General features: G+C 61.9%; 50 protein-coding genes, 1 tRNA gene and 1 pseudogene. 25 read left to right on the top strand and 27 right to left on the bottom strand.

The window, feature by feature from the left end; all coding sequences use genetic code 11:
- Together NKJ11_RS02045 and NKJ11_RS02050 are read left to right on the top strand one after the other, a co-directional pair.
- Nucleotides 1-216: hypothetical protein (locus NKJ11_RS02045; protein ID WP_352792621.1), on the top strand; the 216-nt coding region annotated here is incomplete at its 5' end.
- Between the two features lie 2 nt (nt 217-218).
- Nucleotides 219-461 carry a hypothetical protein gene (locus NKJ11_RS02050; protein ID WP_352550762.1) on the top strand — a complete coding sequence of 81 codons (243 nt, stop codon included), beginning with the start codon at nt 219-221 and terminating at the stop codon, nt 459-461.
- Between the two features lie 142 nt (nt 462-603).
- Here NKJ11_RS02050 and NKJ11_RS02055 read toward each other — a convergent pair whose 3' ends face one another.
- The 4 genes and pseudogenes from NKJ11_RS02055 to NKJ11_RS02075 all read right to left on the bottom strand — a co-directional run bounded on the left by NKJ11_RS02055 (nt 604) and on the right by NKJ11_RS02075 (nt 5,196).
- On the bottom strand, nt 604-1,647 hold the full coding sequence (locus NKJ11_RS02055; protein ID WP_352792622.1) for an NAD-dependent epimerase: 1,044 nt from the start codon (nt 1,645-1,647) through the stop codon (nt 604-606).
- Nucleotides 1,647-2,921, bottom strand: coding sequence for a nucleotide sugar dehydrogenase (locus NKJ11_RS02060; protein WP_352792623.1), 1,275 nt, complete (start codon nt 2,919-2,921; stop codon nt 1,647-1,649). The genes NKJ11_RS02055 and NKJ11_RS02060 overlap by 1 nt, the downstream gene beginning before the upstream one ends.
- A gap of 43 nt (nt 2,922-2,964) precedes the next feature.
- Nucleotides 2,965-4,316, bottom strand: a pseudogene (locus NKJ11_RS02070) (sugar transferase).
- A 289-nt stretch (nt 4,317-4,605) separates the two neighbouring features.
- The gene (locus tag NKJ11_RS02075; protein ID WP_352613250.1) at nt 4,606-5,196 is read right to left on the bottom strand and encodes a biotin transporter BioY; all 591 of its coding nucleotides are present in this window, start codon (nt 5,194-5,196) and stop codon (nt 4,606-4,608) included.
- 117 nt (nt 5,197-5,313) lie between these two features.
- On the opposite strand from NKJ11_RS02075, the gene NKJ11_RS02080 reads away from it, so the two are divergent.
- Nucleotides 5,314-6,240 carry an MBL fold metallo-hydrolase gene (locus tag NKJ11_RS02080; protein WP_352613248.1) on the top strand — a complete coding sequence of 309 codons (927 nt, stop codon included), beginning with the start codon at nt 5,314-5,316 and terminating at the stop codon, nt 6,238-6,240.
- A 19-nt stretch (nt 6,241-6,259) separates the two neighbouring features.
- Here the strand turns inward: NKJ11_RS02080 and NKJ11_RS02085 are convergent, their stop codons facing one another.
- The 5 genes from NKJ11_RS02085 to NKJ11_RS02105 form a co-directional block, all read right to left on the bottom strand.
- Nucleotides 6,260-7,120 (bottom strand): phosphorylase family protein, encoded by an 861-nt coding sequence (locus NKJ11_RS02085; protein ID WP_352613256.1) that lies wholly within the window; start codon nt 7,118-7,120, stop codon nt 6,260-6,262.
- A gap of 74 nt (nt 7,121-7,194) precedes the next feature.
- Nucleotides 7,195-7,986: an ABC transporter permease gene (locus tag NKJ11_RS02090; protein WP_128302516.1), complete on the bottom strand. Its 792-nt coding sequence runs from the start codon at nt 7,984-7,986 to the stop codon at nt 7,195-7,197.
- On the bottom strand, nt 7,979-8,866 hold the full coding sequence (locus NKJ11_RS02095; RefSeq protein ID WP_023808558.1) for an ABC transporter permease: 888 nt from the start codon (nt 8,864-8,866) through the stop codon (nt 7,979-7,981). Before NKJ11_RS02095 ends, NKJ11_RS02090 begins: the two co-directional genes overlap by 8 nt.
- Nucleotides 8,863-9,900, bottom strand: coding sequence for an ABC transporter ATP-binding protein (locus NKJ11_RS02100; protein ID WP_128302533.1), 1,038 nt, complete (start codon nt 9,898-9,900; stop codon nt 8,863-8,865). The genes NKJ11_RS02095 and NKJ11_RS02100 overlap by 4 nt, the downstream gene beginning before the upstream one ends.
- Nucleotides 9,901-9,927: 27 nt before the next feature.
- Nucleotides 9,928-10,968: an ABC transporter substrate-binding protein gene (locus tag NKJ11_RS02105; RefSeq protein ID WP_023808560.1), complete on the bottom strand. Its 1,041-nt coding sequence runs from the start codon at nt 10,966-10,968 to the stop codon at nt 9,928-9,930.
- Between the two features lie 195 nt (nt 10,969-11,163).
- On the opposite strand from NKJ11_RS02105, the gene NKJ11_RS02110 reads away from it, so the two are divergent.
- Nucleotides 11,164-12,162, top strand: coding sequence for a LacI family DNA-binding transcriptional regulator (locus NKJ11_RS02110; RefSeq protein WP_023808561.1), 999 nt, complete (start codon nt 11,164-11,166; stop codon nt 12,160-12,162).
- Nucleotides 12,163-12,175: 13 nt separating this feature from the next.
- Here NKJ11_RS02110 and NKJ11_RS02115 read toward each other — a convergent pair whose 3' ends face one another.
- Nucleotides 12,176-12,961 (bottom strand): DUF1499 domain-containing protein, encoded by a 786-nt coding sequence (locus NKJ11_RS02115; protein ID WP_023808562.1) that lies wholly within the window; start codon nt 12,959-12,961, stop codon nt 12,176-12,178.
- Between the two features lie 80 nt (nt 12,962-13,041).
- Nucleotides 13,042-14,667 (bottom strand): fatty-acid--CoA ligase, encoded by a 1,626-nt coding sequence (locus NKJ11_RS02120; protein ID WP_352613246.1) that lies wholly within the window; start codon nt 14,665-14,667, stop codon nt 13,042-13,044.
- Nucleotides 14,668-14,850: 183 nt separating this feature from the next.
- On the opposite strand from NKJ11_RS02120, the gene NKJ11_RS02125 reads away from it, so the two are divergent.
- Nucleotides 14,851-15,207 (top strand): hypothetical protein, encoded by a 357-nt coding sequence (locus NKJ11_RS02125; protein WP_023808564.1) that lies wholly within the window; start codon nt 14,851-14,853, stop codon nt 15,205-15,207.
- Between the two features lie 143 nt (nt 15,208-15,350).
- Nucleotides 15,351-15,740: a DUF427 domain-containing protein gene (locus NKJ11_RS02130; protein WP_352613244.1), complete on the top strand. Its 390-nt coding sequence runs from the start codon at nt 15,351-15,353 to the stop codon at nt 15,738-15,740.
- A 39-nt stretch (nt 15,741-15,779) separates the two neighbouring features.
- Here the strand turns inward: NKJ11_RS02130 and NKJ11_RS02135 are convergent, their stop codons facing one another.
- From NKJ11_RS02135 to ppdK, 3 genes are all read right to left on the bottom strand, one after another.
- Entirely contained in the window at nt 15,780-16,520 is a 741-nt protein-coding gene (locus NKJ11_RS02135; RefSeq protein ID WP_023808566.1) for a polysaccharide deacetylase family protein, read from the bottom strand.
- A gap of 169 nt (nt 16,521-16,689) precedes the next feature.
- Nucleotides 16,690-17,793, bottom strand: coding sequence for a glycosyltransferase family 9 protein (locus tag NKJ11_RS02140; protein WP_352792626.1), 1,104 nt, complete (start codon nt 17,791-17,793; stop codon nt 16,690-16,692).
- Nucleotides 17,794-17,911: 118 nt separating this feature from the next.
- The gene (gene ppdK, locus NKJ11_RS02145; protein WP_352792627.1) at nt 17,912-20,590 is read right to left on the bottom strand and encodes a pyruvate, phosphate dikinase; all 2,679 of its coding nucleotides are present in this window, start codon (nt 20,588-20,590) and stop codon (nt 17,912-17,914) included.
- A 223-nt stretch (nt 20,591-20,813) separates the two neighbouring features.
- Here ppdK and NKJ11_RS02150 point away from each other — a divergent pair, with 223 nt between their 5' ends.
- The 3 genes from NKJ11_RS02150 to NKJ11_RS02160 all read left to right on the top strand — a co-directional run bounded on the left by NKJ11_RS02150 (nt 20,814) and on the right by NKJ11_RS02160 (nt 21,826).
- Nucleotides 20,814-21,158, top strand: coding sequence for a VOC family protein (locus tag NKJ11_RS02150; RefSeq protein WP_127290804.1), 345 nt, complete (start codon nt 20,814-20,816; stop codon nt 21,156-21,158).
- 128 nt (nt 21,159-21,286) lie between these two features.
- A tRNA-Gln gene (locus NKJ11_RS02155) sits at nt 21,287-21,361 on the top strand.
- Between the two features lie 240 nt (nt 21,362-21,601).
- The gene (locus NKJ11_RS02160) at nt 21,602-21,826 is read left to right on the top strand and encodes an Hpt domain-containing protein (RefSeq protein WP_352550787.1); all 225 of its coding nucleotides are present in this window, start codon (nt 21,602-21,604) and stop codon (nt 21,824-21,826) included.
- A gap of 15 nt (nt 21,827-21,841) precedes the next feature.
- Here the strand turns inward: NKJ11_RS02160 and NKJ11_RS02165 are convergent, their stop codons facing one another.
- The 6 genes from NKJ11_RS02165 to NKJ11_RS02190 all read right to left on the bottom strand — a co-directional run bounded on the left by NKJ11_RS02165 (nt 21,842) and on the right by NKJ11_RS02190 (nt 29,535).
- Nucleotides 21,842-23,266 carry a glycosyltransferase family 2 protein gene (locus NKJ11_RS02165; RefSeq protein WP_127269369.1) on the bottom strand — a complete coding sequence of 475 codons (1,425 nt, stop codon included), beginning with the start codon at nt 23,264-23,266 and terminating at the stop codon, nt 21,842-21,844.
- Nucleotides 23,266-24,303 carry a HEAT repeat domain-containing protein gene (locus NKJ11_RS02170; protein WP_352550791.1) on the bottom strand — a complete coding sequence of 346 codons (1,038 nt, stop codon included), beginning with the start codon at nt 24,301-24,303 and terminating at the stop codon, nt 23,266-23,268. The genes NKJ11_RS02165 and NKJ11_RS02170 overlap by 1 nt, the downstream gene beginning before the upstream one ends.
- A 2-nt stretch (nt 24,304-24,305) precedes the next feature.
- Complete coding sequence (locus NKJ11_RS02175; RefSeq protein ID WP_352792629.1) at nt 24,306-26,048, bottom strand: YaiO family outer membrane beta-barrel protein; 1,743 nt, start codon at nt 26,046-26,048, stop codon at nt 24,306-24,308.
- The gene (locus tag NKJ11_RS02180) at nt 26,048-26,440 is read right to left on the bottom strand and encodes a response regulator transcription factor (protein WP_127270163.1); all 393 of its coding nucleotides are present in this window, start codon (nt 26,438-26,440) and stop codon (nt 26,048-26,050) included. Before NKJ11_RS02180 ends, NKJ11_RS02175 begins: the two co-directional genes overlap by 1 nt.
- Before the next feature lie 276 nt (nt 26,441-26,716).
- The gene (locus NKJ11_RS02185; protein ID WP_292566459.1) at nt 26,717-27,094 is read right to left on the bottom strand and encodes a response regulator; all 378 of its coding nucleotides are present in this window, start codon (nt 27,092-27,094) and stop codon (nt 26,717-26,719) included.
- A gap of 5 nt (nt 27,095-27,099) precedes the next feature.
- A complete protein-coding gene (locus NKJ11_RS02190; protein WP_352792631.1) occupies nt 27,100-29,535 on the bottom strand; it encodes a hybrid sensor histidine kinase/response regulator in 2,436 nt (811 codons plus the stop codon).
- Nucleotides 29,536-29,820: 285 nt separating this feature from the next.
- Here NKJ11_RS02190 and NKJ11_RS02195 point away from each other — a divergent pair, with 285 nt between their 5' ends.
- Both NKJ11_RS02195 and NKJ11_RS02200 read left to right on the top strand, forming a co-directional pair.
- Nucleotides 29,821-31,911 carry an O-antigen ligase family protein gene (locus NKJ11_RS02195; protein ID WP_352792632.1) on the top strand — a complete coding sequence of 697 codons (2,091 nt, stop codon included), beginning with the start codon at nt 29,821-29,823 and terminating at the stop codon, nt 31,909-31,911.
- 168 nt (nt 31,912-32,079) lie between these two features.
- A complete protein-coding gene (locus tag NKJ11_RS02200; protein WP_352792634.1) occupies nt 32,080-32,952 on the top strand; it encodes a phytanoyl-CoA dioxygenase family protein in 873 nt (290 codons plus the stop codon).
- A gap of 89 nt (nt 32,953-33,041) precedes the next feature.
- On the opposite strand, the gene NKJ11_RS02205 is transcribed toward NKJ11_RS02200, so the two are convergent.
- A complete protein-coding gene (locus tag NKJ11_RS02205; protein WP_352792635.1) occupies nt 33,042-33,941 on the bottom strand; it encodes a LysR family transcriptional regulator in 900 nt (299 codons plus the stop codon).
- A gap of 128 nt (nt 33,942-34,069) precedes the next feature.
- Here NKJ11_RS02205 and NKJ11_RS02210 point away from each other — a divergent pair, with 128 nt between their 5' ends.
- The 4 genes from NKJ11_RS02210 to NKJ11_RS02225 all read left to right on the top strand — a co-directional run bounded on the left by NKJ11_RS02210 (nt 34,070) and on the right by NKJ11_RS02225 (nt 38,955).
- Nucleotides 34,070-35,707 (top strand): ABC transporter substrate-binding protein, encoded by a 1,638-nt coding sequence (locus NKJ11_RS02210; protein WP_023808574.1) that lies wholly within the window; start codon nt 34,070-34,072, stop codon nt 35,705-35,707.
- Nucleotides 35,708-36,372: 665 nt separating this feature from the next.
- Nucleotides 36,373-37,575: a polysialyltransferase family glycosyltransferase gene (locus tag NKJ11_RS02215; protein ID WP_280940275.1), complete on the top strand. Its 1,203-nt coding sequence runs from the start codon at nt 36,373-36,375 to the stop codon at nt 37,573-37,575.
- A 613-nt stretch (nt 37,576-38,188) separates the two neighbouring features.
- Nucleotides 38,189-38,557, top strand: a complete 369-nt coding sequence (locus tag NKJ11_RS02220) for a VanZ family protein (RefSeq protein WP_352792636.1) — start codon at nt 38,189-38,191, stop codon at nt 38,555-38,557.
- A 182-nt stretch (nt 38,558-38,739) separates the two neighbouring features.
- Nucleotides 38,740-38,955 carry a hypothetical protein gene (locus NKJ11_RS02225; protein ID WP_081734726.1) on the top strand — a complete coding sequence of 72 codons (216 nt, stop codon included), beginning with the start codon at nt 38,740-38,742 and terminating at the stop codon, nt 38,953-38,955.
- A gap of 253 nt (nt 38,956-39,208) precedes the next feature.
- Here the strand turns inward: NKJ11_RS02225 and smc are convergent, their stop codons facing one another.
- The 3 genes from smc to NKJ11_RS02240 all read right to left on the bottom strand — a co-directional run bounded on the left by smc (nt 39,209) and on the right by NKJ11_RS02240 (nt 44,183).
- The gene (smc, locus tag NKJ11_RS02230) at nt 39,209-42,670 is read right to left on the bottom strand and encodes a chromosome segregation protein SMC (protein WP_352792637.1); all 3,462 of its coding nucleotides are present in this window, start codon (nt 42,668-42,670) and stop codon (nt 39,209-39,211) included.
- Nucleotides 42,671-42,775: 105 nt separating this feature from the next.
- Complete coding sequence (locus NKJ11_RS02235; RefSeq protein WP_352442782.1) at nt 42,776-43,519, bottom strand: DsbA family protein; 744 nt, start codon at nt 43,517-43,519, stop codon at nt 42,776-42,778.
- Nucleotides 43,520-43,682: 163 nt separating this feature from the next.
- Nucleotides 43,683-44,183, bottom strand: a complete 501-nt coding sequence (locus NKJ11_RS02240; RefSeq protein ID WP_127290824.1) for a DUF721 domain-containing protein — start codon at nt 44,181-44,183, stop codon at nt 43,683-43,685.
- Nucleotides 44,184-44,236: 53 nt separating this feature from the next.
- Here NKJ11_RS02240 and mutY point away from each other — a divergent pair, with 53 nt between their 5' ends.
- The 3 genes from mutY to NKJ11_RS02255 are packed head-to-tail and all read left to right on the top strand — an operon-like array spanning nt 44,237 to nt 46,418.
- Nucleotides 44,237-45,418, top strand: a complete 1,182-nt coding sequence (gene mutY / locus NKJ11_RS02245) for an A/G-specific adenine glycosylase (RefSeq protein ID WP_352792638.1) — start codon at nt 44,237-44,239, stop codon at nt 45,416-45,418.
- Nucleotides 45,411-46,022, top strand: coding sequence for an HAD family hydrolase (locus NKJ11_RS02250; RefSeq protein WP_023808583.1), 612 nt, complete (start codon nt 45,411-45,413; stop codon nt 46,020-46,022). Before mutY ends, NKJ11_RS02250 begins: the two co-directional genes overlap by 8 nt.
- Nucleotides 46,023-46,034: 12 nt before the next feature.
- The gene (locus NKJ11_RS02255; RefSeq protein ID WP_023808584.1) at nt 46,035-46,418 is read left to right on the top strand and encodes a WapI family immunity protein; all 384 of its coding nucleotides are present in this window, start codon (nt 46,035-46,037) and stop codon (nt 46,416-46,418) included.
- An 8-nt stretch (nt 46,419-46,426) separates the two neighbouring features.
- On the opposite strand, the gene NKJ11_RS02260 is transcribed toward NKJ11_RS02255, so the two are convergent.
- Nucleotides 46,427-47,560: a site-specific DNA-methyltransferase gene (locus NKJ11_RS02260; protein WP_023808585.1), complete on the bottom strand. Its 1,134-nt coding sequence runs from the start codon at nt 47,558-47,560 to the stop codon at nt 46,427-46,429.
- Nucleotides 47,561-47,736: 176 nt separating this feature from the next.
- Here NKJ11_RS02260 and NKJ11_RS02265 point away from each other — a divergent pair, with 176 nt between their 5' ends.
- From NKJ11_RS02265 to NKJ11_RS02275, 3 genes are all read left to right on the top strand, one after another.
- Nucleotides 47,737-48,423, top strand: coding sequence for an HAD family hydrolase (locus NKJ11_RS02265; RefSeq protein WP_023808586.1), 687 nt, complete (start codon nt 47,737-47,739; stop codon nt 48,421-48,423).
- Nucleotides 48,424-48,569: 146 nt separating this feature from the next.
- On the top strand, nt 48,570-48,806 hold the full coding sequence (locus tag NKJ11_RS02270) for a transcriptional regulator (RefSeq protein ID WP_023808587.1): 237 nt from the start codon (nt 48,570-48,572) through the stop codon (nt 48,804-48,806).
- On the top strand, nt 48,806-49,096 hold the full coding sequence (locus NKJ11_RS02275) for a type II toxin-antitoxin system RelE/ParE family toxin (RefSeq protein WP_023808588.1): 291 nt from the start codon (nt 48,806-48,808) through the stop codon (nt 49,094-49,096). Before NKJ11_RS02270 ends, NKJ11_RS02275 begins: the two co-directional genes overlap by 1 nt.
- A gap of 25 nt (nt 49,097-49,121) precedes the next feature.
- Here the strand turns inward: NKJ11_RS02275 and NKJ11_RS02280 are convergent, their stop codons facing one another.
- Entirely contained in the window at nt 49,122-49,853 is a 732-nt protein-coding gene (locus NKJ11_RS02280) for a hypothetical protein (protein ID WP_023808589.1), read from the bottom strand.
- A gap of 128 nt (nt 49,854-49,981) precedes the next feature.
- Here NKJ11_RS02280 and thrC point away from each other — a divergent pair, with 128 nt between their 5' ends.
- Genes thrC through NKJ11_RS02300 form a run of 4 tightly spaced genes read left to right on the top strand, consistent with a single transcriptional unit; the run spans nt 49,982 to nt 56,190 of the window.
- On the top strand, nt 49,982-51,379 hold the full coding sequence (gene thrC / locus NKJ11_RS02285; RefSeq protein ID WP_023808590.1) for a threonine synthase: 1,398 nt from the start codon (nt 49,982-49,984) through the stop codon (nt 51,377-51,379).
- A gap of 14 nt (nt 51,380-51,393) precedes the next feature.
- Nucleotides 51,394-52,686: a M16 family metallopeptidase gene (locus NKJ11_RS02290; protein ID WP_127290840.1), complete on the top strand. Its 1,293-nt coding sequence runs from the start codon at nt 51,394-51,396 to the stop codon at nt 52,684-52,686.
- A 15-nt stretch (nt 52,687-52,701) separates the two neighbouring features.
- Nucleotides 52,702-53,298, top strand: coding sequence for a GNAT family N-acetyltransferase (locus tag NKJ11_RS02295; protein WP_352442778.1), 597 nt, complete (start codon nt 52,702-52,704; stop codon nt 53,296-53,298).
- A gap of 3 nt (nt 53,299-53,301) precedes the next feature.
- The gene (locus NKJ11_RS02300) at nt 53,302-56,190 is read left to right on the top strand and encodes an EAL domain-containing protein (RefSeq protein ID WP_128302499.1); all 2,889 of its coding nucleotides are present in this window, start codon (nt 53,302-53,304) and stop codon (nt 56,188-56,190) included.
- Nucleotides 56,191-56,488: 298 nt separating this feature from the next.
- Here NKJ11_RS02300 and NKJ11_RS02305 read toward each other — a convergent pair whose 3' ends face one another.
- Nucleotides 56,489-57,097 (bottom strand): YqgE/AlgH family protein, encoded by a 609-nt coding sequence (locus tag NKJ11_RS02305; RefSeq protein ID WP_023808594.1) that lies wholly within the window; start codon nt 57,095-57,097, stop codon nt 56,489-56,491.
- Nucleotides 57,098-57,106: the final 9 nt, after the last annotated feature.

Raw genomic sequence — 57,106 nt, forward strand, 5'->3', positions numbered from 1 at the left:
AATGTTCGCTACTGCCGATCGGTCGATTTGATGATGGTCTACGGGGGCGGCGTCGATCCGCTTTCGCTGAAATTCGATTGCAGCCGATGCAAGCCACAGATCAAGATCACTCTTCTAGAGGTGCATCCTGAGCATTTGCCAAAGCGCCTAGTGGTTCACAAGCCGATAAAGGTCGGGGGGAAGATCACCTGGTACACCGAGCGGTTTAGGGGTTAGCAATGGCTAGGTCAAAGCCGTCAAAGCAATTATCGAAGGCTGAAATCGAGCGCTTTCTGATGGCAGCAGAAGCGCTGCACCTAAGCATCGTCAAGCCGTTCATATCTCCGCATTGCGATCACTACAGGCAGACGCGCGTCTTGCATGAGGTACTGTTAAAGGCGGTGCGGGAAGTCACCGGGAAGGAAGTCGAGTTCATCCGGTGGAACACTACTGGGCCAGTGCTGCCGCCTACGGCTGGGTAGGTTGGCGACGGCTTTGCCCCATAGCGGGTCAAAAAAGTTGGCATCTAAATTGCATTGACTGGTATGGGGTGGGCGAGAGCCCGTCGCTTCGAAAATGGGGCGGCGGGTTTACTCTACCAGCTTGGGAGGAGTGGCCGGCGCCTCAGCTTGATGTCGAAGCTTTATCCCGCCCGAAATACGCCTGGTACCACTCGACGAACCGCCCGACGCCCTCGGTCACTGTCGTCGTCGGGCGGTAGCCGACCGCCTGCTCCAGCGCCGAGGTGTCGGCGAAGGTATCGGGCACGTCGCCGGGCTGCAGCGGCAAGAGTTCGACGATGGCTTTGCGGCCCAGCGCGTTTTCCAGCGCCTCGACATAGGCGGTCAGCTTCACCGGGTTGTTGTTGCCGATGTTGAAGATGCGCCAGGGGGCGCTGCTCGTGGCCGGATCGGGACGGCTGGAGTCCCAGGCGGCATTGCCCGTGGGCGGGCTGTCGCTGGCGCGGATCACGCCTTCGGCGATGTCATCGACATAGGTGAAGTCGCGCGTGTGATTGCCGTTGTTGAACAGCTTGACCGGCGCGCCGGCCAGGATGTTCCTGGTGAACAGGAACAGCGCCATGTCCGGGCGACCCCAGGGACCATAGACGGTGAAGAAGCGAAGCCCGGTCGTCGGCAATCGGAACAGATGGCTGTAGCTGTGCGCCATCAGCTCGTTGGCGCGCTTGGTCGCGGCGTAGAACTGCAGCGGATGGTCGGCCGGACGATGCTCGGAAAACGGCATGTCGGTGTTGGCGCCGTAGACACTCGACGTGCTGGCATAGGTCAGGTGCGCGACGGCGCTGTTGCGGCAGGCCTCCAGCATGTTGGTGTAGGCGACGATGTTGCTTTCGACATAGGCATGCGGGTTTTCCAGGCTGTAGCGAACCCCGGCCTGGGCGGCGAGATGGATCACCCGGTCGAATGCATGGTCGGCAAAGCAGGCGTCGACCACGCTCTTGTCGGCGAGATTGCCGCGGATGAAATGATAGCCGGCATTGGTGTTGCGGCTCGCCTCGTCCAGGAGCCGCAGCCTCGCCTCCTTGATCTGCGGATCGTAGTAGTCGTTGACGTTGTCGATGCCGACGACCTCGTCACCGCGCTCCAGCAGCCGCTTGGCTACGTGATACCCTATGAAGCCGGCCGCGCCGGTGACCAGAACCCTCATCAGAAGCGCCCATCCGTAACATGCCTGGGGAACAGACCCTTGATGTCGTAGATGACGCCCGGGGTCTTGCAAAGGGCCTGCAGGCCGTCGACGCCCAGCGCGCGGAACTGCCAGTGGCCGACGGCCACGATAACGCCGTCATAGCGCTGATCGGGAATGTCCTTCATGCTGGCTATGCCGAAGGCACGCGCACATTCCTGCGCGTTGACCCAGGGGTCCCATATGTCGATGCCGGCATTGTATTCCTTCAGTTGGGCAACGATATCGGCGACCTTGGAATTCCTCAGGTCCGGACAATTTTCCTTGAAGGCCGCGCCCATCACCAGAATCCGGCTGCCAACGACAGGTATTCCCTTGCGCATCATCAGGCGGGCCGTCTGATCCGCCGCGTGCTGGCCCATGCCGTCATTGATACGGCGGCCAGCAAGAATCACCTCCGGATGATAGCCGAGTTCCTGGGCCTTGTGGGTGAGATAGTAGGGATCGACGCCGATGCAGTGGCCGCCGACGAGACCAGGCGTGAAGCGCAGGAAATTCCATTTGGTGCCGGCGGCTTCCAGCACTTCGGAGGTGTCGATGCCCAGCTTGCCGAAGATCAGCGACAGCTCATTCATCAGCGCGATGTTGAGGTCCCTCTGGGTGTTCTCGATGACCTTGGCCGCTTCGGCGACCGCAATGCTCGAGGTACGGTGCGTGCCCGCCGGCACGATCGACGCGTAGAGCGCATCGATGGCTTCCGCCGCTTCCGGCGTGGAGCCGCTGGTGACCTTGACGATCGTCTGCAGCCGATGCTCGCGGTCGCCCGGATTGATGCGCTCGGGACTGTAGCCGAGGAAGAACCCCTCATTGTAACGCAGACCCGAATGCTTCTCGATCAGCGGAGCGCACACCTCTTCCGTGCAGCCGGGGTAGACCGTCGATTCGAAGATCACCACCGCGCCTGGCGATATGACCTCACCGACCAAAGTCGATGCCATGATCAGCGGTTTCAGATCCGGACGATTGGCCCTGTCGATCGGCGTCGGAACCGTGACGATGAAAATCCCGCAATCGCGCAGATCGGCCTTGTCGGTGGTGAATGTCAGCCGCGACGCAGCACTGATCTCATCGCTGCTGGCTTCCAGCGTATGGTCGTCGCCACGCCTCAGCGCGTCCACCCTCGACTGGTCGATGTCGAAACCGACGACATCCCTGCCGGCACCGAAGGCGACCGCCAGCGGCAGGCCGACATAGCCAAGCCCGATGATCGCTATTTTCCTGGAGGCGAGATCCATCTGCTTCCTGCGCTTGCTATTCCAGAGCCATGCTTCGCATTGGTTATCTCGCACCAAAGCCGGTAAGCCTCGTTTTCATTGTCTTGAGAGTTATCAAAACGTCCAGCCAAGGCGAAAATTTCTTTATGTAATAGAAATCATAGTGCAATTTTTCCATAACGTCATCGACGGCAGCCACATGCCCCTGATTTACTTGTGCCCACCCACTTATGCCTGGCCTAAGATATGCCTGTAGCGATAGAATGGCAGCTCAGCCTCGTACCACTGTGACAGCACGACAGCTTCCGGTCGCGGTCCGATCCAACTCATTTCGCCACGCAGGATGTTGATGACCTGCGGCAGTTCGTCGATCCTGGATTTTCGCAGGAAACGCCCGACTCGGGTGATGCGATCATCATCGCGCCTGGTGATCGCCCTCTCCTTGTCGCTGCCGGCGCCAGAGTGCTGGCGCATCGAGCGAAACTTGTAGACCGTGCAGATCTTGCCCCGGTAGCCCATGCGTTGCTGGCGAAACAGCGCGGGACCATCGGAGTCCAGCCGGATCAGCAGCGCTATCAACGCCAGAACGGGGGAAAGAACGAAAATCAAGACAAGTGCCGAGACCCAGTCGACCGCCTGCTTGATCTTGAGATAGGCTTGGTTCGGATTGAGTGAACCAAGCGTGTTTTCCGACAGGTGCTCGATCTCGACCCGACCGGTCAGCGACTCGCTGACCTGCTTGACGTGGTATACGGGCGTTCCCGAAAGGGCCCGATCCGCGATGTATCGTTCCCATTCCGCGCCAAGATCGGCACGCAGATCAACGACCACGCCGCTGGCTCTTTCGATTATCGTACTGGTCGACTTGATCCAAAACCAATGCACACCCGGTAACGTCTTGAGGCGCTCGACATCTCCGCCGGGAATCACGACGAGCCGGTACGGATCGAGACGCCGCGTCAACAGGCTCAGGCCGAAATACCAGAGCGTGGACTGCGTGAAACTGGCGGCGGCTTGAAACCGGCTGTACTCGAACCGAAAAAAGAAGATGGTCAGGAAAACAGCCCCATAGGACAGGGCAAATGTCGGCAAGATGTAACTTGCCGCGGCCACGCCCGGGAAATTTCCGATGCGGCGATAGGACAAGAAGCCCACAAGGTGCGCGATGACCGCAGCTGCCACCGTGACCTGAAGATTGGCCGAATAGATAAATTCAGGATTGAAGACAATCCGGATGATCGCCGGCGCAAAAATCGCGAATGTCAGTCCGCCAAGCAGTTGAAACCGAATCCTGAACAGGAAGTGCCGGCTTCCGACAATAGTCGACGCTGCGACATTCAACGTCTTCCCCCCTTCCCCGAAGCTGCCGTGTCGGCGACAGACCAGCGCGATAGTGCATCTGACCTGATCGCTCACAACAACGAATCGGACGTCTCGCCCCCCGGCGATTCGATACAGTCGAAGACCAAGAGCTACGACAGCGCGGCTGCGCCAGCAAGCATCTATTTCTCAGATCAACAGTGCGGGAATTGAAAAGCCTGGGCTAATAAAGCGGCTTAATGATCATTACTGAAGATGTCGCAGCGTCTAGGGCGATATAACCGACAATCTATCGAGGTTGGCGGACACCAGACCGGAAATCGGCCAGTCACGCCGCTCCGGCCAGTGGCTTGATTGCCCCTGGCCGTTTCTTCGATCGCGCGCTTCAGCCGCGCTTGAGCAGCGTCCAGACGGCCGGCACCAGGCTTGCCGCGAGAGCCACCTTGATCAGGTCGCCGACGATGAACGGCACGACGCCGAACTGCCACGATTTTTCCGGGCCGATCAGCGCCGCCAGCCAGGCGAAACCCATCGCCATCATGACGACCTCGGCAACCAGCATGGCGTTGAAAAGCTTGATCGGATGGCGGTCCCAGCCGCGATCCGCCGCCCAGCCGACGATTGCCGCCATGACCACGAAGCCTGCGAGATAACCGCCGGTCGAGCCGAGCATGTAGGCAATGCCGAGACCCTTTTCAGGCGTGCTCTGGAAGACGGGGAAGCCCATGGCGCCCTCCGCCATGTAGAGCAGCAGGGTGGCGACGCCGAGACGCATGCCGAAAGCGGCGGCGATCAGCAGCACGGCCAGCGTCTGCATCGAAATGTCGACCGGCCCGAGCATAACCTTGGTCTTGGCCGACAGGGTCAGCACAAGCGTTCCGGCGATGGCCAGGAAAAGCTGCGTTGCCAGCCGCGCCGCGCCATTTTGCGGCAGAGCCAGAGAAACAAGCGGACGCATCGTAGTTGCAATTGCCATGGTATTTCCCCAATCCGATTGCCGCACACCGATGTTCGCGGCCTCACATCCTCCTATATTGGCTTGCGTGTTATGCGGCAATCGGTTTTGCCGTTTCCCGAAACAAGGCACCGATGCATGGCACTGAAATTCGATACCGGCTTCGACCCCTTCTATGGCCAGGGGGTGAACGTCGCGCCCGATGTCCAGCGCATCACGGCCCGCAATCCAAGCCCTTTCACCTTTCACGGCACCAACAGCTACATAATTGGCCGCGATACGCTGGCGGTGATCGATCCGGGGCCGGATGACGAGGCGCATCTGCGGACCCTGCTCGGCGTGATCGCAGACCGGCCGGTCAGCCATATCTTCGTCAGCCACACGCATCGCGACCACTCCCCGCTGGCGGCCCGGCTGAAAGAGCGCACCGGCGCCCTCGTGCTGGCAGAGGGGCCGCACCGGCCGGCAAGAGCCCTGCATATCGGCGAGACCAATGCGCTCGATGCCAGTGCCGACACGGGTTTCGTCCCTGATGTCGCCCTGCCCGACGGCGAGGTGGTCGACGGCGACGGCTGGTCGATCAGGACGGTTCTGACCCCGGGCCACACCGCCAATCATGCGGCATTCGCGCTGGAAAGAATTGGCGCGCTGGAAGGAATCGGTATCTTGTTTTCGGCCGATCATGTCATGGCCTGGGCAACCTCCATCGTCGCCCCGCCGGATGGAGCGATGGCCGACTACATGGCCTCGCTGGATCGCTTGATCGAACGCGGGGACCGCTTGCTGTTGCCCGGACATGGCGGGCCGGTGACAGCACCGCGGGCTTTCATGCGCGGGTTGAAGACGCATCGCAAGATGCGCGAGCGTGCCATCCTGGAGCGGGTCAAAGAGGGCGACCGGACGATCGTGGATATGGTCAAGGCGATCTACAGGGACACCGACCCGCGGCTGCATGGCGCCGCCGGATTGTCGGTGCTTGCCCATCTCGAGGATCTGACGGCGCGCGGCCTGGTTGTGACCGATGCCGCACCGGCCATCGACGGCATTTTCACGCCGGCTGGCTAAGCTATCGGCGCCATTCGCTCTAGAACCGGCTGGAGCGCTCTGCTGGCTGAGGCGACTTCAAGCCCTGGCAAGAGCATTCGGGATCCGTTGGAAGACGTGCCGCGGTCTCCAGCGCAACCCGCGAGGCTGTCATGGAGAGGCTCGGCAGCACGTGCTCCTGCAGCAATTTCTGGCGCTCGCGGTCCATATAGTCGTTGAAACCGGCCGTGACGAACGCCAGGGGCACGAAACAGGCGCCGATCTCGCGCGATAAGGTGGCCTCAGGGGCGATCGAGTGGTTGAGCACGTCCGCTCCCATGTTTCGATATGCCAGAGCTTCGGCGGGAGTTGTCAGTCGCGGCCCGTAGCAGTGGGCAGCCACCAACTGCTGCTCGATGCCATGGACGCGGCATTCGGCTGGCCAATGGCGCCGGGCGGTCTCGGCCAACAATGCCGCACATCTTGGACATACGATCTGCTTGCCCGAGCAGTCGAAGCTCTGGCGGCCAGGCAGCAGCGAAAACGGGGTCTGCGACAGTTCGATGATATCGGCGTTTACGACTATGTCGCCGGGCTGGATCGCCTTGTTGACGGCGCCAACAGTCGAGCAGGCCAGCACTTGCCTTACACCCGCTTTCATCAAGACCCAGAACGCGCGGCGATGACAGGAATGGTCGATATGGTCTCGGGGATTGCCGTGCGAATACATGCACAGGGCACGTTTCGTTTTGCCCTCGACGGTAATAGATGCATCGAATTCGAGCAGCTTCCAATTGTCGCTGGGACCGAAAGGCGTTTGGAAACTCATGTCTCGCTGCAAGGTGCGGACGCCATCAACTTCGACATCTTCCGGAAAGGCGAGACCCCAATTCGCCGATCCGGTGATGATCGCCAACCCCACTTGGGGTATGTCCGTTGAATGATCGGCCAGATCGTCGGCTGCATGATGATTGTTGGGCATGTTTTCAGTCTCGCTTAGGATTTTTGGCGAAGGGTCACGACCAGGACAACGACCACGACGATGACGGTCCACAAGGTCGAAATCGCCGCGATGGTCGGGTCGATCTGATCGCGCAGCGACAGGAACATGAGCTTCGGCAGCGTGCTGTTTTGACCACTCGCGACGAAGATCGAAATGACGGATTCGTCTAGCGAGGTCAGGAAGGCCATCAGTGTGGCCGACAACAGACTGATCTGAAGTTGGGGGACAATTATTCCGCCAATGGCTCTCGCCCAGTTTGCGCCCAGACTGCGCGCCGCCTGAACCTGGTTCCAGTCAAAGCGGGCCAAGGCGGGCAACAACACAATGCACGCGACCGGAATGGCTAGTACCACATGTCCGACCAGGACACCGAACAGCGTTCCGACAAGACGTTGCGCCGCCAGAACAAAGAAGAGACCGATCGCGAGCAGGATCCCCGGCACAATGGACGGGGTGAGCAGAACGCCCTGAATGGTTACGGCGGCCTTTCCGCCGAGCCGGTTGATCGAGATGCCGGCCAGAAGCCCCAGCGGCACTGTGATCATCGCTGTCAATGTGCCGAGGATCAGGCTCGTCCTGAGTGCGGCCATCCATGTCGCCGAACCGAAGAAAGTCTCGTACCAGCGCAACGAGTATGCGCGCGGTGGGAACTCGAGAAGATTGGACGCCGAAAAGGAGAGCGGGACGACGACGAGCGTCGGCAGCATCAGGAACGCCATAACGAGCGCACAAAAGCTCCACAGGAGGATGCGGGCCAGCCTGCTGTCTGGATAGGCTTCAAGCATGGGCTGTGCCGATGCTGCGTCCGGCAATGAGCCGCCGCGCAGCCAGGAACATCACCCCCACCAACGCCATAAGAACGAGGAGCAGAATGCCCAGGACGCTCGCCGAGCCCCAATCCTGGAAGGTCGATAGCGTGCGCTCGATCCGGGTGGAAAGGGGATTTACCTTGCCGCCGCCAAGCACCGCGGGCGTGATGAAGAACCCTATGGTGTAAATGAAGACGATGATCGAACCCGAGAAGATGCCGCCGGCCGAAAGCGGCAGGATGACCGTGCGGATCGTTTGCCCGAGAGTGGCGCCCATGCTCGCCGACGCGCGGACGAGGTTTGCATCGATATCGCGCATCGCCGCATAAACGGGCAGCAGAAAAAGCGGCAGCATGTAGTGAACCATGCCGATCAGCGTTCCCGTGAAATTGTAGACCAGCGGCAATGGCTCAGCTGTCAGGCCTGAACCCGTCAAAGTTGCGTTGATCAGGCCATCGCGCCGCAACAGCACGAGCCAGCCATAGGTGCGCACCAGAATGGAGGTCCACAACGGCAGCATGACGAAGGCCATCAGCAAATTGGCCACCCTTGGTCTGGCGCTGGCCAGGGCGAGCGCCAGGGGAGTACCGAGAAGAATGCAGATCGCCAGCGTGCCCAGGGACAGTTCAAGGGTTGTGACCAGTGCCGACCATGTCAGCCCGCTCGAAAGCACCTTCTCGTAGTTGCCGACGGTGTACTCGCCCCCCGTGGTCAGGAAGGATTGCCGGATGATCCATAGGATAGGCAGTATCGCCGCCAGTCCGACGATGAACAGCGCAGGCAGTGAAAGCGAGAGGAAGAACCGCCGCTCGCGTCGCGCGTCTGCCGCGAGCGCAGGATCGGCAAGGACGGTCACGCTACCACTCCCGGTATCGCGTGAACTTTCGCTGCTGGTGCATAGGCGGTCACCCGCTGACCGGCGGCTAGTTCGGCGCAGCCGCTGGCCAGCGCCGCCGGAATGCAGACAAGTATCTCTTGCCCGCCGTCAAGCGCCAGCGTCAAAAGCCAGTTCTCGCCACGAAACGCCTTGGCGCGCAGCGTTCCCTCAAGGGCCACCCCGTCTGGCCCGACGAGCTTCGCATCAAGATGGAAGCATTCCGCGCGGATCATCAGAGCTTCGCGTGACGCATCGGCGCCGTCTATTCTGCGCGCCGAGCCCGGGGCCACAATGTTGGCCTCGCCCATGAACTCCGCGACGAAGCGGGTCGATGGACGATCATAGATCCGCTGTGGCGTATCGATCTGCTGGATGCGGCCGGAATTCATCACCGCGATCCTGTCGGACATGATTAGCGCTTCGCGCTGGTCATGCGTCACATAGATGGTGGTGATCCCCAGATCATCGTGCAGACGCCGGATCTCGTACTGCATGGTTTCGCGCAGGTTCTTGTCGAGCGCCGACAACGGCTCGTCCATCAGCATCACGCGTGGCTCAAAGACGATCGCCCGCGCCAACGCCACCCGCTGGCGCTGGCCGCCGGACAATGCGGCAATGTTGCGCTCCGCCAAACCTTCAAGCTTCACGCGGGCCAAAGTGTCGAGTGCCCTCTGGCGGGCCTCGGCTTTCGGCGTCTTGCGCAGCACCAACGGATACTCGACATTTGCCAGAACGTTCATGTGGGGAAACAGGGCGTAGTTCTGGAAGACTATGCCGATGTCGCGCTTGTTGGGGGCCAAGCGGGTAATGTCCCGATCGTCCAACAAAAGTTTACCGGAATCGGGCCGGACAAATCCGGCCAAAGCCATGAGCAGCGTGGTCTTGCCCGATCCGGACGGCCCCAAGAGCGTGAGAAATTCGCCAGCCTGAATGTCGAGCGAGACATCGTCCAGCGCGACGTAAGATCCGTAGGTCTTGCGCACGCTGTCGATGGTGATCGGGAGCGACTTCATCATGTGCTTCAGCCTTAAAGCTGAGACTCAGCGGGCCATCATCTCATCGAAGGTTTTTTGAGCAGCTTCGCCATTCTTGACCCACCAGTCCGCATTCGAAAACACCGAAGTGCCGGCATTTTCAGGCGCGGTCGCAAGGGTCTTCAGACGGTCCTCGGGAATAAGGCCACCCTCATAGCCAGCAGGATTGACCGGGCCATAAGCGATGAAATCGGTCAGCTTCGCCACGCGCGCGGGCTGTGTCATCGCCGCGATGAGTTTCATGGCCGCTTCCTTGTTCGGCGCCCCCTTCGGTACCCCGAGGCAATCCGTACCGATGACGGAACCCTTGAACGTGTAATCGACCGCGCCGCCATCCGCTTTCACGGTTTGGGCCCGCCCGTTCCAGGTAACGACCAAATCCGCCTCGCCATCTTTCAGCAACTGCGCAGACTGAGCTCCCGAAGTCCACCACACCGCGACATTTGGTTTGATCGCTTCAAGCCGCTTGATCGCGCGATCCAGGCCCTCCGGCGTGCTGAGCACGGAATACACGTCGGCCGGTGCTACGCCGTCCGAGAGCAGCGCGATCTCGATCGAGTCCTGTGCATTGGCGCGGAGGGCGCGACGGCCCGGAAATTTGGCAACATCCCAGAACTCCGCCCATGTCTTTGGCGGGTTCTCGCCATAGGTCTTGGTGTTCCAGGACATGACGGTGCCATAGGAGTCGAACGGATAGCAGTAGTCGGACTTTGCGCCATCCGGCACGGCCTTTGGATCGATGATCTTGTAGTCGAGCGGCTCCAGCAGCGACTGTGCGGCGGCCTGCGCGCCCTCCGGTGAGCCCAGGTGAATGACGTCGGTTGTGACCGCGCCCGAGGTGACCTGCATCTTCAGGGCGGCCAAGCCGTCGCTGAGGGTCTCCTCGCGGACATCATAGCCAAGCTCTTTTGCAGCGGGGGCCCACATGGCTTCCTTCATGGCGTTGCCATAATCGCCGCCCGCGGTCGTGATGGTGACTGATTGGGCATAGACCGGCACGGCGGCCGAGAATGCTAATGCCGTCAAGGAAATGCGTAACCAAGACATAGGTTCTCCTCCCTAGAATTTGTTGAGACGCGCTCAAAATGGCCGATTCTTGACAATCGTAACGTTACGATTGCATCCAATTGCAGGAGAGTCAAGCTGCTTTAGCGAGAGCTTGGATTGACCGTGAGGTGGAATTCGGTCACGTAGTGGAAGTCAGCAAATCAGCCGGCGCTTTCGCAAATGAGGTCGGGCGACATGACCAACCTGAAACAGATCGCGGCGGAACTTTCCCTTTCGGTCACCACGGTATCCCGCGCGCTGAAGGATGGGCCGGAGGTTCATCCCGCCACCATCGCTCGCGTCAAGGAAGTGGCGCAGCGGGTCGGCTATGTGCCAAATCATCATGGCTTCGCGCTCAAAACTGGCCGCACGCTGACGATGACAGCAATATACCCGATGGAAACAAAAGATCATCTGTCCGATCTGTTGAAGCTTCCGTTAATCGAAGGCATGACGCTGGCGGCGCGGCAAGCGGGTTATAGCCTATCCATCTACTCCACCACGCCCGATGATGATCCCATCGAGAGTGTGCAGCGACAGCTTCAGGCGGGCAGCACAGACGGACTGATTATCACACGCATGGTCTCGGGTGATCCGCGCGTTAAGCTATTGCTGGATAGAGGCATGCCATTCGTCGCGTTTGGAAGAACTGACCTGGATACAGCATATCCTTATGTCGACATCGACAATGAACAGATTGCCTACGAGGCGACCCGGCGGCTCATGGACAAGGGCTGCCGACGCATTGCGCTGCAACTTCTCGTTCCGGGCGACCAGGCGAGTGCCATGCGTCTTTCCGGGTATGGAAGGGCAATGGCCGAGGCTGGTATTCCGATCGACCAGTCGCTGATCGGTCATGGAATGTTCACCATGGAATCGAGCGCAGCCTGGTTCGATCGCATGCTGGCCTGGTCAGATCCGCCGACGGGCTTGGCATGCGCCAACGAACTGGGCCTTCTGGGGGCATTACACGCTCTCGGCAGAAGAGGTCTCGCGCCAGGGAGTGACATCCACATTGTCACTCGGGACAGCACGCGGCTATCGCGCTTCCTGCCTGCGAAGATCGGCGTTCATTTCGTGGACATAGCGGGTGTCGGACGCAAACTTGTCGAAGTCCTGGAGAGCCGGATCGCCAATCCGATTGGACCGGTCGCGACAGTCTTGTTCAAAGGAGAGTTCGACCCTGGCGAATAGCCTCCCCTGGGTCTCATTCGACCGGAGCGGCGCCAACCTGACCGGCGACTTCCTGGTCGAGTTCCGCGAGAAATTCGGTGATGCGCGCCGCATTGTCGCCGAGGTCGTAGCGGCCGTAGCGGGATGCCGACCGCATGTCGACGATGACCGTGTCGCCATCGTCCGTCACGCGGATCGCCACGTCGGCGGGAAGGCCGATCACGAAGCCCTTGGCGACGGCGGTGATGGTCACCTCGCTTTGCCCGGCGAGATCGGGATAGGGTTCCGACAGCTCCCAGTCGCGCCGGTCGAGCACGGTTTCGACGGCATTGACGACGGTCTCGAACGGCAGGTCGTAGCTGCGTGCGCTGACCAGCGGATAGCTATCGGTCTGCAGCCGCTGTTCCCCAGGCGTCGACGGCGCAAGCACGTTCATATCCTTCCTCCGGTCGCTCACGTCGAGCGCCGGCGGTTCGTCGAAATCCGTCGAGATATCCCTGAGCGGCGGATAGATCGTCGCCCAGTAGGCGGCGACGCCATAGGGTGCGAGCACCAGCAGTGCCAGCAGCGCGCCGACCGTCAGGTCGCGACCGCCGCGGTCGCCGAAATTCCAGAGCCGCGAAAAGGCAAACCCGGCAAACAACAGCGCCATCGCCGCCAGCAGCGCGACAATGCCCAGCACCCACAGAAAGACAGGTGTTTCGACGAGATCGAAGCGATGGCCGACGAAGACCGTCAGCAGCAGCACCAACGAAAAAGCGGCCGTGCGCCGCGACCAGCCGGCCGCCTTCGACGTTTGCCGTTCAGGAATGCTAACCATCGTTTTCCGTGCTGCCCCAACCCGAACGGAGACTTAGTGCCTTTTTGCGATGGCATGAAGCCGAAACATGCACCATCGCGTCAATCCGTCGGCAGGCGATAGTCCTTGAATTGCTGGCGCAAGGTGATCTTCTGGATCTTGCCGGTGGCGGTGTGCGGAATTTCACCGACGAAAGCGACATCGTCCGGCATCCACCATTTGGCCACCTTGCCGTCCATGAAGTCGAGAATGTCAGCCTTGGTCGGTTCCTTGCCCGGTTTGCGGACGACGACCAGCAGCGGCCGTTCGCCCCATTTCGAATGCTGAACGCCGATGGCTGCCGCCTCGGCGACATCGGGATGGCCAACAGCCAGATTCTCGAGGTCGATGGTCGAAATCCATTCGCCGCCGGACTTGATGACGTCCTTCGCGCGATCGGTGATCTGCATGTAGCCGCCGGCGTCGATGTGGGCGACGTCGCCAGTGTCGAACCAGCCATCCTCATCGAACTGCTCCACGGCGCCGCCATAATAGGCACGGGCAACGGCCGGCCCACGCACTTTCAGGCGGCCAAAAGTCTTGCCGTCCCAAGGCTGCTCGTTGTTGTCGTCGTCGGTCACCTTCATTTCGACGCCGAAGGGCGGATAGCCCTGTTTCTGCTGGACATCGAGCCGGGCTTCGCCCTCAAGACCGGCATGGTCCGGCTTCAGGGTGCACAGCGTGCCGAGCGGCGACATTTCGGTCATGCCCCAGGCATGGATGACCTGGACATCGTAGTTCTGCTGAAACTTGGTCATGATCGCGCGCGGGCAGGACGAGCCGCCGATGACAACCTTGTTCAGATAGGGAAGCTTCTTGCCGGTCTCCTCCAGATGCTGCAGCAGCATCATCCAGACGGTCGGCACGGCGGCGCTGAAGGTCACCTTCTCGGTGTCGAGCAGTTCATAGATCGAGGCGCCGTCCATCTTGCAGCCGGGCATGACCAGCTTGGCGCCGATCATCGGCCCGCTCTGGCCAAGGCCCCAGGCATTGGCGTGAAACATCGGCACGACAGGCAGGATCGTATCGCGCGACGACAGTCCCATGGCGTCGGGCATGGCAGCGATCATGGCGTGCAGCACGTTCGAACGATGGCTGTAGACGACGCCCTTGGGATCGCCCGTGGTCCCGGACGTGTAACACATGCCGGCGGCGGTGCTTTCGTCGAAGGTCTTCCAGGCGAAGTCGCCATCCGCTTCGTCAAGCCAATCTTCATAGGCGACCGCGTTGGGCAATGTCGTCGGCGGCATATGCGCCCTGTCGGTCAGCACGATCACCTGCTTCAGCGATTTTACGGCGCCGGCGATTTTCTCGAGCAGCGGAACGAAGGTCAGGTCGACGAAGACTGCCTTGTCCTCGGCATGGTTCATGATCCACACGATCTGCTCGGGAAACAGCCGCGGATTGAGCGTGTGGTAGATGGCGCCGATGCCCATGATGCCGTACCAGGCCTCGATATGGCGTGCGGTGTTCCAGGCGAGCGTCGCGATACGGTCGCCCAGCCCATAGCCGTCGCGCTCCAGCCGCTGGGCGACCTTCAGGGCGCGACGATGGATGTCGGCGTAGGTGGTGCGCACGATCGGCCCCTCGATCGAGCGCGTCACGATTTCGCGCACGCCATGCTGCCGCTCGGCATTGTCGATGAGCTTGTGGCAAAGCAGCGGCCATTCCTGCATCAGTCCCAGCATTGGGTCCTCCCTCACGCTTTTGCGTTGTGCTTTTCGGGCTATTGTGGAGCGAACCGGCCGATTGTCCAGCCGCCAGCACCACCAAGCGCCGCATTGGTGGAAAACCGCCACAATCCGGCCATCGTCGGCGTTAAGTTTCGTTAACGGGCAAAGGGGTGCGATTGGCGACTGAAAGAGGTTCGCATGGACGCGCAGCTCGACGACAAGGCTCTCGAGAGTACGCTTGCCGAAAGTCTGGCCGATGTGGTGCCGGACACAAAGACTGTTTCCGAAGATGAATTTGTTGAAGTTGTCGGCGGCGCGCTGGAAGCGGTCGGCGGCACGCTGCTGTTCAAGATGTGCGTCCAGAATCAGGGCGAGGACCAGCACGTCGCGGCCGCGTCAGTCGGCGATGGCGGAAACCGCCAGTTCCTGCTGCTCACCTTGCCTACCGGCGGCGGTTCCTTGAAGGTCGAGACCGTATCGAGAAGCAGCAACCCGGTCGCCGGGATCGCTGCCGCCTATGCCGGTCTCATGGACGTGTTCAAGGCCGCTGCCTGACAGCTGACGACAAGTATCTCGAGGGTTCCAAGGCGCGATCCATCGGCGTCGGCCCGGCAAGTTTTGCGTACTGGATGGCGATAGCGGCTTGCACAATGCGCTTGCGCGACACACCTTAAAGTCGACGCAAGGAGAGCCCCCGCATGGATCAGATCGCCAACCCCGCACCCGGTTTCCAACGCAACCCAGACAAAATCATCACCATCGAGTCCTATGCCGGCACCGTTACCGTGCGTGCCGGAGACATGGTCATCGCTTCAACAGCGAAGGCCAAGGTGCTGACCGAGGCCCCCTATCCGGCGGCGTTCTACATTCCGTTCGCCGACATCGATTTCGGCAAGCTCGGCCGCACCGACCACTCGACCCATTGCCCCTACAAGGGCGATGCAAGCTATTGGAGCGTGCTGCCTGCCGGGGAGACCGGCCAGAACGCCATGTGGGCCTGTGAGCGGCCTTTCGACGAGATGGCTGAGATCCGCAACCACGGCGCATTCTATGCCAGCAAGGTCACGATCGAAGCCAAACCGGACTGAGCCGACGCCGAAGGCATCGAGATCCGCTCGGCTGGCCACTCACTCCGTCGTGCCGTTGTTGCCGATGCCTTCGGCATCGTCGAGCCGCACAAAGGTCAAGCCCTTGGCCTTGAGCGCCAGCAGCCCCTGCACCACGCCTTCGCCGGCCGCATGGGTCGGCTGGTTGATGTGCGAGATGATGACGTCGCCATCCTTGGCCGCCGCGATGCGCCGGGCGGTCTCCTTGGCGCCGAGCAAAGAGCCACCGTCGCCGTTTATCGAGAAACCCGCGACCTTGAAGCCAAGCTTGCGGATCATGGCGATTGCCGACGGGCTGTATTCGGCGGTTGCGCCACGGAACCATTTCGGTGCCGGCTCGCCGGTCCCGGCAAGAGCGGCGGCTCCCGATTCGACCTCGGCCAGCACCGCGTCCGGGCTGCCGGCACTGCGGATGCCATAGATTTTCCGCGGCGTGTCGACCGCCGGAATGTGGTGGCCGCCATGATTTTCCAGTTCGAACAGATCGGGATGCGCCCGCATGATTTCGACGGCGGCGGCGTTTCGCCTCAGCCAGATGCCGGTCACGAAAATGGTGGCGGGAATCTTGTTGTCCACCAGCGCCGAAAGTATCCGGTTGTCGGTCTGTCCACCGCACGCGTCGAGCGTAAGCGCCACACGGCCGGCTCCGCTCGCCTGCGACTTGATGTGCAGCGTCGGCTCGACGAGCGGCGCGGCATGGCTGGCGGATGCCATCGCCCACGACAGGGCGATCATGCAGAGATTTTTTTGCAGCAGGCGCATCAAACCGATTCCCGGACCCGTCATTTCAAGCAGGCATCCCAACGACCCGCATGAAGGCGGAAATCGGGATGGTGCATAGCTGAAAAGCGCTCCGCGACAATGTGACCGTTCCTGTGGGCGACAGGTCATTCCACCGCGTCGAGAGCGGTCGTGCATGCGGCGCATGATCTCAGATGGCGTGTTCCAGTTTCATTTCGGTGCGCGAAAGAACCTCGCGCACCGCATCGACCACAGGCTTGACCTCCAGGCCCCAGACGCAGCATGCTTTGCTCGGATCCGGCGCGCGGCAGAGGTTTTCGGCCATGCAGGCGCAAGGCATCGGCGGCTGGAGCGAGATGCTGGGCACGCCGACGGGACCCCAGCGCGACGGCTCCGTCAGACCGAACAATCCGACAACCGGGGTTCCGGTGGCTGCGGCCATGTGCATCGGGCCGCTCTCATTGCCGAGAAACAGCCGAGCCTGTTTCAGCAACGCCAGCAGGCTTTCAAGCGACAGGTCACCGACGAGATTGACGACCGAGGGCGCGGTTCTGGCGACGATACGTTCGGCGATCTCGCGCTCGTCCGGGCCGCCCACCAAGACGACATCCAGGCTGGTCTCGCCGGCAATCTCGACGATCACTGCTGCAAACCGCTCCGGCTGCCAACGTCGGCCCTCGAAGCTTGCACCCGCATGCACGGCGATGAATGCGTTTGGCCGCAGATGGTGCTTACCCAGCAGCGCCAATGCTTTCGCCGTCTCCGATGGCAGCGGCTGAAGGTTCGGAATCACCGTGCGAAGTTCGATGCCGAGCGCTTCGAGCGGCGAGAGGTAGCGGTACAGGAAATGCTGACCATCAAAGCCGTAGGGCTTGGCAAAGACGTTGGCGGGCTGCCGCTCCAGCATACGCAAGGGTCTTTCGGGAGGACTGTAACCGACACGGGTCTTTGCCTTGACGAGCCCGGTTACGATGCGCGACGTCTTCGAGTCGGTCAGGTCGATGGTCAGGTCGAAACGGAAGCGGCGTAACGCCCGCACCATGGCGTAGAGCTCCTTCCCGCGCTCCAAGGGCGTTCCGCGCATGCGGTCGCGCCTGAATGCGACCACCTCGGAAGCGATACCATGGGCCATGACGAAGCTCTCAAAGCGGGCCTCGCACAGAAAGACGATGCTGGCGCCGGGGAATTCGAGCCGCAGGTTTTTGGCGAGCGCCGAGGCGAGGACGAGATCGCCTATGAACTTGGTTTGGATGACCAGGATCGAGCGGAACGGCGCGGGAGAAATCTGCAGCATCTGTTTCCGGGAGCAATTTGCGGATGGCCGCAAATTGGGCAGGAACAATGTCGAGATTACGCGACGCCGCCAGCACGTTCGCGTGAATTGCCTTACAAAACGGTAAGCTGGATGGATCCTATCCTCGGCCTGCCTTCGCAACCAGCACCGCTGCCTGCGCGGCCGCCAGCCTGGCGATCGGCACGCGATAGGGCGAACAGGACACGTAGTCGAGGCCGACCTCTTCGCAAAAGCGGATCGAGGCCGGATCGCCGCCATGTTCGCCGCAGATGCCGAGCTTGATGTCGGGCCGCGTCGCCTTGCCCTTTTGCGCGGCCATGCGCACCAGTTCGCCGACGCCGTCGATGTCGAGCGAGACGAACGGGTCCTGATCGATAAGGCCCTTCTGGCGGTAGGTTTCCAGGAACGAGGCCGCATCGTCGCGCGAGATGCCGAAGGTCGTCTGGGTCAGGTCATTTGTGCCGAAGGAGAAGAATTCGGCCGACTCTGCAATGACATGGGCACGGATCGCGGCGCGGGGGAGCTCAATCATGGTTCCCGTGAGGTAATCGATCTTGACGCCGGTTTCCTCCATGACGCTCTTGGCAACCGCATCGATGCGCGCCTTGACGTAATCGAGCTCCTTCACCAGGCCGACGAGCGGCACCATGATCTCGGGGACCACCAGGGCGCCGGCCTTCCTGCCGGCCTCCACGGCCGCCTCGAAAATGGCGCGCGCCTGCATCTCGGCGATCTCGGGATAGGAGACGGCAAGTCGACAACCACGATGGCCGAGCATCGGGTTGAACTCGTGCAGCGCCTCGGTGCGCTGCCTGAGCTTGTCCGGCGACACCTTCATGGCGGCGGCGACCTCGGCCACCTCCTCCTCGGTCTTCGGCAGGAATTCGTGCAACGGCGGATCGAGCAGGCGGATCGTCACCGGCAGGCCGGCCATGATCTCGAACAGTTCGAGGAAGTCCGAGCGCTGCATGGGCAGAAGCTTGGCAAGTGCGGCGCGCCTGTCCTTTTCGGTGTCGGCCAGGATCATCTCGCGCATGGCGACGATGCGCTCGCCGTCGAAGAACATGTGCTCGGTGCGGCAAAGGCCGATGCCTTCAGCGCCGAAGGAACGCGCCATGCGCGCGTCGAGCGGCGTTTCGGCATTGGTGCGCACCTTCATGCGACGCACGGCGTCGGCCCATTCCATGATGGCGGCGAAATCGCCGGAAAGTTCCGGCTGCAACATCGACACGGCGCCCTTCAGCACCTGGCCGTTGCTGCCATCGATGGTGATGATATCACCCTTGCGGAAGGTCGAGCCCATCGCCATCAGCGTGCCGGCCTTGTAGTCGACACGCAGCGAGCCGGCACCCGAGACACAAGGCTTGCCCATGCCGCGCGCCACCACCGCGGCGTGGCTGGTCATGCCGCCGCGCGTGGTCAGGATGCCTTCCGCCGCATGCATGCCGTGGATGTCTTCGGGACTGGTTTCGATGCGCACCAGGATCGCCTTGCGGCCTTGCGTCTTCAATTCCTCGGCGTCACCGGAGGAAAAGACGATCTCGCCGGTGGCGGCACCGGGCGACGCCGGCAGGCCAATGCCAATGACATCGCGCGCGGCTTTGGGGTCGATGGTCGGATGCAGCAACTGGTCGAGCGAGGCCGGGTCGATACGGGCGACGGCTTCCTCTTTCGTGATCAGTCCGTCCCGCGCCATCTCGACGGCAATTTTCAGCGCCGCCTTGGCGGTGCGCTTGCCGGAGCGGGTCTGCAGCATCCACAATTTGCCGCGCTCGATGGTGAATTCGAGATCCTGCATGTCGCGGTAGTGCTTCTCCAGATTGTCGGAGATGGTGACAAAGGACTGGAACGCGTCAGGCATCAGCTTCTGCAGCGACGGCTTGTCCGAGCCGGCTGCGATACGCGCCGCTTCGGTGATGTTCTGCGGCGTGCGGATGCCGGCGACGACGTCCTCGCCCTGCGCGTTCACCAGGAACTCGCCATAGAGCATCTTTTCGCCGGTCGAAGGGTTGCGCGTGAAGGCAACGCCGGTGGCCGAGGTTTCGCCCATATTGCCGAACACCATGGCCTGGACGTTGACCGCCGTGCCCCAGCTTTCGGGAATGTCGTGCAGGCGGCGATAGGTGATGGCGCGGTTGTTCATCCAGCTCGAGAACACGGCTGATATCGCGCCCCAGAGCTGCTCGTGCGGATCCTGCGGAAAAGGCCTGCCGAGCTCTTCCTCGACCTTGGCCTTGTAGAGCGCGATGACGCCCTGCCATTCGAGCGCCGTCAGTTCGGTGTCGAGCTCGTGCCCGAGCCCGCCTTTCTGATCTTCCAAGATTTCTTCGAACACCTCATGATCGAGGCCCATGACGACATCGGAATACATCTGGATGAAGCGGCGGTAGCTGTCATAGGCAAAGCGCGCATCGCCGGAATCGGCGGCCAGCGCCTCGACCGTCTCGTCGTTCAGGCCCAGATTGAGCACGGTGTCCATCATGCCGGGCATCGAGGCGCGAGCGCCCGAACGTACCGACACCAGCAGCAGTTTCGACGGGTCGCCGAACCGACGGCCGGTCAGCCGGCCGATGTGATCGAGCGCGACCGCGACATCGGCTTCCAACCCGGCCGGATAAATACGGCCGTTGGCGTAGTAGGCGTTGCAGACCTCCGTGGTGATGGTGAAGCCCGGCGGCACCGGCAGCCCCAGGCTGCACATCTCGGCCAGGTTGGCGCCCTTGCCGCCCAAGAGATTCTTGTCGCTGGCACGGCCTTCCGCCGCACCATCGCCAAAGGTGAAAACCCATTTGGTCATGCATCGCTCTCCGGTTGCAGGAGATTGGAAAGATTGGCGAAACGGAAAGTTCCGCCGGTCCGTCCTTGGAGCGATATGATGCTGCAGTGCGAAAGGCAAGCGCCGGCAAAGCGGTCGGCCTTCTACAATCGATTAAGCAAAAGCCGCGTCCGAAGATGCGGCAAAATGACTTGCCATTCCGAGGTTTTTGATGTAGAACATAAAGGGAACAAACAGGTGCGCCATGAAACTGCCCGGAAAACTCGACTATCTGGAAATGCCCGCGACCGGTGGAACGCTGGACCGGCTGAAGGCTTTCTACAGTACTGCCTTTGCCTGGTCGTTCACCGATTATGGGCCGACCTATTCGGCCTTTGCCGAAGGCCTGGACGGAGGCTTCCAGGCAGATGCCGCTGAAGCGCCATCAAAGCCGCTGCCCGTGCTCTACAGCAGGGATCTGGAGCAAACCCTCGACGCTGTCGAAAGCGCCGGCGGCACGATCGTCAAACCGATCTTCCCGTTCCCCGGCGGCCGGCGCTTCCACTTCGTCGATCCAGCCGGAAACGAGATGGCGGTGTGGTCCGAATAGCCCGCTGCATATCATTTGGCAGTGCTGCGTTGCCTGCCCAATTCGAGCGTTCCAACCGTCACTCATAAGGATTGTGCTTTTTGGCTGCTCTGCTAATAACGCGCCGCACAAGCGACTCTGACGGCAATTGGGGCGTCGCCAAGTGGTAAGGCATCGGTTTTTGGTACCGACATTCCCAGGTTCGAATCCTGGCGCCCCAGCCAAACACCTTTCTAGTGATGGCGGAGCGGCCGCCCATAGCACAGGCATGCCGGTGTCGTTGCAGACCAGCCTGGCGCCGTTCTCCTCTGACAGGAGATCGTGCTCGACAAACAGTCCGTTCCAACCCGCGCCGCTTTCTGCTTGAATACCCTCGACGTCCCGCAATGGAGCATCGCCCTATCTCAAACGATCCCTTCGCTTCCTTGCAGCAACGTTTCCTTGCCCGGTGTGCGGATCGGCTCGTGGAGTTGAAGGCCGCCCGTGAGAGGAGGGCTGTGCCCGGCAGCAGTTCCGACGATACGCTGATCGGGATCGCCCACTCGCTGGCGGGTGGGGCCGGAACGTTCGGCTTTCCGGGTATCAGCGTGCGAGCGTCCGAGCTTGAGACGCTGCTGATCGAGCGATCGGATGTCGCACATACTGCGCTCGATGCGCTTATTGCGGAGATCGAGCGGACGCTGAAGTGACTCAACCGAAGAGGCTCACTTCTTCGGTCCAGTCAGGCCGGTCCTGGTCATCTCGCCCCAGCTCTGGTCGGCGCGCAGATATTGCCACCAGCCCTTCACGCGCCAGAAATTGTTGAGCTGGCGGTAGCCGAAATTCTCGATCACCGCCACGGCCGTGAGCACGGCAAGGTCCCGCGCGCGCGGAAAACGCTGAAGCTCGGCTTCTTCGAGAACCAGCGAACACACGCTCACGCAAACGCCGTAGGTGAAAACCAGCGACGTGAATGCCAAGAGATATTCGGTCGAGAGGATGCCGAGTAGCCAAAAGGCTGGGATCAGCACATAGCCCAGCACCTCCGATATCGGCCCAAGCACATCGACAATCAGTATGTGGCCAAAGCCGAGGAAGCCGACCCGCCCATAGCGGGGATTGAAGAGCATGGAGCGGTAGCGGAAGAAGCACTCAAGCGCACCGCGCTGCCAGCGCGTGCGTTGCCTGGCTAGAACGCGCAGTGACTCTGGCGCTTCTGTCCAGCACACCGGCTCCGGAATGAACTGGATGCGGTATTTGCGTTTGGTGTCCATCATGTGGCGATGCAGCTTGATCACAAGGTCCATGTCCTCGCCCATCGACCCCTTGGTGAAGCCGCCAACCGCCACCACTTCGGCGCGGCGGAACACGCCGAAGGCGCCGGACACCAGCATCAACGTGTTGATGCGGCTCCAGGCCAGCCGTGCCATAAGGAAGGCCCGCAGATATTCGACCACTTGGAACAGTGCCAGCAACCGGCTGGGCAGGCGGATCTCGCGCACCCTGCCCGCTTCGATCCTCGATCCATTGGCGATGCGGATCGTGCCGCCGACGGCGATGGTGCGCTCGGGATCGTCGATGAAGGGCTGGGCCGCGCGCATCAGTGCATCGGGCTCGAGGATGGAGTCGCCGTCGATCACACAAAAGAGAGGCGCGCGGCAGACATTGACGCCGGCATTCTGGGCATCGGCCTTGCCGCCATTTTCCTTGTCGACCACAAACAGCCGTTCTGTCATCGGCGAGGAATAGAGGCCGCGGATCGGCTTGTGTGTCAGGGCCTCCTCATAGGGCCGGTGGAATTTCACCAGCTTGAAGCCTTCGATAAGGCGCTGCAGAGTCTGATCCTTCGAGCCGTCGTTGATGACGATGACCTCGAAATTCGGATATTCGAGCGCCAGCATCGAGTGCACGCTCTCGACCACGTTCACTTCCTCATTGTAGGCGGGCACCAGCAGCGCGATCGGCGGCGCTACGTCGCCATAGCGGTGCCACAGCAGAGCCGAACGCGCGACCGGCGGGCGCTTGGACAGGGCGTAGGCGGCGATGATGAGCTGCAGCAGGTAGATCGCCGTCTGCGCCAGCCCCGCCCCGATGATGAACCAGGACAGGATGGAGGCCCCCAGAACGATCTCTTGGCTCCAGTCGAACATCAGGTGGCTGGCCCCTCGGCAAGGATCAGCGAGGCTGTGCGCTGCCTGCGCGAGACGTCGCTGGCGGCGATCTCGCGCAGCACCTGCTCTCCCTTCTGGCCAAACGAGCGGAGCGCGTTGGCAGCGGCATAGCGCACAGTCCATGCCTCGTCGTCCATAAGCTGCGCGAGGGGCGGGGCGAGTTCAGACAGGCCGAGGCGGCCCGCCGCATCGGCAGCGTCGGCGCGTACATCCCAGCCGCCATTTTCCATCGCCTTGATCAGGATGGCCGGCGCATTGGCATGTCCGGTCAGGCCGAGTGCCCGCAATGCGGCTGCGGCAACCTCCGATGACGGATCGCCGGCCGCGCGAGCAAAGAACTCACCAAACCGGAACCCGCCGTTGCGGGCAAGCGCATCGATTGCGGCCGCCCTGATGAAAGGCACCGCGTCCTGACGTCCGGCGTAATCCCTGAGTTCGTCGAACCGCTTTGGCGGAAAGCGCCTGAAAAGCTCGATCAGGCGTCGCGAGCGCTGTCCCGCCACGCCGATCTTGCGCAGCGTTATGACGAGCGGCGGCAAAGCGCCGAGATCGCAGAGCGCGATCGCGACGGCGATCCTGACCTCACGTGATCCATCGCGGTCGAGTGCCGAAAGCAGGCTTGCCACCGCGTTTTCCGAACGCAGGGCCGCCAGCATCTCGGCCGCGTGGATGCGTTCGGCGCCGTTGCCTTTTTCCAGTTGGGTGCCGACAAGCGCCGGCAGGCCACATTCGTTGAAGGCTGAGAGGAGCTCGTCGTGCTCCTCGCCGCGCAACAGCGAAATAAACTCGAAGCCGGCATCGACCGCCACCCTCGCCGGCACCGCGAGCAGCGCCGTCTTCAATGCCTCGCGATCCCGATTTTCGGTGAAGGCGATCAGCGCCGTCAGAAGAAGGCGCCGCTGATCGGCGCTCGCCGTCCCCCGGCGCTCGTGCAGCACTCGGCGCGCGATCAGCAGAAGCATGATCGCCAGGGAAAGGGCACTGAGCAGGATGGATAGGTGCCAGATGTACAACATGATCAGAACCGCGTGGTTAGGCCGAGCCCGAATATGGTTCGGTCGAATGTCGGGCGCTGCTCATGGGCGAGGCTGCCGCGCAGCGTCAGCGGATCGGTGACGTCCCAGGAGATTCCGGTAAAGACGGTACGCGTCGGCACCAGCGTGCCGTCGGAGATCTCGGGGGCATCCGCATAGCCACCGAACACATTGACTCTCGGGGTAACTGCAAGATCGGCCCGCAGCACATAACCATCGGCGCGCGTGCCGATATCGTCGGCTGCGTGGACCCAACGTGCCGAAAGCCTCAGCCGGCCGTCCAGGACATAGACTTGCACCCAGGGCGAGATTGTGGAGACCTCGGCGGTGGCGAAATTGTCATAGCGAGCATCGATGTTGAGCGAGAACGGGCCGAGCGCTTTCGCGGGCGCCATGATCCGCCACGAAGCGCCGGCCCCGACCGAATATCGTGCCAGGAAGTCGGCATCCGGCGTCGCCGCTGCCAGCACATAGGCCGAAACCGTGGGCGAAAAGGCCTGGTCGATACGGCCATCAATCTGAACATCGGTGCGACCGTAGCGAGTCGCCATCCGGGTGCGGCCCGAAATGGTCGTCTGCGGGGTGAGCCGATAGGCAAGGCCGGTCGAACTGTCTGTCCAATCACCAAGTCCATCGGTGAGGTCGCTCACTTCGCTACCGATATCGAGCCGCCATTTGCGCGGCGGTGACGCAGCTAGTCTCTGCTCGATGTCGCGCGAGCCGGGTTCGAGGGCAAGCGCCTGCCGGTAGGCATCGCGCGCGGCGTCGTCGTCGCCACGGGCGCGGCGCACATCGCCGATTCCCACCAGCGCTTCGGCATTGCGAGGATCGATCGCCAGAACCCGCTGAAACGATTGCTCGGCCCGCGTGTAATCCTGCTCGATCAGGGAAATCCGCGCGTCGAGGCCGAGCGCCTCGGCATTGTCAGGCACAGTGCCAAGCACGTCATCAACCGTTGCGCGGGCGCGCGGCACGTTGCCCTGCCAGATCGCCAGGCGGACCTTGCCGAGGCGGGCGTCGAGAAGGCCGGGCCTGATTGCCAGCGCCTGGTCGAAGAAATGCCCGGCCTCGTCGAATTTCTGTTGGGAGCCCGCCACGAGACCCATGGCGACCAGGATGTCGGTGTTTTTAGGCGCCAGCCGCAGCGCGCGGCGATAGGCGTTCTCCGCCTCGGGCAATTGTCCCGCCGCCCGCAATCTCTGGCCCTTCTCCATCAGGCCGGCGACAGGATCCGGCCGCGGCGGGCGCAGCTTCTTCCTCGCGGTCGCAGGCTTCTGCTTGCTGCTGTCGGCCTGCTGGGCCTTGCGGATGTTGGCGACAAGCGTCGCCGCGTCGGCATTGCCCCGCTCGGCACGCGACACCTCTTCTGCCAGTTGCAGCGCGGCGTCCAGATTGCCTGAGCGGAACTCGACCTGAGCGATGCCGAAGCTGGCATCCAGATAGGTCGGCGCAAGCGCAAGCGCCCTGGAAAAGGCTTCACGCGCCGCCGGCAGATTGTTGCGGCCAAGCTCGGCGAAGCCAAGTTGCACCAGGGCGTCGGCATTGTCGGGCTTGAGCGCCAGCGCACGCCGCAACAGCTCCGCCGCCTCGTCGAAATGCTGGGCTTGCCTGGCCTTGACGCCGGAAGCGTACAGTTCATCGACCGCCTGGGCCAGCGCGGCGGCAGGCGCCGATTCAACCGCCAGGAAAACGCATGCCGCAAGGACAGCGCGACGGCCACGCCACATCAGCGTTTGCCGCTCTTGCGCGCCAGCAGGCGCGCAAGCCGGGCCAGGAGCTCCTCGGGAATGAAGGGCTTCACAAGGTAGTCGTCGGCTCCCTTCTCAAGGGCCGAGACGATGTCCCTTTCGCCCTTGCGGGCGGTCAGCATGACAACCGGGATTTCCGACAAAGCCGGGTCGCTCTTGATGCGGGCAAGAACCTCCAGGCCGTCGGCCTTGGGCATCATCGCATCGAGCACGATGATGTCCGGCGCCTCATGCTCCGCCTTCAAGAGCGCTTCCGCCCCGTCTATGGCCTTGATGACCTCGTATCCCTTTGCCCTGAGCCTGAATTCCATCAGTTCGAGCAAGAGGGGATCGTCATCGCAAATCAGAACTCTTGCCTTCGCTCCGTTCACCAGCCTTGCTCCGGTTCGCGCCTCGTTTTGCCGCTTGCCCCCCGGAGTGATTGATCCATGAACCGACGTCCGCCAACGCGGTTCATGCAGACAGACACATTCTTCTCAATCTCTCGCCTAGCTCCGCCGATGCCGCGCGATTATAGACAACCTGATTCGCTACGCCTGCACCTCGGCACAATCAGTAGATGAATAAGGCGACATGGTATAGGAGCCGTGAACGGCGTCGCACAGTCTGCAGCCAGACTGCGCTCGGTGCCCACGCCAAACGTCGGCTCAGGCGCGCGATAGAAGCAATCTTTTGACTTCACCGGCAAGCGCAAGCGGGTCGAACGGCTTGGCGATCACCCCTACCGCCCCCATCGCCAGATAGCGTTCGACTTCATGCGTCTGGGTGCGCGCGGTGATGAACACCACAGGTATCGAAGCCGTCGGCCCGGACTCGGCCAGGCGCCTCAGCGTCTCCGGCCCATCCATGTCCGGCATCATTACGTCGAGCAGAATGAGGTCGGGCCGCCATTCGGCGGCATCGACCAGCGCCTGCATGCCGGACGGGCAGGACCGCACCTCGAATTCCGGCTCGAGCTCCAGCGACATCTGGGCGATTTCGCGGATATCGTCCTCGTCATCCACATAGAGAATCCTTGCGGGCATGAGCGTCACTCCTTGGCGTGCGCGGCAGGTTGAGTGCGGGGCGAAACCAACATGCTCCTGACCAGCTTTGCCACATCGATTTCCGACGCCCTGGTCTTGGTCATGATGGCCTGCACGCGATCACCTAGTTTCTGATCGAGCTCCGCCGCCGAAAACACTATGACCCCGGTCTCGAGCGGCAGATCGGCCAGCAGGTCCAACCCCGAGCCGTCGGGGAGTGCAATATCCAGGATAACCAGGTCGAAGAGATGCCGCGCGATCGCCTCCCGGGCGTCCTTGAGCGTCTTCGCCGAAGTAATCGAGACACCCGAACCCAACCCCTCCGACATCACCGCAAGCACGCCCTCATCGTCCTCGACATGGAGAATCTTCGGCCTCTGCTCGGTCCTGCCAGCAAGGATCTTGGCAAGGGCGGCGTGAAGCCGCTTTGAATCCACCGGCTTCTCCAGCCAGTCGACGATACCGACGGCGCTGCCGTTGAGCGAACGCCTGGCCTCATCGGCAACGGCGGAGATGACGATGACCGAAATGTCGGAATTCACCGGCGATGCCCTAATGTCATGGAAGAGTTTGATGCCGGATTCCCCCGCCAGCTTGATATCGAGGGTCAAGGCCACGTATTCGCGGGACCGCAGAAGCGCCTTTGCGGTGGCGATATCGGGTGCGACGTCGCTGGAAAAGCCTTCCGCATCCAAGAGTGCCGCAATCACTGCGGCGACGTCGGTCTCGTCTTCACAGATCAGAACCCGTAGGCGGCCATCGGGCTTCCGTGTCAGGTGCGGTGGCGGATACGGCCTTGGGTGGTGCCTGCGTACTTCTGCAAGGTCCACGTGGAACGAGGTTCCCTTGCCTTCCTCGGTTTCGAAGGAAACGGCTGCGCCCAGTTTTTCGGTAATGGCCTTGACGATGCTCAAGCCCAGGCCGGTGCCGCCTATCTTACGGGTGCTGGAGGCGTCGGCCTGCTCGAATTTTCCGAATATACGGCCGCGGAAAGCCTCCGGGATGCCAGCGCCCTGGTCCATCACGGAAATCCGCAGCATGTCGTGGTCATGACGCTGGAATTTCACTGTGACAGTACCGTCGGCATGCGAGAACTTGATCGCATTCGACAGGAGGTTCGCCATCACCTGATGCAGGCGATCCGGATCGATGTTGGCCTCGGCGCGCGGGGCATCGTCGATCAGAACGATCCTGATCCGGCTGTCAGCCATGTAGTTGGAGCTGGCGGCAATGGCCTGCTCCAGGACCTGACGGACAGGCATCTGCTTGATCTTGAAGGTGATCACGCCCGATTCGATCTTCTCCATATCCAGAATGTCGTTGATGAGAAGAACCAGCCTTTCGCTGTTGGTGTGCGCGATGTTGACGAGATTGGCGGCCTTGGGCGGCAGTTCGCCGGCCACACCGGCCGCGATCAGGCCAAGCGAGCCGCGGATGGAGGTCAGCGGGGTCCGCAATTCGTGGCTGACCGTGGAAATGAAATCGTTCTTGAGCTGGGCGGTGCGCTTCTGCTCGGTGATGTCGCGATTGTAGGTGATGACGCCGACGATCTTGCCGGCCTCGTCGCGAAAAGGGGCCTTGAGCGTGTAGAGCCAACCTTGCCGCCCATCGGGGAAAAGCGCGGGCTGGTCGATCCGCAACGTCTGCCCGGCCTCCAGCGCGCCCATCTCATCCTGCCGGAAGCGTTCGGCCACCTCCCTGGGGTAGAAATCGAAATCCGTCTTGCCGATCAGATCGTCGACCGAAGCGGCGCGAACCATTTCGGCGGTGGCGGGGTTGGCGGCGATGAAGCGGCCGTCGACATCTTTTATGTTCAGGCAATCCGGCAGTTCGCGAACCATGGCCCGGTAGGTCATGTTGGACATCAAGAGCTCCCGCCGGCGCTGCTGCCGGTCGAGCAGGACGCCGATGATGATTGTGCTGAGAAAGCGGAATACGAGGGAGGGGAACGTGCTCTGCTGCACAAGGCCCGTGACGGCTTGCGCCGGGATGACCAGGAGCGTGATCAGCCCGGCGAGAGCGACCGTTACGCCCAGACCGAATATGTCGTACATGGTGCGCGATCGGGCCGCGACGATGTGGTGCCACGCAATGCCTACGATTGCGGTAATGAGGATACCCATGACACCAGCACCCGCACCCTGCCCGCCGAGATGGACGCGATAAACAATGGAGCCGACCGTGGCGATGAGCATTGCCGGCCATCCGCCAAAGAACGCGGCAGCAGCAATGAAGGCGGCGCGCAGATCGACGACGAAGCCGGAGACGGACAGGGCAGTCGCCATGGAAATGATCGCGCCCACGCACATGACCATGCCGAGAAGCAGCGACTGCATCCGCCGCGAGAGACGCCCGGTGAAGTCCGCCACAAGGTCCCAGGCGACCACGAGGATGGAGACCAGGGCAAGGTTGGCGAGGAGTGAGTGCCAGATGTCGGTCATGACTTCGGCTCCTTTTTTCCGATAAATACCGACAAAACCTATCCGAGGTCTAAAGAACCTGCCCGGCCATGCCGTTCTATTCCCTTTGGGGCACATGGGACCCGAGAGTACCTTCCATGAAGCCGATCAGCTAATATTCGACTGCGTCATAAAATCAGATGAGCCAACGCCATGCGGCAAATTCGGGTCAGCATTTGCACATGATCTGGACAGTGTCGCCTTGAACATCTTCCTCTTTCCATACATAGGTCGGCCAGGTGGGTGGCGGCTCAACATGGAACTTCAATGAACCTTCCTATCTTCGCCATCAACCTCGATCGCGAGACCCAGCGCTGGAGCGAATTGCTCGCCAGCGCCGAAGCGGCAGGACTGACCTTGCAGCGCATTGCCGCCGTCGACGGTCGGGCGCTTGCTGAAAAAGACTGGACGGAGATCGATCTGCCAGCCGCGCGCAAGCTGAGCGGGCGCGACATCCTTTCGGGCGAATATGCCTGTTACCGCAGCCATATCCAGGCGCTGGAAACGTTCCTGGCCGGTGGCAGCGCCCATGGCCTGATCGTCGAGGACGACGTCCTCTTCAGCGAAAACACCATGCGGCGCATCGAGGCCATCATCGCGGCGGTGCCGGATTTCGATGTCATCAAGCTGACCAACCATCGCATGAGCTTCTTCATGCGCGCGGTCGAGACAGTGGAAGGCGACGAGATCGGTCGTGCGCTGCATGGCCCGCAAGGCTCGGCCGCCGCCTATCTGGTGACGCGGGAGGGCGCGCAGGGTCTGTTGTCGGCGCTCGCCGTTATGAAAATGCCATGGGACGTTGCACTCGAGCGCTTTTGGGCTACCGGCCTGAAAGTCTATTCGGTCCGCCAAAACGTGCTTGGCTTCGCCGCCAGCAGTGGAATCTCGGGCATAGCCGGCCCCTCGGGAAGCTACAAATCCGCAAGGCTGGGCGGGCCGAGCCGGCTACGTGCCGGGGTGTCGCGGGCCAGCGACGAGCTGCGCCGCCTGCATCACGTCCTGCTGCCGCCCCCTCTGCCGCGAGATGCCCTGGATGATGCCAAGGACAACGCGCCGCGCCACACCTTGCTTCTGTTGCTTGCGGCACTCGCCATTCTCGCTTTGGTCTCCGCGGTGTGGCGCGAGGCCGACACCTACCGCTATGCGGGCCTGGCGCTGGCCCTGGTCGCGGTCATCCGCTGGTTCAGAGTGGATTTGTGGACCTACAGCAAACCGCTGATCGGTTGGGTCGGCTTTCTGTGTCTGGGCTGGTCGCTCTATGTCTTCATCCGACTGGCGATCGTCTATTTCGGCACCCACCAGTTGGGTGGCGCCGAAGGCATTTACATGTTTCCGCTGTTCTACGCGACGACCGGCTTCGCGTTTCTGCTGTTTGTCAGGCAACCCGCACGGCTCGTGCTCTGGTTCATGATCCTCAGTCTCGTCTTCCTGGCGGCGGACACCTTCTATTCGGACATGTTTCAAGGCATCCAACCGGCCCCGTGGCTTTTCAACAATCCCATCCACGCGTCGGTGGCGGCCGGTTTCATCTTCCTCTGCACGCTGCAATTCATGGCCTACTCGGCCCAAAGAACGGACCTCGGGAAAGCAACCAAGAACCTGCATTGGGTCCTGTCGACAGCCGTCCTGCTGCTTGCCCTCGTCAATATCATCGAGATGCGGTCAAAGGGCGTGTGGCTTGCGCTTGCGCTCGCTCTGCTCTTGTTGGCGGTCATGACCCTGGCGAGAGGCCATCGCCGCGAACTGTTGGTTTCGGGTGGCGTGCTGGTGATCGTGGCGACCGGCATTGTCGCAGCACACAACATCTTCTCGTCCACCGCCGACGATACCATGGCATTCATCAAAACCTTGGTTCCGGATGTGTTCAGGCATGGGGTCCTCCCCGCCTTCGACCGCGCCATCGCGAGCGACGCGGTTCCGCTTGCAGCCAAGGAGAGGCTGATGCTGTGGGCGGATGCGATCAATATCTGGAAGCGCCACCCGATCTTCGGAGCCAGTTCCAGCTGGCTGACCGAATGGCAGAACAGAACCTATCATCCCATGATCTTCAACGTCTTCCACAATGGTTATCTGGAGATTGCCGTGCGCTATGGTGTGGTCGGACTGGCGTTCTTTGCCTTTCTCTACACCTGGTCGGCCAGGCAGGTTCTACTGGCCATGCGAGCCAAGCTTGTCGCTCCGGCCGCATGGTCCTGCTACATCTCCACACTGGTCTTCTTCGCCCTAAGCATCCTTACCAATTCCAACAACCGGCTGGCCATGGGTGAGGCCTTCATGTGGTTTGCCGCGGCGTTCGGCTTCTACTGTTTTTATGTTCGCCAGCAGAAGAACCTTGTCGCGCCGCGGACCTATTTTTAGGGCCTGCCGGCGCAGCACGTATCTGACCAGCCGATTGCGACCAATGCACCTTTGACGCCCCGCTCAATTTCCCGATAATCGGGAAAGTCGATGCCAAAATCCATGGCTTATCGCCGGCAACCCCTTCGTTACGATCGACACAGATCACAGACGGGGGTTGTCACGGACATGCTGACGGACAGGCAGGCACGCGAGGCGGTGGAGCAGTACCGCGAGGAAGGATACGCGGTCGTTCGACAATTCGTCGACGGCGACGAGATGATCCGGCTGAAGAAGGAAACCGATGCGGTCTATGCCGAAGGCCTCAAGCATCACGCCACCTTCCGGAACGGCAACCTGAATTTCCAGATCCTGCCTGAATCGGACTTTGGCCAACGCTATGTGCTGCAGGCTTACTGGTTTTCCTGGATCAATTCCTATTTCGAAGCATTCCGCCGCAATCCCCACTATCTGAAGCTGCTCGAGGGCCTGATCGGCCGTGACATAAGGCAGATCGCCCAACAGCTGCACTGGAAGCCGCCCGGCGCCAATGTCACGGGTTATCGCTTCCACCAGGATCTGCGCTTCCGTAACCAGGCCGCCTTCGACAATGTCGCCGACGCCACCGTGACAACAGGCCTCGCGGTCGATCGGGCGACGCTGGACAATGGCTGCCTCCAGGTCGTGCCCGGCAGCCACAAGCTCGGCTATCTCGGCCTGTCGGACGAGGGAACCGGCGAACTGATGAAGGGCCTGACCGCCGAAGAAGAGTTGCGCAAGGTCGGCATCGACCCGGCGACCATCGTTCCGCTGGTGCTGGAGCCGGGCGACCTTGCTTTATGGGGGCTGCTTACCGTGCACGGCTCCTCGCCCAACAAATCGCAGCACGACCGGGCCTTTGCGCTGTCCAGCTATGTGCGGGCCGATACGACGCAACGTGGCGAATGGGCGTTCAGGGACGGTGTTTCGGTGCCGCTCGGCAAGACGCCGGCACTGTGCAAATACGAAAAGCTCTTCGAGGAGCCGGGGCCGATGTACGACACCACCGCCTGGTGGAAATGACGCTGCCGCGTCGGGCGACGGGGGCAGAGGGGGCCTGGCGTTCGCGCCAGGCCCCTGACGGCGTTGGCCATGGGCAATCGCGCAGCATTTCAGGCGGTGAAGTCGGCCGACAGTTCGCGGATCAGGAAGTCGACGAACGCGCGCACCTTGGCCGCAATATAGGTGCGGTGCGGATAGAGCGCGTAGATCGGGCTGGAGCCAGGGCGAAACTCATCCAGTTGCACTTCCAGCCGGCCGTCCCTGATCGCAGCGTCGACCAGCAGGCTGGGCAGGTTGCCGATGCCGAAACCGGCGGTGGTCATCTGGTAGGCGACCTCGACGCTGTTGGTCGAGATGCGCCCGCCGACAGCCGCATCGAAAGGGCCGTCGGGTCCGATAAATGGCCACGTGCCAAGGCGCTTGGCGAAATTGCTCAGCACGCAGGAATGGCTTGCCAGCTCATCCGGGTGGACCGGACGGCCGTTTGCATCCCAATAATCGGGCGTGGCGCAGACATAGTTGCGGACTTCACCAAGCCGGCGGGCAATCAGGGCGGAATCCGCCTGACCGCCGAAGCGGATGGCCACATCGTAGCCTTCCTCGACAATGCCGACGACATAACGCGCGGTGAGGTCGAACTCGATCGTGGTGAGCGGGTTTTCTTCGAGGAATTTCGGCACCAGCTTGGTTATGCGCGTGTGGCCCAGAACATTGGAGCAGGAAACCCGGATCAGGCCGCGCGTCTCCTTGTGCAGGCCGCGCGTCGAATCCTGCAGTTCGGAAATGTCGTCGAGCAGGCTGCGCGCACGCGGAGCATAGTCGCGGCCCGCCTCGGTGAGGCTAAGACGCCTTGTGGTGCGATTGATGAGCCGGACGCCGAGGTCGTCTTCCAGTTCCTTGATGGTGCGGCTGACCGCCGTCGTCGACATGTTGAGATCGCGGGCCGCCGCCGACAGGCTGCCCAGCAGGCAGACTCGATCGAACACCCGCATCGCCGTCAGAAGATTCATCTTGCCTTCCCCTCGCCGTCGCGGCCCCGCCGCCATCGGCTGCGTCCTGTAGAAAACAGCGCCCAGCAACGACGCGGCAAGGGCATTCCACCGAATTTGGGCGTAAAATCAACAATGGGAGAACCGATATGACATCCAGACCTCTTCATCCGGCGATCGGCACATTTGCGAAAGGCGCGAAGAGCGGCGCGCTTGGCCGCCGCGAGTTCCTGGCGCTGGCCAGCGCCTTCGGCGCCAGCACCGCGATTGCCTATGGGCTCATCGGTCAGCCGGTCCCGGCGCGGGCCGAGGAAGCCGCCCAACCCAGGAAGGGCGGCGTGCTGCGTGTTGCCATGCAGGTGATGGAGTTGGAAGACCCGCGCAAGTTCAAGGTTTCGCAGATGGGCAACATCGCCATGCAGTTTCTCGAACCGCTGGTGCGCTGGAAGCCGGATTTCACCTTCGAGCCGGTACTGCTGCAGAGCTGGGAGATCAATGCGGACGCCACGGAATATGTGCTCAAGGTGCGCCCGGGGGTGAAATGGTCGAACGGCGACGATTTCACCGCCACGGATGTCGCCTTCAACATCACGCGCTGGTGTGAGAAGGATGCCGCCGGCAACTCGATGGCCGGGCGCATGACCGCGCTGATCGATCCCGACACCAAGGTGGCGCGCACTGGTGCCATCGAGGTTCGCGACGGCCACACCGTGGTCCTGAAACTGTCTCAGCCCGACATCACCATCATCCCCGCGATGACCGACTACCCGGCATTGATCGTCCACCACACCTTCAATCCGAAGGCTGCGCCACTGTCGGCCAACCCCGTTTCCACGGGCCCGTTCGAACTTAAAAAACTCGATGTCGGCGTTGCTGCCTCGGTGCGCAAGCGGCCGGACGGGTCGTGGTGGGGCGGCGAGGTGTTCCTCGACGGCATCGACTGGACCGACTACGGCACCGACTCGGCCGCCACCGTCTCCGCCTTCGAATCCGGTGAGATCGACCTGAATGGCCAGACGCAGTCCTATGACGTCGCCATGCTCGACAGGCTGGGCCTGAAGAAAAGCGAGATCGTCACTGCCGCCACCCTGGTCTCGCGCTGCAACGTCAACGCCAAACCCTATGACGACAAGCGCGTGCGCAACGCCATACAGCTTGCGGTCGACAACGAAGCGGTGCTGCAACTGGGCGCCGACGGCATGGGTATCGTCGCGCAGAACGATCATGTCGGACCGATGCATCCCGAACACGCCGACCTGCCGCCGATCAAACGTGATCCGGTCCGGGCCAGGGCATTGCTCGAGGAAGCCGGCCAGCTCGATTTCGAGTTTGATCTGATCTCGGTCGAAGCCGATTACCGCAAGGAAAGCTCCGATGCCGTCGCCCAGCAGATGCGCGAAGCCGGCTTCAAGGTGAAACGCACCGTCATCCCGGAATCGGCATTCTGGAACGACTGGACGAAGTATCCCTTCGCGACCACCAATTGGAACGCCCGACCGCTCGGCATCCAGACCTATGCGCTTGCCTACCAGACCGGTTCGGCATGGAACGAGACAGGGTTCGCCGATCCCGACTTCGATGCCAAGGTCCACAAGGCCAACGCCATCGCCGATCCGGAGCAGCGCCGTGCGGTGATGAAGGAACTGCAGGTCATGCTGCAGGATTCCGGCATCATCGTTCAGCCCTACTGGCGAAAGCTGTTCTGCCATATGAAACCTGCCTTGATGGGTTACCAGATGCATCAGGCCTATGAGCAGGACTTCACCCGGGCCTGGCTCGCCGCCTGATCGCGGGCGACAGGGCGGCGCATTCTGCAGCGCCGTCTTTACCCTTGGTCACCGGGAAAGTTGCGGCGTGGCGCCGCCATCAAGAACGGTCGTGGAGCAGTGCGGGCTTCGCATCGGACACGATGCACAGATGCGCCCACACATGCCCTGCCATGGCAGGTCAGCAGGGACCTCAGGCCGCCACATCAGACCAGCCGGCACACCAAGCATGCGAAACATTCTGGTTTCTGCGTCTGTCATCGTCACACTCCGGTTCACAACTGGAGCTTACTTTTGCCTGACGGCAGCGAAACCCGCTTTCCCCGACAACGACCTTCCCGAAAACCGGGAGAATTCACGCCTGGATGCCAACCGGAAGACAAGACCCGCGGCGGCAGGATCGAGTCACTTGAGCGATCTTGCCGCCTCCTCCTTGTGATCATACCGGATCTTAACAGGAGTCCGTCGCGCAGTTTAGCGGAAATCGCCCGACTTGTTGTTGCGCGGAACTCCGGTCTGTCGCGGACGTTAAGCCCGGCAAGACATTTCTTGCTGAAGCAAGAGCGAGTATTGTGAAGCGGACGCAACCAGTCCCGAGCCACACACGGCCTGTTGGATTTGACGCAATGGTATGTTGAAATGACGGAACAAGCGGAGTTATTCCCATCCGATTTGGAGATTCTAAATTGCCAGTCCGAATATGCTGCGTCTTTGGGACCTGGCAATTGCTCAGCTTGGTTGCCTCACTTCGCCAGTCAATAGCGGATGAAAGCTCGCCGCCGCAACAGGAGCATGAGGACTATCTTGTCCTTTATGAAACGGCCGGCGTTTCCGAGCATTTCAAGACTGATCTTGCTAAGCTTGCGTCTACAGTATGGACCTGGAAACGGATCATATGGGCATACGACCTTCTGACATCCGAGCGTAAATATGGGCAACTGCAAATTTTCCGGATCCATCATCAGATCCGAGCCACGATAGGTCTTGAAGTGAGTTCCGCAGATGAAATCTGGGCCTGCTTCGTTAACCGGCCATCGGAAAAAATACTGCTGGACTCATACCCAAGAGCCAAGATCGTTCTGTATGAGGATGGCTTGACATCATACCTTCCGTTTGAAGTGTCAACCATGGCACGGCCGCCAGGCACCAGGCTTCGAAAGCGCATCACCGGAGCCTTTATTGCAGGCCTCTCTGCAATTTCACCGGCGCTCCGTTTAAGGAAAATGGCTGACAAGATAGAAAGACGCCACCTGAAACGGGTGAGACTCTTTTACTCTTTGCTTAGCGAAATCCCCGTTCCATATGCTCTGGCGGATGTACCGAGATCGCAGGTCGGCGCTTCACTGATGCGCGATTTAATAGATGAGGTCAGCAGGGATGCGCTTTCCGGCGACAATGGAGATTGCCGTGCGTCAACCAACCCGCGGATCCTGCTGCTGGGCCAGGCATTGTCACGAAACGGCATAATGTCGTACGCGCAAGAGGCGGCGATCTATCGGCACATTGCGGAGCAGATCGTCGAGAGGGGATACGATATCGTCTGGAAGGAACATCCTAGAATAAGGGCGCCCTTCTTCCCCGAGTTGCTTGATGCGGTCGGAAACATGACATCCGACCCCAGCACCAGGATCACGGAGGCGAACCTTCCGCACACATACCCGATAGAGCTTATCGTATCCCGGATGAATATCGTTTGCTGCGTCTCCGGCACGTCAGCCGCCCTTCTTTATCTGAAATGGCTTTACGGCATCAAAGCATACACATTTGCAGAAACATTGATCCCGCTCATGACCGGCGCGGACATTTTAATGAGTGACATGGTAAGGACCCATGCGATGCCTTTTTCAGCGCTCCAATCTTCGAATGAGACACAAGCAGGTATCTGTTGAAGGCGGGTGTCCGGTTTAGTGACACGTATGGCACCCATGATATCCTGATGGATGCCATGCTCAGCGGGAACACGCGGTAACCAATGCTGGTTCGGTGCGGACAAGCCACATCGATAATGGCGACAAACTATTTTCTGGCCTGTTTTATATGAGACCGGCAGACTACGACGCCGTTCTGGGGACCCGACAATCGTTTTAATCCAAGTATGTCACGCTCGAGGACAGAGCCGCGCTGTTTAATGATGCCTATGTCGACGACACCCACTTGGAGTGCGTTGAAACCGTCAAGTACGACAGGAATCTGCTGGTGTTGTTCATCAATTCGATTGAATCGGTCCACGGCGTCACAGTCCGCCAGCACACAGCCAAATGCCGGCTTTTCGTCAATCTGGCTGGAGAAGTCGAAAAGCCGTTTTACATCAAAGGAAAAAGATACGGCCGCGCTATGTTCCGGTGCACCAAAGCCAGGATGAAGCGGAACAAACCTGGCTAAAGAGGCTCAAGCAAAAATTGCGGCTTTGAAAGACAACGCCGTCGATCTGAGTTTCAGCCTGAACCGCCAATACCGAGCCGGATTCGACCTTTGCGGCGGCCAGGCACAGATTGGAACAGAATGAGATTTTATCCAGCCGCCGAACGGATCGCTTTTTTCGGCACGCTTATCGCTGTTCTTGCCCTTGCATTGCTGCCTATACCCCGACTCGAGGAGTATGGGATCGATATCGGTTTCCGGTCCGACAAGCTGAACCACGCCGGCGCCTTTGCCGTCATGACTTTCCTTGGAGGGCTCGGCTGGCCCGATCGCAAGACAAGGCTGATCGTCTTCCTCGCCATGGTTGGAGCGGCGATCGAGGTCCTCCAGGGCACGGCGCTGATACGACGTGATCTGGATGTGTTCGACTGGGTTGCCGATTGCGCCGGCATCGCATGTGGCCTCGTGGCCGTGATCTGTGTGAACTGGATCTTGCGGCGCAGAGGTTGAGCCTGTTGTCAGGCCTTATGTGCACGGCGCCGATAGCCACAGGAGTTCGCCCTCGGCTCCATTGACTCGGCGAAATCGGATTGCAACGATCCGATCCGGGAGTGGCGATTTTTCTACCTTGGCCGGACAGATGAAGCTTCGGGCGCGGCACCCAGGAAGCGCACCATCAGTATTGAGGGACGATGACGATCAAGATCAGGCTTCCGGGTGGTGTGTTGAAGGTCAAGCAACGTCATGAACTGCGGCGGCGGGAGTACAAGGGCGAAGTCCCGGTCTGGCAGTGTGGCAAATATTTCGTCATCTGGTGGCCCAGTACAATTCCTGATCGACCCTCCAAGAGCTCGAATACTGACAAGGAGCTTGAAATGACCCTTCCATCGACTGGAGAAGGCACGTAAGCTCTATGCATCATGGCTTTGCGAATCAGATTGCCGGGGGGCACACTGAAGGTGAAGACCTACCGCGAACTGCGTGATCGCGAGCGGGATCGCAGGGTGCCTGTGCTGAAATTGGGATCACTCTATTTCGTCTGGGCTTCGGCCAAACTGCATTCGCACAAACACAATCCGACGCTCTGATTTTTTTGCCGGGGTTCACACTTTTCCCTGAAATCGCTCCAGAGCCGCCCATTCGCAGGTAGCGCGACCTGGGTCAGCTTGCCTCGCGCATCGCCTCGGCCGCCTGCAGGTCGACCGACACCAGCTGACTGACGCCCTGCTCGGCCATGGTCACGCCGAACAGCCGGCTCATGCGCGCCATGGTGATGGGATTGTGGGTGATGATGACGAAGCGCGTCTCGGTGGTGGCGGCCATCTCGTCCATCAGGTTGCAGAAGCGCTCGACATTGTGATCGTCGAGCGGCGCGTCGACTTCATCGAGCACGCAGATCGGCGCCGGATTGGTCAGGAACACAGCGAAGATCAGCGACATCGCCGTCAACGCCTGCTCGCCACCGGACAGCAGCGTCATGGTCTGTGGCTTCTTGCCGGGCGGGCGGGCAAGGATTTCGAGACCGGCCTCGAGCGGATCGTCGGATTCGATCAGCTGCAATTCCGCCGTGCCGCCGCCAAACAGATGCGAGAACAGCCGCTGGAAATGCCCGTTGACGACCTCGAAGGCGGCCAGCAGCCGCTCACGGCCTTCGCGGTTGAGGCTCTGGATCGCCTGCCTGAGCTTGCGGATCGCCTCGATGATGTCCTCGCGCTCCGACACGATCGCCTCCAGCCGGTCGGATAGCTCCTTCTGCTCCTCCTCGGCGCGCAGATTGACGGCGCCGAGCCGTTCGCGCTCGATCTTCAGCCGATCGAGCTGACGCTCGATCTCGGCCATTTCAGGCATCGGGCTGTCAGCCTCAAGACCGGTGTGGCGGATGACCAGATGCGGTGGTGTGTTCAGCGTCTCCTGGATGCGCGCCTCGACCTCCAGCCGGCGTTCGTCGGCTGCGGTCAGCCGCTCTTCGGCGCGAACGCGGGTCTCGCGCGCCTCGGCCAGGAACTGGATGGCGCCGGCGGCGGCCTTGTCCAGTTCGGATTGCCGGTTCTCCGCTTCCTGCAAACGGTCGGCCGCCGCCTTGCGCAAGCTCTCGGCCTCGGTGAGCTGCGACAGCAAGGCACGCCGCTTGGCGTCGATTTCATCGGGAGCATCGGCCAGCCGCTCGCGTTCGGCCTCGGCCTCGGCCTTGCGTTCGCCGAGCGATGCGATCTGCGTCGAGGCGTTTTCGGCCCGCTCCAGCCAGTTGCTGCGCTCGGCGCCAATGGCATCGAGCCGGCGCGCGCGCGCCTCGGCTTCGCGCCGCAGCCCCTCATGCACGGCACGCGCATCGGCAAGCGCGGCGCGGTCGCGGGCGACATTGGCCGAGGACTGTTCGAGCTGCAATTGCAGATCGCCAAGATCGGGCGCGTCCTGCAGCAGCATTTCCGCCTCGGCGAAGGCGGCCGAAATCTCCTCATGGCTGTCGACGATGCGGGCGCGCGCTTCATCGAGCGCGGCGCGCCGGCTCTGCAATTCGCCGCCGGCTCTCTCGGCCTCGGCCAACGCATTGCGGGCAGCGTCCAGCCGATGCTGGGCGTCACGACCGGCCTGGCGCGTGTTGCGCTCGGCCTCGCTTGCCAGGCGCAGCGCCTGTTCAGCCTCTCCCAGCGCCTCCTCGGCCTGGCGCAGGACGAGCGTCGCCTGTATCGCCTCGGCATCGAGCTCAGCCAGCCGGTTCTTCTGCGCCAGCCGTTGTGCTGCGGCGGTCGGCGCATCGGCGCTGGCGGTAAAGCCATCCCAACGCCAGAGCGCGCCTTCACGGCTGACCAGCCTCTGGCCGGGAGCAAGCAGCGATTGCAACCGGCGGCCGTCGCCGGCGGTATCGACGATACCGACCTGCGCCAGGCGGCGGGCGAGCTGTGCCGGCGCGTGAACCACGCTGGCAAGGCTTTTTACGCCTTCGGGCAGGGCCGCGTCGCCGGGCTGGATCCCGCTTTCGCCCCAATGCACCGGAGCGCTGCGGTCGAGCGGCACGTCGAGATCTTCGCCAAGGGCCGCACCCAGCGCCGTTTCGAAACCGCGATCGACGCTGATCTGTTCCAACACGGCCGGGAAGAGATCCCCACTGGCGGCATTCAGGATTTTTGCCAGAGTGCGCGCTTCGGTTTCGATCCGTGCCAGCTCGGCCCTGGTATCCTGAAGCGGTGGCCGGGCGGCGCTTTCGACAGCGCGGGCATCGATGACCGACTGCTCGGCCTCGGACACGGCAGCCTCGGCCTCCTCCAGCAGCGCCATGGCCTGTTCGACCAGCACGCGCTTCTCGGCCGGATCGGGCAGGCCAGCGACCTTGGAGAGTATCTCCGACAATTCCCGGTCGACATCGGCAAGCTGACGCGCGAAGCGGTCGCGGCGCTCGGCGGTGTCGCGCAGCGTCCGTTCGATCTGGTTGCGCGAGGCGGCAGCCTCGGCCCGTTCGGCGGTCAGCGCGGCGAGCTTGGCTTCGCTTTGCGAAAGCGTCGACGCCGCCTGTTCGAACGCCGCACGGGTGGTGGCTTCGCGTTCGGCGGCGCCGGCATTTTCCGAATTGAGTGCTGCCTCTTCGGTGCGAAGGCGCTCGAGAATGTCCGCATTGTCGCGGACCATGCGCTCTTCACGTGCGATATCGCCGTCGAGCTGCTGCAGCCGGCGCTCGAGTTCGCTCTGACGGGCGCGGATGCGACCGGCTTCCTCCTCGATCTGCGACTTGGCGATCGACAGGCGCTGGAAGGCAGCGGCGGCGGCGGCTTCCGCGTCGCGCAGGTCCGGCAGCCTATGAGCGCCGATGCCTTGCTCCCTGGCGGCGGCCATCTGGGCTGCGGCGCGGTCGCCGACCAGTGCTGTCGCAACCGCCAGCGCCGAACGTGCCTCGCCTTCCTGGGTCTTGGCCAGTGTCCAGCGCAAATGCAAAAGCGTCGCTTCTGCCTTGCGGATATCGGCCGACAGGTTCTTGAAGCGGGACGCCTGGCGCGCCTGGCGCTTCAGGCTTTCGATCTGGCTTTCCAGCTCGCCGACGACGTCGTCCAGTCGTTCGAGGTTCTGCTCGGCCGCCTTCAGCCGCAGTTCTGCCTCGTGGCGGCGGGTGTGCAGGCCGGAAATGCCTGCCGCCTCTTCGAGCAGCGCGCGGCGTGCCTGCGGCTTGGCCTGGATCAGTTCGCCAATGCGGCCTTGACCGACCATCGACGGCGAACGCGCGCCGGTTGACTGGTCTGCGAACAGAAGCTGCACGTCCTTGGCACGGGCCTCCTTGCCGTTGATACGGTAAAGCGAGCCGGCCTCGCGCTCGATGCGGCGCGACACCTGCAGTTCGTCGGCATCGTTGAAGGCAGCGGGCGCCGAGCGGTCACTGTTGTCGAGGAAAAGCGTGACTTCGGCGGTGTTGCGTGCGGGCCGAGTGCCCGAGCCGGAAAAGATGACGTCGTCCATGCCGGACGCGCGCATGTTCTTGTAGGAGCTTTCGCCCATCACCCAGCGCAGCGCCTCGACAAGGTTCGACTTGCCGCAGCCATTCGGCCCGACAATGCCGGTCAGGCCGCGTTCGATGACGAACTCGCCGGGCTCGACGAAGGACTTGAAACCGAGGAGGCGAAGGCGCGAAAACTTCATTCGCCCCGCCCACTAAGCGGATTTCCGTGATTTTGCGAAAGGAATTCGCGGCACGACAGGAAGCCGCGCACGCCGAAGCGCCGCCGCCTCAGGGCTGACTGGATGTCAGAGCAGAGGGTCGATGATGGCCGACATTTCCTCAATCGACATCGCCCCTTTGTAGGTCTTACCGTTGATGAAGAAGGTCGGTGTCGAGTCGACCTTGAATTCATTGGCGCCGCGCTTCTGGACCGATCTCACATCGTCCAGAAGTTTCTGGTCCGTCAAGCAGGCCTCGAAGGACTCCTGTGTAAAACCGGCGAGCTTCGAGATTTGCAGCAGCGCATCCTTGGTATTCTGAACGCCAACCCAGTTCGCCTGCTGCCTGAACAGGACGTCGACCATAGGGTAATAGTTATCCTTGGCGCAGCGCGCCAGCATAAAACCGGCTTCGGCGCTCGGATCGAACGGGAATTCGCGCAGGATGTAGCGGACCTTGCCGGTGTCGATGTACTTGGTCTTCAGGTCCGGAAAGGTGGTCTCGGCGAAATGCGCGCAGTGTGGGCAGGTCATCGAGGCGTATTCGACGATGGTGACCTTGGCGTCATCCTTGCCAAGCTGCTTGTCGGGCAGCGCACCCGGCTTCATCAGTTCCGCCACATCCACGGTGCCCTGGGCCTCCGGCGCGGTGGCGGCGGCCGGCGTGGCCGCCTTCGCGGGGGCGGCCGGGGCCGCAGGCTTCACATCCGCGGCCTTCGCCTCCTCGCCAGAGTCGCTGCAGGCGGCGAGCAGGGCCACCGCCGGAATGGCGGCCAGCGAAGACAGGACATTTCTGCGAGACAAGCTTTGACCAAACGGGGGACGGTTCATACGAATCACCTGACAAGGGTTGGATTTTGCAATGCAAAGACACGAAAAGGCGAGAGTTGGCGCGAATTAAGGCATCTCGATCCCCAATCCAATCGCGAAACCTGACAAGGGCGATCACGAATGCGAGATATTGACGACGAATCCATGACTTTCTTCAAGACGCCTATGATTTTCTCTCCCCAATAATGGTCGCGCCAAGTTTCTCCAGCGAGGCGCGCAGTTCATCATTATCGACCAGGCCGACAGTTCCCGACAATTTCGTCTTCTCAGCCGCCGTCAGCGGCCTCAGGGCCGGTTTGCGCTTTCCTTTGTCGGCTGTCACCGGCTTCTGCAGGATCCTGATGCGGTTGATGGCGGTGAAGCCGAGGAAGGCGTTGACCCGGTTGATGATCTCGCCCGTCTCGTGCTGCAGATGAAGTGCCGCCATGCCTTCGCAGGCAATGACCAGCACGGCCGGCTCGAACGGATCGTCCTCATGCATACGGCGCGGCCACTGGATTTTTTCGGGGCGCGAATGGCTGGCCAGCCGCGGGCCGGCGATCTCGTCCCATGACTGGACGAGGCCGATCGAAATGCCGGCCCGCTTGCGCAGCACCGGATCGAGGATCCTGGTCGCGAGATCGCTGACCGGGACGGGATTGCCGTAGGGCGTTCTCCCTGCCATGTACGTCCTCCAGCGACGACCCAGCAGATAACGGCCAGGCCAATACAAGATCAATGGCACCAGCAGACCAGACCCGCAAGACCGCATCCTGGGATAGTGGCAAAGCCACATCCGGAGATAGCAGCACAGCTGCATCCGGTGTCAGCGACGATATCGCATCCCGCCTGCTCAGCTGGTACGATGTGCATCACCGTGAATTGCCGTGGCGCATCACACCAATTGAGCATGCGCGCGGCGTGCGGCCTGATCCCTACCGCATCTGGCTCTCCGAGGTCATGCTGCAGCAGACCACCGTCGAAGCGGTGAAGGCTTATTTCAAGGTATTCGTCGAGAAATGGCCCGATGTCGAAGCGCTGGCCGCGGCGCCCACCGAGGACGTGATGAAGGCCTGGGCCGGGCTCGGCTACTACTCCCGCGCCCGCAATCTCAAGGCCTGTGCCGATCTTGTGGCCGCGCGTGGCGGCCGGTTTCCCGACACGGAGACGGGTTTGAGAGAACTGCCCGGCATCGGCGCCTATACGTCGGCGGCCATCACGGCGATTGCCTTCGATCGCCCCGCCGCCGTTGTCGACGGCAATGTCGAACGTGTCATCTCCCGGCTGTTTTCGATCACAACCCCGCTCAGCGAAGCCAAGCCCGAGATCCGTGCCCATGTCGAGCGCATGGTGCCCGGGACAAGGCCTGGCGACTTCGCCCAAGCGATGATGGATCTCGGCGCCACCATCTGCACGCCACGCCGGCCGCGCTGCATGCTGTGCCCGCTGCGCGAAGACTGCAGCGCGGTCGTTTCAGGCGATCCCGAGCACTTCCCGGTGCGCCTGCCCAAGGCCGACAAGCCGCAGCGGCACGGCGCGGCCTTTGTCGCCGTGCGGGCCGACGGCGCCATCCTTCTGCGCAAACGGGCAGAGAAGGGTTTGCTCGGCGGCATGACCGAGGTGCCGACGACGGGCTGGACCGCGCGGATCGATGGGGCAACCACGGAAGCGGCCGCGCCCTTTCCCGCCGACTGGCGGCATGCGGGCCGCATTGCGCATGTCTTCACGCATTTCGCTCTCGAACTCGAAGTCTTTCACGCTCTCATCAAAGGTGATGCGCCAGACGGGCATTTCTGGTCGCTCGCTCACGAGATTTCCGGCGAGGCGCTGCCGACTGTCATGAAAAAGGCAATCGAGGCTGCGATACCCGGCGCGACGAAAAAGCCGTCGCCACACAGTGCAAAGAGGCCCCATGACTGAAATACGCCACATCGTTTTCGACATCGGCAGAGTGCTGATCCACTACGATCCCAACATTCCGTTCAGCCGCCTCATTCCGGATGCCGAAGAGAGAAAGTGGTTTTTCGACAATGTCTGCACGCATGATTGGAACATCGAGCAGGATCGCGGCCGCACCTGGGAAGAGGCCGAGGCGCTGCTGATCGCGGACCATCCCGATCACGCGGAAAACATCCGCGGTTTCCGCCGCCATTGGCACGAGATGGTGCCGCATGCTTATGACGACAGCGTCGCCATCATGGTCGGCCTGATCGAGAGCGGCCACGACGTGACCATGCTGACCAACTTCGCCAGCGACACGCTGGCCGAAGCCCGCGAGCGCTTCGATTTTCTCAATCGTCCGCGCGGCGTCACCATCTCCGGCGAGATCGGCATGATCAAGCCCGATCGCGGCATTTACGATCATCACATCGCCGCCTTCGGCCTCGAACCGGCCGCGACGCTGTTCATCGACGACAGCCAGAAGAATGTCGACGGCGCCAAGGCGGCCGGCTGGCAGTCGGTGCTGTTCACCGATGCAAAGGCGCTTCAAGCAGACCTTGAGCGGCATGGCATCGCGACCTGATCGAGACCGGCAATGGGCAAGCTCGTTCTGACCTTCAACCCGGAATGGTCAATACTTGACGCCAGTGTCGAGCATGGCCACTTTCGAGGACGTGGCGATGCCTATTTCCCGACCGACGAGGTAAGCGAATTTATTGTGTCATTGCAGGCCTATCCGCTTAAACGCGCGGATCTGGTCCTGAGATCGCCCGGCCTGATAAGCATCTCGGTTTTCCCGGCGGATGGCGTCGGTCACCTGTTCGTCCGGATCGAGGTCGCGGAGGAGATCGAAGCCCGTGACTTCGCGCGTGTGCGACTCCGGACGGACTATTCGCGTCTGTCGCGTTTTGCCAGTCAGCTCTCACTGATGGCGAAAGGCGAGGTCAGCGAAATCATCCTGGAGGAAGACAAGGCCTGAGCTGCCGATCAGGCCCCTGCCCGCTCCATGCCGAGCCGCGCGATGCGGCGAAGCTCGTCGATCGGGGTCAGGCCACCGCTGCGCTCATAATGCCAGAAGGTCCAGCCGTTGCAGGCGTCCAGCCCCTGCACTTCGGCACCGATCTTGTGGATCGAGCCGGCGCTGTCGCCGATCGCCACCGTGCCGTCGGCGCGCACCTTGGCCGCCCAGCGCTTCTTGGCATCGTAGAGCGTCGCGCCCGGCATCATCAGGCCGGTGTCGATCAGGCTGACAAAGGCGACGCGCGGCTCGGCGCGCTTGCCCGTGAGAACGGTCAAGTCGGCCTCTTCCAGCGGCCGCACCGCGTCGATGCGCTCGTTGGCGGCGTCGATATAGGCCTGCTCGCGTTCGATGCCGACGAAATGGCGGCCGAGACGCTTGGCCACCGCGCCCGTGGTGCCTGAGCCGAAGAAGGGATCGAGCACGATGTCGCCCGGTTTGGTCGAGGCCATCATGATGCGGGCAAGCAGCGCTTCCGGTTTCTGCGTCGGATGCAGCTTGTCGCCATTGTCGTTCTTCAGCCGCTCGCCGCCGGTGCAGATCGGAAACAGCCAGTCGGAGCGCATCTGGATGTCGTCGTTGGACGCCTTCATCGCTTCGTAGTTGAAGGTATAGCCCTTGCCCTTCTGATCGCGCGTAGCCCAGATCATCGTCTCATGCGCGTTCTGGAAGCGGCGGCCACGGAAATTTGGCATCGGGTTGGTCTTGCGCCAGACGACGTCGTTAAGGATCCAGAAGCCGAGATCCTGCATCTTGGCGCCGACCCGGAAGATGTTGTGATAGGAGCCGATGACCCAGATGGTGCCGTTGGGCTTCAGCACCCGGCGCGCCGCCAGCAGCCAGGCACGCGTGAAAGCGTCATAGGCCTCGAAACTCTCGAACTGGTCCCAGTCGTCGTCGACGGCGTCGACCTTGGACTGATCGGGGCGGTGCAGGTCGCCGTCGAGCTGCAGATTGTAGGGCGGATCGGCGAAGATGACGTCGATCGATTTTTCGGGCAACCGGTCGAGCGCGGCGACGCAGTCGCCCTTGAGGATCGTGTCCAGCCATTCGGATTGCTGGGGAGCGTGGGATAGCTCGTCGAGAAGACGCACGGCAGACATTCTGACACCCAAGGCACGCGTTACTGTTTACTCTCCGTTATGGTTACCGATCAGCGTAAATATTCCGTGAAGGCCAAGGGACGGGTGTGGCGAATTTGCGAAGGCGGCCCTGTTGGTGTATGCCGCGCCGCCTGAGCCTTCCGAGGCCACTTCGCCCTCCTATTGTCCGGATCACCATGCCCCAGCCAGACCTTGTCATCTTCGATTGCGACGGCGTGCTCGTCGATTCCGAGATCATCGCCGCCCGCGTCGACGCCGAGCTTTTGACCTTGGCAGGATACGAGATATCGGCTGAGGAGATTTCGGAGAGCTATGCCGGCCTGACCTTCAAGGACATCATGCTGCGGGTCGAGGAAAAGTCCCGCATCCCCTTCCAGGCCTCTCTGATCGACAGGGAGGAACAATTGGTCGACCGCAAACTGCGCAGCGACGTCCGCGCCATCGATGGCGTGCGCGAGGCCGTTGCCGCGGTAAGCGTGCCGCGCTGCGTCTGCTCGAATTCACGCTCCGAGCGGATCGAATTCATGCTGGAAAAGGTGCATCTTCTGCCGTTTTTCACCGACCGGATTTTTTCGGCGATGGAAACACCGACCGGGAAAACGAAACCGGCGCCGGACGTGTTCCTGTTCGCGGCGGAGAAACTCAGCGCCAACCCGGCGAACACTTTCGTTATCGAGGATTCCGTGCACGGCGTTCACGGCGCAAGGACGGCGGGCATGCGGGTGATCGGCTTCACCGGAGCCGCCCACAGCTATCCCGGCCATGCCGACGCGCTCACCGAGGCCGGCGCCGAAACGGTGATCCGCCGCTGGGCAGAGTTGAAAAGCGTGATCGCGGCGCTGTCGGAGTGGTCGGACGCCTGAGGGCGATTGAATTTCGCCCTCGTGGCGGGACTTTTCTCGCCCGGTCGGTCTACCGTTCTCGTGCTTCAGAGTGGTAGGAGGCGATACTGCAATTTTGGGAGCTGGTTTTCATTTCAAAACCCTGATGGCTATGCGATGATTGCGTCATGACGATTGAGCTTGAAATCACGCCAGAGTTACAGGCCCGCATCGATGCTATCGCGGCGCGGTCCAGCCTGTCCGCGTCGGAAGTCGTTGCGGACGCGCTTGAGAACGGCCACTCCCTTGAGTGGCAGGAGCGGTTTTTAGACAAGGTGAACGCAGGAATTGAAGCGGCCGACCGTGGTGAATTTGCCAGCCGTGCCGATATCGAGCGGGTGTTGAACAAGTACCGCCCCACCTGATGCAGGTTTCATGGACGAGCGCCGCTCTCGACGACCTCGACCAGATTCAGGATTTTATCGCGCAGGACAGTCCCGTTGCGGCGTATCGGCTAACAGCCGATCTGATTGGTCGCACCGACGAACTCTTGGCGTCAAATCCCATGGTCGGACGCAAGGGACGAGCGGGCGGAACCCGCGAGCTTGTGATAGCGCGGACATCCTATATCGTTGTTTATCGGGTGCGCGGCAGTGACGTTGAAATCATCGCCGTTGTCCATGGGGCCAGAGAATGGCCGGAGAGCCTCACATAGCCCGCCCATGTCTTGTGTTCGCCGCTTAGTTCGTCGCGGCGGCTCTCTTCCTCTGCTTCTTCTTCGGCTTGTCGGCCGTTGCCTGATGCGCGGTTTCGTCATAGCCGGCAAAGGCCTGATAGTCCTGCGCCGTCGGCTCGGGCACGACAATATTGGAATCGGTGAAGACGAACTGCGTGGCGACCGAAGGATCGGTGACCTGGACCTGATACTGGTGGATCTGCGAATAGAGGACCTCGGTGCCATGCATCACAGCCGTGCGGATGGGCATGGTGATGGTGCCTGGAGAAAACTTCGGTCCGGGGACAATCTTGCCGGCGACCGCGATCTTCATCGTCAGCTGGCCGTTGGCACGGCTGCAGTCGCGTGTCACGTCGCTGACCGATGCCTGGTAGATGATGTTGGCCGATTCGTCGGGCGGAGTTGCAGCAGCGGCGTCAGCCTCGGCCTGGGCCGCGGCATCCTGCGCGGCGTCGCCGGTCTTCTTGATCCTGGGCTTGGGCTTCTGAGCTTCCTTGGAATAGGTGTTGAAGAAAGCCGTGCCGTCCCGCACCGTCACCCTGGGACAATAGGCCTGCAACTGGCTGGCCAGTATCTTGGGATCCTGGGGCGGCGGTGGCGCCGTCGGGTCCTCCTTCTTGCCTATGCCGAGGTTCAGGATGCCATTGTCGCCCGATTGGCAGCCGGCGGCGGCAAGCATAAAGCCGGTGAGCGCAAGACCCGCCAAAAAGCGACCACTGAATGTACGAAACGCCATGAAACTGCACTTCCCTCTCGCAAAGCTGGTGACGTATATCAACCGCGCGGCAAAAATGCGACTGAGCCAGCGCAGAAATTAACCACCTTGCGGTGGATGGAAAAGCCAAGCAGTAACGGAATTGTGACATGCATTATGTGAGTACCCGCGGGGAAGCCCCCGTTCTTGGATTTTCCGACGCCGTGCTGGCCGGGCTGGCGCGCGACGGCGGGCTCTACGTGCCGCGCGAGTGGCCACAGTTTTCCGCCGCCGAGATCCGCGCCATGCGCGGCCTTGCCTATCCCGAACTTGCCATCCGCGTGCTGTCGCCGTTCCTTGGCGACGAGATCCCGGCCTCCGTTTTCGAGCGGCTGGTGCGCGAAGCCTATGCCACCTTCCGCCACGAGGCCGTCTGCCCGCTGGTGCAGACCGGCCCCAACACCTTCATCCTGGAACTCTTCCACGGGCCGACGCTCGCCTTCAAGGACGTGGCGATGCAGCTTCTGGCCCGGCTGATGGACCATGTGCTTGCCGAACGCGACCAGCACGCCACCATCGTCGGCGCCACCTCGGGCGATACCGGCGGGGCGGCCATCGATGCCTTTGCCGGTCGCAGCCGGACCGACATCTTCATCCTTTTCCCGCACGGCCGCGTCTCGCCGGTGCAGCAGCGGCAGATGACGACGTCGACGGCTGCAAACGTCCATGCGCTGGCGATCGAAGGCAATTTCGACGATTGCCAGGGCCTGCTCAAGGACATGTTCAACGATCACGGATTTCGCGACCGGGTGGCGCTTTCGGGCGTCAACTCGATCAACTGGGCCCGGATCATGGCCCAGATCGTCTATTATTTCTCCTCGGCGCTGTCGCTTGGCGCGCCGGACAGGCCGGTCTCCTTCACCGTGCCGACCGGCAATTTCGGCGATATCTTCGCCGGCTACGCGGCCAAGAAGATGGGCTTGCCGATCGAGCGGCTGGTCATCGCCACCAACGACAATGACATCCTGGCGCGGACCTTCGCGACAGGGGAATATCGCACCAAGGGTGTCTTTGCGACCACGTCGCCGTCGATGGATATCCAGGTGTCGTCCAATTTCGAACGCCTGCTGTTCGAGGCCTCCGGCCGTGACGCGGCGACCGTGCGGCGCTACATGGACGGTCTGAAGCAGTCCGGCGCTTTCACCATCGAACCCCAGCAAATCGCCGGGATGCGGTCGGAATTCGACGCCGGCCGGGCTGATATGGACGAGGTCGCCGCCACCATCCGCTCGACGCTCGCGGCCAGCAACTATCTGCTCGATCCGCACACCGCGGCAGCTGTGCATGTCGCTGCGGGCAAGGCGTCAGGCGCCGTGCCGATGGTGGTGCTGGGTACCGCACACCCGGCAAAATTCCCGGCCGCCGTCGAAGCCGCCAGCGGCGTGTCGCCCGCACTGCCCGCATGGCTAGGTGGGTTGATGACATCGGAGGAAAAATACACGGTACTTCCCTCCGACCTGAAAATGGTGGAAGATTATGTCGGCCGCCGCGCGCGGGCGGCGCGTTAAGGAGTACTAGCCATATGGGTGTTGAGGTAAGCCGTCTGTCGAACGGCCTGACAGTCGCCACCGAAACCCTTCAAAGCATCGAATCGGTTGCCCTTGGTGCCTGGGTCAAGTCGGGTGCCCGCAATGAACGTGAGGACGAGCATGGCATGGCCCATCTGCTCGAGCACATGGCGTTCAAGGGCACGAAAAGGCGGAGCGCCTTCGAAATCGCCTCGGAGATCGAAGACGTCGGCGGCGAAATCAACGCCGCCACCAGCGTCGAAACCACTTCCTACTATGCCAGGGTGCTCTCCGACGACGTGCCGCTGGCCGTCGACATTCTTGCCGACATCCTGCAAGAGTCCGAATTCGACCCGCAGGAACTCGAACGCGAACAGCATGTGATCCTGCAGGAGATCGGCGCCGCGCACGACACCCCCGACGACATCGTCTTCGACCGTTTCACGGAAACCGCCTATCGCCATCAGACCATCGGCCGCTCCATTCTCGGCACACCCGAAACGGTCAAATCCTTCACCTCCAAGCAACTCCACGACTTCATCGAGCGGCAATATGGCGCCGAGCGCATGGTGATTGTCGCCGCCGGCGACATCAAGCATGACAATTTCGTGCGCGAGGTCGAAAAGCAACTCGGCGGCTTCCGCAGCAAGGCCGACAGCACCATCCCGCAATATGCGCAATATGTCGGCGGCGACTTCCGTGAGGACCGCGACCTGATGGACGCGCAGATCGTGCTGGGGTTCGAAGGCCGGGCCTATCATGTGCGCGACTTCTATGCCTCGCAGGTGCTGTCGATGATCCTCGGCGGTGGCATGTCGTCGCGCCTGTTCCAGGAGGTCCGCGAGAAGCGCGGCCTGTGTTATTCGGTCTATGCTTTCCATTGGGGCTTTTCCGACACCGGCGTCTTCGGCGTCCATGCCGCGACCGGCCAGAGCGACATCGCCGAACTGGTGCCTGTCATCATCGACGAGCTGCAGAAGGCCGGCGAGAAAATCCTGCAGGAAGAACTCGACCGGGCGCGCGCCCAATATCGCGCCGGACTGATCATGTCAGCCGAAAGCCCGGCCAGCCGCGCTTCGCAGATCGCACGGCAGCTGCTTCTGTTCGGCCGGCCGATCGCCAAGGAGGAACTGATGGAACGGCTGTCGGCGCTGACGGTCGAGCGGCTGACCGATCTATCGTCGCGTTTGTTCTCGACCAAGCCGACGCTTACCGCTGTCGGGCCTGTGGGCACACTGGCGCCATACGAGGCGATCCTCGAATCGCTCGCAGGCACGCAGACCACGGCCCGTAAGCTCGCCGTCTAAGCCCCTCGAAGCGTCGTGTTCGCGCTCCCTTTCTTCCGCCGCGACCTGCCGGCGCTGAAAGGCGACCGCGTCACGCTGCGCGTGCCGTTCACCAACGACTTCCGCGAGTGGGCGGCGGTGCGTGGCGATAGCCGCGCCTTCCTCGAACCCTGGGAGCCACGCTGGACTCCCGATGAACTCGACCGCAACGCATGGCGGCTGCGCATCAGCCGCTACCGCGAGGATTATGCGCAAGGAACCGCTATCGCCTTCTTCATCTTCGAGAGGAGCAGTGGCAAGCTGGCCGGCGGCATCACGCTCGGCAACATACGCCATGGCGTCTCGCAGAGCGGCCATGTCGGCTACTGGATCGGCGAGCGCTTCGGCGGCCGCGGCCTGATGACCGACGCGGTCAAGGTGGTGGCCCGCTTCGCCTTCGATACGCTGAGGTTGCACCGGATCGAAGCGGCCTGTATTCCCGACAATATCCGGTCGATCCGCGTGCTTGAAAAAGCCGGATTTCGGCGCGAAGGACTGCTGCGATCCTATCTCAGGATCAACGGCATCTGGCAGGACCACTACCTCTACGCCCGGATCGCGGACGATCCGCCGGGCGTTGGAACGAAGGACTGATTTTTGACGAATTTCCTGCGCAACGGGTCGCTGTTCGCCTTTGTCCTCGCGACACTCCTGACGCTGTGCGCGGCATCGTCGGCCTTTGCCGTCGAACCGATCAAGATTGCCCGCGACGACGTCGCGCTCGACCTTTCCGGCGCCGTCGAGATCTACCGCAACCAGGGCGAGAATTTCCAGGTGTCGACCGCGCCGGGTCCGGACGGTATCGTGCGGCGCATCGAGGTCGAGGCCAATGATGCCCGTTCCACCGGCGACTGGGCTGTTTTCGCGCTCGCCAACACCACCGACCAGCAACTCGACCGGCTGATCGTCGCACCGCATTTCCGCCTGGTGAATTCCGGCATCTTCTGGCCGGATCTCGGCTCGACCCGCATCGCCGCCATCACGCCCAGCGAAGGCTTCGCGCTCGATCGCCAGACCAGCCCCGACGCCGACGTTTTCCGGGTGACGCTGAACCCCGGCACGGTGATTACCTTCATCGCCGAACTGGCCTCGCCGAAGCTGCCGCAGGTCTACCTCTGGGATCCGGAATCCTACAAGGACTCGGTCAATTCCTACACGCTGTTTCGCGGCATCGTCATCGGCATTGCAGGCCTGCTGGCGCTGTTCCTGACCATCCTTTTCGTGGTCAAGGGAACCTCGATGTTCCCGGCAACCGCGGCACTTGCCTGGGCGGTGCTGGCCTATATCTGCGTCGATTTCGGCTTCCTCAACAAGATCATCGAGATATCGCCCGGCAACGAGCAGATGTGGCGAGCGGGAACGGAGGTGGCGCTGGCGGGAACCTTCGTGGTGTTCCTGTTCGCCTATCTCAACCTCAACCGATGGCACGGCCATTTCAGTTATGGCGCGCTGGTCTGGATCCTCGGACTGGTGCTGATCGCCGGCGTCGCCATCGTCGATCCGGCGGTCGCCGCCGGCATTGCCAGGCTGTCCTTCGCCGCCACCGCACTGACCGGGCTTGGCCTGATCATCTTCCTCGGCATACGCGGCTACGACCGTGCCATCATGCTGGTGCCCAGTTGGGTCATGGTGCTGTTGTGGCTATGCGGATCGTGGATGGCGATCACCGGCATGCTCGACAACGACATTGCCCAGCCGGCCCTGGGCGGCGGGCTGATCCTGATCATCCTTCTGATCGGCTTCACCGTCATGCAGCATGCTTTTGCCGGCGGCGCGCTGCATCAGGGCCTGTTCTCCGACCTCGAGCGGCAGGCGCTGGCGGTCGCCGGTTCGGGCGACACGGTATGGGATTGGGACGTGCTGCGCGACCGCGTCGTCACCAAGCCCGATGTCAGCATCCAGCTCGGACTGGCGCCGAACAGCCTTGGCGGCGCGGCCCGCAACTGGCTCCCGGTGCTGCATGCCGACGACCGCGACACGTTCCGCACCACGCTCGACGTCGTGCTCGAACACCGGCGCGGCCGGGTATCGCAGAATTTTCGCCTGCGCGGCGCCGACGGCCACTATCACTGGTTTTCGCTGCGCGCGCGCCCGGTCATCGGATCCGACGGCGAGGTTATCCGCTGCGTCGGTACCATGGTCGACGTGACCGAGCAGAAAAAGTCCGAGGAAAGGCTGCTGCACGACGCCGTTCACGACAATCTGACCGGTCTGCCGAACCGCGAACTTTTGATGAATCGGCTGGAAGCGATCATCTCGATCGCGCGCACCGAAGAAAAGGTGCGGCCAACCGTCTTCGTCATCGACATCGACCGTTTCAAGCAGGTCAATGACGGCCTCGGCATCTCGGCCGGCGACACCATCCTCTTGACCATCGCGCGTCGCCTGCACCGGCTGCTCAAGCCGAAGGATTCGCTGTCGCGCTTTGCCGGCGATCAGTTCGCGCTGATGCTATTGTCCGAACAGGACCCGGCCCGCATCGCCGCCGTGGCGGATGCCATCAAGCATGCCATCAACAACCCGATCACCTTTGCCAAGCGCGAGATCGTGCTGACCGCGTCGATCGGACTGATCACCTGGAATTCGCCGCAGATGTCGGCCGAGGACATGGTCAAGGATGCCGAGCTTGCCATGCACCAGGCCAAGCGCTTCGGCGGCGACAGGATCGAGCCGTTCCGTCCGGCCTTCCGCACTGTCGGCACCGACAGGCTGCAGTTCGAATCCGACCTGCGCCGCGCCATCGAGCGGCGGGAATTCACGCTTGCCTACCAGCCGATCGTGCGGCTTGAGGACGGCAGTGTCGCCGGCTTCGAGGCGCTGCTGCGCTGGGACCACCCGCGCCGCGGCATGATCCCGCCGGCGGATTTCATCCCGGTCGCCGAAAGCTGCGGGCTTATCGTGCAGCTCGGCCTGTTTGCCATGCAGCAGGCGGCGGAAGATCTCGCCAGCTGGCAAAAACAGATCGGTGACGCGCCGCTGTCGGTCTCGGTCAATTTGTCCAGCCGCCAGCTGATCCGCCGTGACCTGGTCAGCGACGTCCGCTCGGTCATCGCTCGGGCCAATCTGAAGCCGCGCTGCTTCCGGCTGGAGCTCACCGAATCGCTTGTGATGGACAATCCCGAGCAGACCGCCCATGTGCTGACCAAGCTGAAGCAGCTCGGCATCGGCCTGTCGCTGGATGATTTCGGCACCGGCTATTCCTCATTGGCCTATCTGACGCGTTTCCCCTTCGACACCATCAAGATCGACAAGAGCTTCGTCGACGACAACACGCCCAAGCGCGCGGTGCTGCTGAAATCGATGGTCAACATGGCGCATGAACTCGGCCTGTCCGTCGTCGCCGAGGGCATTTCGGACGAGAGCGACGCGCTGGAACTGCGCCAGATGGGCTGCGAATATGTCCAGAGCTTCATGTTCGGCGCACCAATGCCGGGCGACCAGGTGCTGAAGACGCTGAAGGAACAGTATCCGCTGACGCAAGCGTGATGGGATTCAGGCGCGCGTCGCCCAGGCGCGGACCTCTGCGATTGGCCGAGACGCCTATCGCTTCGTCATCCTAGGGCGAAGCAAGGAGCGCAGCGACGCGGCGCAGACCCTAGGATCCATGCCGTGAGGTTAAAGCGTTGAAAACGGTTCAGATTTCTTCGCCGCTGCATCCTTCGACATAGGTCACGGAATGGATCCCAGGGTCTCCGCGACGGAGCTTCGCTCCTGCTTCGCCCTAGGATGACGAAGGTGTAGGCGGCTTCGGCTAGCCGCGAATGTTGCGCATGACTGTTCGCGATTACGCGTGTCCGGCCGCCAAGCTGAGATGCGCAAGGTCGATACCGATCGAGGCGAGGATCCGGTCGTATTTGCGCTCGATGTCGGTGTCGAACAGAAGCTCGGCATTGGCCGGACAGGTCAGCCAGCCATTTTCGGCGATCTCGGTCTCCAATTGGCCGGCGCCCCAGCCGGAATAGCCGAGCGCCATCAGCGCATGACGAGGCCCGCGGCCGGACGATATTGCGCGCAATATGTCGACGGTCGCCGTCAGGCAGATGTCGTCGGAAACGGTCAGCGACGATTCCACCCGATAGTCTCCCGAATGCAGGACGAAGCCCCGGCTGCGGTCCACGGGGCCGCCATTGCGCACGACGAAATCGCGGGCCTGAGCCGGCAAGCGGATCGCCTCCTGCTCGTTCATGATGCCCAGTTGCACGAGCAGGTCCGGAAACAGCATCTGCTGCGTCTGGTTGATGATCAGGCCCATGGCGCCTTCATCGGAGTGTGCGCAGACATAGATGACCGAGCGCGTGAAACGGTCGTCCTTCATGCCGGGCATGGCAATCAGGAACTGATCGTCGAGAAAGCCGCGACTGGCGACCGTCTTCTTGTGGCGCAACAAGTCCATGAAGGGAGC

The organism is Mesorhizobium sp. M0243 (assembly GCF_040321775.1).
In the GTDB taxonomy this organism is placed as follows: domain Bacteria; phylum Pseudomonadota; class Alphaproteobacteria; order Rhizobiales; family Rhizobiaceae; genus Mesorhizobium.

Coding starts and splice junctions, on each gene's coding strand:
- NKJ11_RS02120 (WP_352613246.1), bottom strand. CDS start 14,667: ATGCTGGGACTGATGCAGGAATGGCCGCTGCTTTGCCACAAGCTCATC.
- NKJ11_RS02105 (WP_023808560.1), bottom strand. CDS start 10,968: ATGTCTTGGTTACGCATTTCCTTGACGGCATTAGCATTCTCGGCCGCC.
- mutY (WP_352792638.1), top strand. CDS start 44,237: ATGGCACCAGCAGACCAGACCCGCAAGACCGCATCCTGGGATAGTGGC.
- NKJ11_RS02055 (WP_352792622.1), bottom strand. CDS start 1,647: ATGAGGGTTCTGGTCACCGGCGCGGCCGGCTTCATAGGGTATCACGTA.
- NKJ11_RS02050 (WP_352550762.1), top strand. CDS start 219: ATGGCTAGGTCAAAGCCGTCAAAGCAATTATCGAAGGCTGAAATCGAG.
- NKJ11_RS02205 (WP_352792635.1), bottom strand. CDS start 33,941: ATGAATCTTCTGACGGCGATGCGGGTGTTCGATCGAGTCTGCCTGCTG.
- NKJ11_RS02060 (WP_352792623.1), bottom strand. CDS start 2,921: ATGGATCTCGCCTCCAGGAAAATAGCGATCATCGGGCTTGGCTATGTC.
- NKJ11_RS02210 (WP_023808574.1), top strand. CDS start 34,070: ATGACATCCAGACCTCTTCATCCGGCGATCGGCACATTTGCGAAAGGC.
- ppdK (WP_352792627.1), bottom strand. CDS start 20,590: ATGACCAAATGGGTTTTCACCTTTGGCGATGGTGCGGCGGAAGGCCGT.
- NKJ11_RS02270 (WP_023808587.1), top strand. CDS start 48,570: ATGACGATTGAGCTTGAAATCACGCCAGAGTTACAGGCCCGCATCGAT.
- NKJ11_RS02275 (WP_023808588.1), top strand. CDS start 48,806: ATGCAGGTTTCATGGACGAGCGCCGCTCTCGACGACCTCGACCAGATT.
- NKJ11_RS02305 (WP_023808594.1), bottom strand. CDS start 57,097: ATGGACTTGTTGCGCCACAAGAAGACGGTCGCCAGTCGCGGCTTTCTC.
- NKJ11_RS02100 (WP_128302533.1), bottom strand. CDS start 9,900: ATGAAGTCGCTCCCGATCACCATCGACAGCGTGCGCAAGACCTACGGA.
- NKJ11_RS02280 (WP_023808589.1), bottom strand. CDS start 49,853: ATGGCGTTTCGTACATTCAGTGGTCGCTTTTTGGCGGGTCTTGCGCTC.
- NKJ11_RS02260 (WP_023808585.1), bottom strand. CDS start 47,560: ATGTCTGCCGTGCGTCTTCTCGACGAGCTATCCCACGCTCCCCAGCAA.
- NKJ11_RS02250 (WP_023808583.1), top strand. CDS start 45,411: ATGACTGAAATACGCCACATCGTTTTCGACATCGGCAGAGTGCTGATC.
- NKJ11_RS02140 (WP_352792626.1), bottom strand. CDS start 17,793: ATGCTGCAGATTTCTCCCGCGCCGTTCCGCTCGATCCTGGTCATCCAA.
- NKJ11_RS02115 (WP_023808562.1), bottom strand. CDS start 12,961: ATGGTTAGCATTCCTGAACGGCAAACGTCGAAGGCGGCCGGCTGGTCG.
- thrC (WP_023808590.1), top strand. CDS start 49,982: ATGCATTATGTGAGTACCCGCGGGGAAGCCCCCGTTCTTGGATTTTCC.
- NKJ11_RS02195 (WP_352792632.1), top strand. CDS start 29,821: ATGAACCTTCCTATCTTCGCCATCAACCTCGATCGCGAGACCCAGCGC.
- NKJ11_RS02130 (WP_352613244.1), top strand. CDS start 15,351: ATGGATCAGATCGCCAACCCCGCACCCGGTTTCCAACGCAACCCAGAC.
- NKJ11_RS02080 (WP_352613248.1), top strand. CDS start 5,314: ATGGCACTGAAATTCGATACCGGCTTCGACCCCTTCTATGGCCAGGGG.
- NKJ11_RS02185 (WP_292566459.1), bottom strand. CDS start 27,094: ATGCCCGCAAGGATTCTCTATGTGGATGACGAGGACGATATCCGCGAA.
- NKJ11_RS02135 (WP_023808566.1), bottom strand. CDS start 16,520: ATGCGCCTGCTGCAAAAAAATCTCTGCATGATCGCCCTGTCGTGGGCG.
- NKJ11_RS02200 (WP_352792634.1), top strand. CDS start 32,080: ATGCTGACGGACAGGCAGGCACGCGAGGCGGTGGAGCAGTACCGCGAG.
- NKJ11_RS02235 (WP_352442782.1), bottom strand. CDS start 43,519: ATGAACCGTCCCCCGTTTGGTCAAAGCTTGTCTCGCAGAAATGTCCTG.
- NKJ11_RS02175 (WP_352792629.1), bottom strand. CDS start 26,048: ATGTGGCGTGGCCGTCGCGCTGTCCTTGCGGCATGCGTTTTCCTGGCG.
- NKJ11_RS02255 (WP_023808584.1), top strand. CDS start 46,035: ATGGGCAAGCTCGTTCTGACCTTCAACCCGGAATGGTCAATACTTGAC.
- NKJ11_RS02170 (WP_352550791.1), bottom strand. CDS start 24,303: ATGTTGTACATCTGGCACCTATCCATCCTGCTCAGTGCCCTTTCCCTG.
- NKJ11_RS02075 (WP_352613250.1), bottom strand. CDS start 5,196: ATGGCAATTGCAACTACGATGCGTCCGCTTGTTTCTCTGGCTCTGCCG.
- NKJ11_RS02090 (WP_128302516.1), bottom strand. CDS start 7,986: ATGCTTGAAGCCTATCCAGACAGCAGGCTGGCCCGCATCCTCCTGTGG.
- NKJ11_RS02125 (WP_023808564.1), top strand. CDS start 14,851: ATGGACGCGCAGCTCGACGACAAGGCTCTCGAGAGTACGCTTGCCGAA.
- NKJ11_RS02110 (WP_023808561.1), top strand. CDS start 11,164: ATGACCAACCTGAAACAGATCGCGGCGGAACTTTCCCTTTCGGTCACC.
- NKJ11_RS02150 (WP_127290804.1), top strand. CDS start 20,814: ATGAAACTGCCCGGAAAACTCGACTATCTGGAAATGCCCGCGACCGGT.
- NKJ11_RS02165 (WP_127269369.1), bottom strand. CDS start 23,266: ATGTTCGACTGGAGCCAAGAGATCGTTCTGGGGGCCTCCATCCTGTCC.
- NKJ11_RS02190 (WP_352792631.1), bottom strand. CDS start 29,535: ATGACCGACATCTGGCACTCACTCCTCGCCAACCTTGCCCTGGTCTCC.
- NKJ11_RS02240 (WP_127290824.1), bottom strand. CDS start 44,183: ATGGCAGGGAGAACGCCCTACGGCAATCCCGTCCCGGTCAGCGATCTC.
- NKJ11_RS02265 (WP_023808586.1), top strand. CDS start 47,737: ATGCCCCAGCCAGACCTTGTCATCTTCGATTGCGACGGCGTGCTCGTC.
- NKJ11_RS02290 (WP_127290840.1), top strand. CDS start 51,394: ATGGGTGTTGAGGTAAGCCGTCTGTCGAACGGCCTGACAGTCGCCACC.
- NKJ11_RS02225 (WP_081734726.1), top strand. CDS start 38,740: ATGACGATCAAGATCAGGCTTCCGGGTGGTGTGTTGAAGGTCAAGCAA.
- smc (WP_352792637.1), bottom strand. CDS start 42,670: ATGAAGTTTTCGCGCCTTCGCCTCCTCGGTTTCAAGTCCTTCGTCGAG.
- NKJ11_RS02220 (WP_352792636.1), top strand. CDS start 38,189: ATGAGATTTTATCCAGCCGCCGAACGGATCGCTTTTTTCGGCACGCTT.